Source organism: Pseudonocardia tropica (assembly GCF_040105315.1).
GTDB classification, from domain to species: domain Bacteria; phylum Actinomycetota; class Actinomycetes; order Mycobacteriales; family Pseudonocardiaceae; genus Pseudonocardia; species Pseudonocardia alni.
On sequence record NZ_JBEDNP010000004.1, the window covers coordinates 337,477 to 393,426 of the forward strand.

At 75.7% G+C, this 55,950-nt stretch carries 56 protein-coding genes, 1 pseudogene and 1 riboswitch (2 of these 58 cut by a window edge); of the genes and pseudogenes, 36 read left to right on the top strand and 21 right to left on the bottom strand.

What is annotated here, in order from left to right; all coding sequences use genetic code 11:
- Together WHI96_RS09430 and WHI96_RS09435 are read right to left on the bottom strand one after the other, a co-directional pair.
- Nucleotides 1-864, bottom strand: the 5' portion of a protein-coding gene (locus WHI96_RS09430; RefSeq protein WP_345652037.1) for an LLM class flavin-dependent oxidoreductase. 402 nt of this gene lie to the left of the window's left edge; only the first 864 of its 1,266 coding nucleotides appear in the window; the start codon lies at nt 862-864; its stop codon lies off the left edge, out of view.
- Between the two features lie 120 nt (nt 865-984).
- Nucleotides 985-1,083 carry a putative leader peptide gene (locus WHI96_RS09435; protein ID WP_345652035.1) on the bottom strand — a complete coding sequence of 33 codons (99 nt, stop codon included), beginning with the start codon at nt 1,081-1,083 and terminating at the stop codon, nt 985-987.
- A 5-nt stretch (nt 1,084-1,088) separates the two neighbouring features.
- Nucleotides 1,089-1,184: riboswitch (SAM riboswitch) on the bottom strand.
- 570 nt (nt 1,185-1,754) lie between these two features.
- Between WHI96_RS09435 and WHI96_RS09440 the strand changes: the two genes are divergently transcribed.
- The 10 genes from WHI96_RS09440 (at nt 1,755) to WHI96_RS09480 (ending at nt 10,275) form a co-directional block, all read left to right on the top strand.
- Complete coding sequence (locus tag WHI96_RS09440) at nt 1,755-2,849, top strand: ABC transporter substrate-binding protein (protein ID WP_345652032.1); 1,095 nt, start codon at nt 1,755-1,757, stop codon at nt 2,847-2,849.
- Between the two features lie 28 nt (nt 2,850-2,877).
- Entirely contained in the window at nt 2,878-3,678 is an 801-nt protein-coding gene (locus WHI96_RS09445; RefSeq protein ID WP_345652029.1) for an ABC transporter ATP-binding protein, read from the top strand.
- The gene (locus WHI96_RS09450) at nt 3,668-4,564 is read left to right on the top strand and encodes an ABC transporter permease (RefSeq protein ID WP_374203910.1); all 897 of its coding nucleotides are present in this window, start codon (nt 3,668-3,670) and stop codon (nt 4,562-4,564) included. The genes WHI96_RS09445 and WHI96_RS09450 overlap by 11 nt, the downstream gene beginning before the upstream one ends.
- Nucleotides 4,565-4,749: 185 nt before the next feature.
- A complete protein-coding gene (locus WHI96_RS27830; protein ID WP_357460805.1) occupies nt 4,750-4,827 on the top strand; it encodes a putative leader peptide in 78 nt (25 codons plus the stop codon).
- A gap of 239 nt (nt 4,828-5,066) precedes the next feature.
- Nucleotides 5,067-5,912 carry an ABC transporter permease gene (locus tag WHI96_RS09455; RefSeq protein WP_345652023.1) on the top strand — a complete coding sequence of 282 codons (846 nt, stop codon included), beginning with the start codon at nt 5,067-5,069 and terminating at the stop codon, nt 5,910-5,912.
- Nucleotides 5,909-6,616, top strand: a complete 708-nt coding sequence (locus WHI96_RS09460) for an ABC transporter ATP-binding protein (RefSeq protein ID WP_345652020.1) — start codon at nt 5,909-5,911, stop codon at nt 6,614-6,616. The genes WHI96_RS09455 and WHI96_RS09460 overlap by 4 nt, the downstream gene beginning before the upstream one ends.
- Nucleotides 6,613-7,728 (top strand): LLM class flavin-dependent oxidoreductase, encoded by a 1,116-nt coding sequence (locus tag WHI96_RS09465; RefSeq protein WP_345652017.1) that lies wholly within the window; start codon nt 6,613-6,615, stop codon nt 7,726-7,728. Before WHI96_RS09460 ends, WHI96_RS09465 begins: the two co-directional genes overlap by 4 nt.
- Complete coding sequence (locus tag WHI96_RS09470; RefSeq protein WP_345652014.1) at nt 7,725-8,816, top strand: Rrf2 family transcriptional regulator; 1,092 nt, start codon at nt 7,725-7,727, stop codon at nt 8,814-8,816. Before WHI96_RS09465 ends, WHI96_RS09470 begins: the two co-directional genes overlap by 4 nt.
- A complete protein-coding gene (locus WHI96_RS09475; RefSeq protein WP_345652012.1) occupies nt 8,813-9,295 on the top strand; it encodes a cupin domain-containing protein in 483 nt (160 codons plus the stop codon). Before WHI96_RS09470 ends, WHI96_RS09475 begins: the two co-directional genes overlap by 4 nt.
- Nucleotides 9,292-10,275: an ABC transporter substrate-binding protein gene (locus tag WHI96_RS09480; RefSeq protein ID WP_345652009.1), complete on the top strand. Its 984-nt coding sequence runs from the start codon at nt 9,292-9,294 to the stop codon at nt 10,273-10,275. Before WHI96_RS09475 ends, WHI96_RS09480 begins: the two co-directional genes overlap by 4 nt.
- 35 nt (nt 10,276-10,310) lie before the next feature.
- Here the strand turns inward: WHI96_RS09480 and WHI96_RS09485 are convergent, their stop codons facing one another.
- On the bottom strand, nt 10,311-11,471 hold the full coding sequence (locus tag WHI96_RS09485; RefSeq protein ID WP_345652006.1) for an LLM class flavin-dependent oxidoreductase: 1,161 nt from the start codon (nt 11,469-11,471) through the stop codon (nt 10,311-10,313).
- Between the two features lie 140 nt (nt 11,472-11,611).
- Here WHI96_RS09485 and WHI96_RS09490 point away from each other — a divergent pair, with 140 nt between their 5' ends.
- The 3 genes from WHI96_RS09490 to WHI96_RS09500 all read left to right on the top strand — a co-directional run bounded on the left by WHI96_RS09490 (nt 11,612) and on the right by WHI96_RS09500 (nt 14,549).
- Entirely contained in the window at nt 11,612-11,761 is a 150-nt protein-coding gene (locus tag WHI96_RS09490; RefSeq protein WP_345652003.1) for a putative leader peptide, read from the top strand.
- Between the two features lie 173 nt (nt 11,762-11,934).
- On the top strand, nt 11,935-13,161 hold the full coding sequence (locus tag WHI96_RS09495; protein WP_345652000.1) for an acyl-CoA dehydrogenase family protein: 1,227 nt from the start codon (nt 11,935-11,937) through the stop codon (nt 13,159-13,161).
- A complete protein-coding gene (locus WHI96_RS09500; RefSeq protein WP_345651997.1) occupies nt 13,158-14,549 on the top strand; it encodes an LLM class flavin-dependent oxidoreductase in 1,392 nt (463 codons plus the stop codon). Before WHI96_RS09495 ends, WHI96_RS09500 begins: the two co-directional genes overlap by 4 nt.
- 69 nt (nt 14,550-14,618) lie before the next feature.
- Here WHI96_RS09500 and WHI96_RS09505 read toward each other — a convergent pair whose 3' ends face one another.
- The 6 genes from WHI96_RS09505 to WHI96_RS09530 form a co-directional block, all read right to left on the bottom strand.
- A complete protein-coding gene (locus WHI96_RS09505) occupies nt 14,619-16,247 on the bottom strand; it encodes a dipeptide ABC transporter ATP-binding protein (RefSeq protein ID WP_345651994.1) in 1,629 nt (542 codons plus the stop codon).
- Nucleotides 16,244-17,131 (bottom strand): ABC transporter permease, encoded by an 888-nt coding sequence (locus WHI96_RS09510; protein WP_345651991.1) that lies wholly within the window; start codon nt 17,129-17,131, stop codon nt 16,244-16,246. The genes WHI96_RS09505 and WHI96_RS09510 overlap by 4 nt, the downstream gene beginning before the upstream one ends.
- Nucleotides 17,128-18,087 carry an ABC transporter permease gene (locus WHI96_RS09515; protein WP_345651988.1) on the bottom strand — a complete coding sequence of 320 codons (960 nt, stop codon included), beginning with the start codon at nt 18,085-18,087 and terminating at the stop codon, nt 17,128-17,130. Before WHI96_RS09515 ends, WHI96_RS09510 begins: the two co-directional genes overlap by 4 nt.
- A 1-nt stretch (nt 18,088) precedes the next feature.
- Complete coding sequence (locus WHI96_RS09520; protein ID WP_345651985.1) at nt 18,089-19,711, bottom strand: ABC transporter substrate-binding protein; 1,623 nt, start codon at nt 19,709-19,711, stop codon at nt 18,089-18,091.
- Nucleotides 19,708-21,123 carry an ROK family protein gene (locus WHI96_RS09525; protein ID WP_345651982.1) on the bottom strand — a complete coding sequence of 472 codons (1,416 nt, stop codon included), beginning with the start codon at nt 21,121-21,123 and terminating at the stop codon, nt 19,708-19,710. Before WHI96_RS09525 ends, WHI96_RS09520 begins: the two co-directional genes overlap by 4 nt.
- 270 nt (nt 21,124-21,393) lie before the next feature.
- Entirely contained in the window at nt 21,394-21,531 is a 138-nt protein-coding gene (locus tag WHI96_RS09530) for a putative leader peptide (RefSeq protein ID WP_345651979.1), read from the bottom strand.
- Nucleotides 21,532-21,828: 297 nt separating this feature from the next.
- On the opposite strand from WHI96_RS09530, the gene WHI96_RS09535 reads away from it, so the two are divergent.
- The 6 genes from WHI96_RS09535 (at nt 21,829) to WHI96_RS09560 (ending at nt 28,643) form a co-directional block, all read left to right on the top strand.
- Nucleotides 21,829-22,770 (top strand): TauD/TfdA dioxygenase family protein, encoded by a 942-nt coding sequence (locus WHI96_RS09535; protein ID WP_345651976.1) that lies wholly within the window; start codon nt 21,829-21,831, stop codon nt 22,768-22,770.
- A gap of 99 nt (nt 22,771-22,869) precedes the next feature.
- A complete protein-coding gene (locus WHI96_RS09540; protein ID WP_345651973.1) occupies nt 22,870-25,179 on the top strand; it encodes an arylsulfatase in 2,310 nt (769 codons plus the stop codon).
- Nucleotides 25,180-25,430: 251 nt separating this feature from the next.
- Nucleotides 25,431-26,243, top strand: coding sequence for an ABC transporter ATP-binding protein (locus WHI96_RS09545; protein ID WP_345651970.1), 813 nt, complete (start codon nt 25,431-25,433; stop codon nt 26,241-26,243).
- On the top strand, nt 26,240-27,283 hold the full coding sequence (locus WHI96_RS09550) for an aliphatic sulfonate ABC transporter substrate-binding protein (RefSeq protein WP_345651967.1): 1,044 nt from the start codon (nt 26,240-26,242) through the stop codon (nt 27,281-27,283). Before WHI96_RS09545 ends, WHI96_RS09550 begins: the two co-directional genes overlap by 4 nt.
- The gene (locus WHI96_RS09555) at nt 27,280-28,116 is read left to right on the top strand and encodes an ABC transporter permease (protein ID WP_345651964.1); all 837 of its coding nucleotides are present in this window, start codon (nt 27,280-27,282) and stop codon (nt 28,114-28,116) included. Before WHI96_RS09550 ends, WHI96_RS09555 begins: the two co-directional genes overlap by 4 nt.
- Before the next feature lie 89 nt (nt 28,117-28,205).
- A complete protein-coding gene (locus WHI96_RS09560; RefSeq protein ID WP_349302363.1) occupies nt 28,206-28,643 on the top strand; it encodes a molybdopterin dinucleotide binding domain-containing protein in 438 nt (145 codons plus the stop codon).
- A gap of 195 nt (nt 28,644-28,838) precedes the next feature.
- On the opposite strand, the gene WHI96_RS09565 is transcribed toward WHI96_RS09560, so the two are convergent.
- Together WHI96_RS09565 and WHI96_RS09570 are read right to left on the bottom strand one after the other, a co-directional pair.
- On the bottom strand, nt 28,839-30,659 hold the full coding sequence (locus tag WHI96_RS09565) for a rhodanese-like domain-containing protein (protein ID WP_345651962.1): 1,821 nt from the start codon (nt 30,657-30,659) through the stop codon (nt 28,839-28,841).
- Nucleotides 30,656-31,420, bottom strand: a complete 765-nt coding sequence (locus tag WHI96_RS09570) for an alpha/beta hydrolase (protein WP_345651959.1) — start codon at nt 31,418-31,420, stop codon at nt 30,656-30,658. Before WHI96_RS09570 ends, WHI96_RS09565 begins: the two co-directional genes overlap by 4 nt.
- 336 nt (nt 31,421-31,756) lie before the next feature.
- Between WHI96_RS09570 and WHI96_RS09575 the strand changes: the two genes are divergently transcribed.
- Complete coding sequence (locus tag WHI96_RS09575; RefSeq protein ID WP_345651957.1) at nt 31,757-32,632, top strand: LysR family transcriptional regulator; 876 nt, start codon at nt 31,757-31,759, stop codon at nt 32,630-32,632.
- An 8-nt stretch (nt 32,633-32,640) separates the two neighbouring features.
- Here WHI96_RS09575 and WHI96_RS09580 read toward each other — a convergent pair whose 3' ends face one another.
- From WHI96_RS09580 to WHI96_RS09600, 5 genes are all read right to left on the bottom strand, one after another.
- Nucleotides 32,641-33,168, bottom strand: coding sequence for a GNAT family N-acetyltransferase (locus WHI96_RS09580; protein ID WP_345651954.1), 528 nt, complete (start codon nt 33,166-33,168; stop codon nt 32,641-32,643).
- Nucleotides 33,169-33,643: 475 nt separating this feature from the next.
- Complete coding sequence (locus WHI96_RS09585) at nt 33,644-34,459, bottom strand: ABC transporter ATP-binding protein (RefSeq protein WP_345651951.1); 816 nt, start codon at nt 34,457-34,459, stop codon at nt 33,644-33,646.
- The gene (locus WHI96_RS09590) at nt 34,440-35,480 is read right to left on the bottom strand and encodes a taurine ABC transporter substrate-binding protein (protein ID WP_345651948.1); all 1,041 of its coding nucleotides are present in this window, start codon (nt 35,478-35,480) and stop codon (nt 34,440-34,442) included. Before WHI96_RS09590 ends, WHI96_RS09585 begins: the two co-directional genes overlap by 20 nt.
- The gene (locus WHI96_RS09595; protein ID WP_345651945.1) at nt 35,477-36,328 is read right to left on the bottom strand and encodes an ABC transporter permease; all 852 of its coding nucleotides are present in this window, start codon (nt 36,326-36,328) and stop codon (nt 35,477-35,479) included. The genes WHI96_RS09590 and WHI96_RS09595 overlap by 4 nt, the downstream gene beginning before the upstream one ends.
- Nucleotides 36,329-36,924: 596 nt before the next feature.
- A complete protein-coding gene (locus tag WHI96_RS09600; protein ID WP_345651942.1) occupies nt 36,925-38,025 on the bottom strand; it encodes an LLM class flavin-dependent oxidoreductase in 1,101 nt (366 codons plus the stop codon).
- A 380-nt stretch (nt 38,026-38,405) separates the two neighbouring features.
- On the opposite strand from WHI96_RS09600, the gene WHI96_RS09605 reads away from it, so the two are divergent.
- The 10 genes from WHI96_RS09605 (at nt 38,406) to WHI96_RS09650 (ending at nt 48,002) form a co-directional block, all read left to right on the top strand.
- On the top strand, nt 38,406-39,503 hold the full coding sequence (locus tag WHI96_RS09605; RefSeq protein ID WP_345651939.1) for an LLM class flavin-dependent oxidoreductase: 1,098 nt from the start codon (nt 38,406-38,408) through the stop codon (nt 39,501-39,503).
- A 100-nt stretch (nt 39,504-39,603) separates the two neighbouring features.
- Nucleotides 39,604-39,717, top strand: coding sequence for a putative leader peptide (locus WHI96_RS09610; protein WP_345651936.1), 114 nt, complete (start codon nt 39,604-39,606; stop codon nt 39,715-39,717).
- 124 nt (nt 39,718-39,841) lie between these two features.
- Complete coding sequence (locus WHI96_RS09615) at nt 39,842-40,708, top strand: ABC transporter permease subunit (RefSeq protein ID WP_425571704.1); 867 nt, start codon at nt 39,842-39,844, stop codon at nt 40,706-40,708.
- Complete coding sequence (locus WHI96_RS09620; RefSeq protein WP_345651933.1) at nt 40,705-41,418, top strand: ABC transporter ATP-binding protein; 714 nt, start codon at nt 40,705-40,707, stop codon at nt 41,416-41,418. Before WHI96_RS09615 ends, WHI96_RS09620 begins: the two co-directional genes overlap by 4 nt.
- A 136-nt stretch (nt 41,419-41,554) precedes the next feature.
- Complete coding sequence (locus WHI96_RS09625) at nt 41,555-42,565, top strand: ABC transporter substrate-binding protein (protein WP_425571703.1); 1,011 nt, start codon at nt 41,555-41,557, stop codon at nt 42,563-42,565.
- Complete coding sequence (locus tag WHI96_RS09630; protein ID WP_345651930.1) at nt 42,562-43,665, top strand: LLM class flavin-dependent oxidoreductase; 1,104 nt, start codon at nt 42,562-42,564, stop codon at nt 43,663-43,665. The genes WHI96_RS09625 and WHI96_RS09630 overlap by 4 nt, the downstream gene beginning before the upstream one ends.
- 367 nt (nt 43,666-44,032) lie before the next feature.
- On the top strand, nt 44,033-44,926 hold the full coding sequence (locus WHI96_RS09635; protein ID WP_345651928.1) for a MetQ/NlpA family ABC transporter substrate-binding protein: 894 nt from the start codon (nt 44,033-44,035) through the stop codon (nt 44,924-44,926).
- Nucleotides 44,926-45,969, top strand: a complete 1,044-nt coding sequence (locus WHI96_RS09640) for a methionine ABC transporter ATP-binding protein (RefSeq protein WP_345651925.1) — start codon at nt 44,926-44,928, stop codon at nt 45,967-45,969. Before WHI96_RS09635 ends, WHI96_RS09640 begins: the two co-directional genes overlap by 1 nt.
- Nucleotides 45,966-46,628 carry a methionine ABC transporter permease gene (locus WHI96_RS09645; protein WP_345651923.1) on the top strand — a complete coding sequence of 221 codons (663 nt, stop codon included), beginning with the start codon at nt 45,966-45,968 and terminating at the stop codon, nt 46,626-46,628. Before WHI96_RS09640 ends, WHI96_RS09645 begins: the two co-directional genes overlap by 4 nt.
- 30 nt (nt 46,629-46,658) lie before the next feature.
- Entirely contained in the window at nt 46,659-48,002 is a 1,344-nt protein-coding gene (locus WHI96_RS09650; protein ID WP_345651920.1) for an NtaA/DmoA family FMN-dependent monooxygenase, read from the top strand.
- A gap of 103 nt (nt 48,003-48,105) precedes the next feature.
- Here the strand turns inward: WHI96_RS09650 and WHI96_RS09655 are convergent, their stop codons facing one another.
- Nucleotides 48,106-48,504 (bottom strand): DUF3040 domain-containing protein, encoded by a 399-nt coding sequence (locus tag WHI96_RS09655; protein ID WP_345651917.1) that lies wholly within the window; start codon nt 48,502-48,504, stop codon nt 48,106-48,108.
- Between the two features lie 141 nt (nt 48,505-48,645).
- Here WHI96_RS09655 and mgtE point away from each other — a divergent pair, with 141 nt between their 5' ends.
- Nucleotides 48,646-49,971, top strand: coding sequence for a magnesium transporter (gene mgtE / locus WHI96_RS09660; protein WP_345651914.1), 1,326 nt, complete (start codon nt 48,646-48,648; stop codon nt 49,969-49,971).
- Here mgtE and WHI96_RS09665 read toward each other — a convergent pair.
- On the bottom strand, nt 49,935-51,032 hold the full coding sequence (locus tag WHI96_RS09665) for a TerC family protein (protein ID WP_345651911.1): 1,098 nt from the start codon (nt 51,030-51,032) through the stop codon (nt 49,935-49,937). The two genes, mgtE and WHI96_RS09665, sit on opposite strands and share 37 nt — an antisense overlap.
- A gap of 566 nt (nt 51,033-51,598) precedes the next feature.
- Complete coding sequence (locus WHI96_RS09670) at nt 51,599-52,732, bottom strand: SDR family NAD(P)-dependent oxidoreductase (protein ID WP_349302359.1); 1,134 nt, start codon at nt 52,730-52,732, stop codon at nt 51,599-51,601.
- A gap of 126 nt (nt 52,733-52,858) precedes the next feature.
- On the opposite strand from WHI96_RS09670, the gene WHI96_RS09675 reads away from it, so the two are divergent.
- A complete protein-coding gene (locus WHI96_RS09675) occupies nt 52,859-53,260 on the top strand; it encodes a MerR family transcriptional regulator (RefSeq protein WP_345653934.1) in 402 nt (133 codons plus the stop codon).
- Here WHI96_RS09675 and WHI96_RS09680 read toward each other — a convergent pair.
- The gene (locus WHI96_RS09680) at nt 53,257-53,526 is read right to left on the bottom strand and encodes a hypothetical protein (protein WP_345653931.1); all 270 of its coding nucleotides are present in this window, start codon (nt 53,524-53,526) and stop codon (nt 53,257-53,259) included. The two genes, WHI96_RS09675 and WHI96_RS09680, sit on opposite strands and share 4 nt — an antisense overlap.
- A 152-nt stretch (nt 53,527-53,678) precedes the next feature.
- Between WHI96_RS09680 and WHI96_RS09685 the strand changes: the two are divergent.
- The 4 genes and pseudogenes from WHI96_RS09685 to WHI96_RS09700 all read left to right on the top strand — a co-directional run.
- Nucleotides 53,679-53,813 (top strand): annotated as a pseudogene (locus WHI96_RS09685) (YegP family protein); the annotation flags it as partial.
- Nucleotides 53,814-53,889: 76 nt separating this feature from the next.
- The gene (locus tag WHI96_RS09690; RefSeq protein WP_345653946.1) at nt 53,890-54,228 is read left to right on the top strand and encodes a hypothetical protein; all 339 of its coding nucleotides are present in this window, start codon (nt 53,890-53,892) and stop codon (nt 54,226-54,228) included.
- A complete protein-coding gene (locus WHI96_RS09695) occupies nt 54,225-54,353 on the top strand; it encodes a hypothetical protein (protein WP_345653943.1) in 129 nt (42 codons plus the stop codon). Before WHI96_RS09690 ends, WHI96_RS09695 begins: the two co-directional genes overlap by 4 nt.
- A 180-nt stretch (nt 54,354-54,533) precedes the next feature.
- Complete coding sequence (locus WHI96_RS09700; protein WP_345653928.1) at nt 54,534-55,349, top strand: sigma-70 family RNA polymerase sigma factor; 816 nt, start codon at nt 54,534-54,536, stop codon at nt 55,347-55,349.
- Nucleotides 55,350-55,420: 71 nt separating this feature from the next.
- Here WHI96_RS09700 and WHI96_RS09705 read toward each other — a convergent pair whose 3' ends face one another.
- A protein-coding gene (locus WHI96_RS09705) for a type 1 glutamine amidotransferase domain-containing protein (protein WP_345653925.1) crosses the window boundary here: on the bottom strand, nt 55,421-55,950 show its 3' portion. It continues 49 nt past the right edge of the window; 530 of the gene's 579 nt are visible here — the last part of the coding sequence; its start codon lies off the right edge, out of view — the gene reads right to left on this strand; it ends in the stop codon at nt 55,421-55,423.

Consider the following 55,950-nt stretch of genomic DNA (forward strand, 5'->3'; position numbering starts at 1 on the left):
CGCGGTGCGGCCCACGGCGGCCTCGGCGGCCCGGACCTGGGCGACGACGCGGGCGGCGTCGTCGGCGTCGTGCGGGGTGGTGAACACGACGTCGCCGACGCGGGCGGCGAGCAGCGCCGGGTCGTAGCCGTGCGCCAGCGACACGACCAGCGGCTGGCCCTGCGGTGGCCGCGGCACGATCGACGGCCCGGCGACGCCGAAGTGCTCCCCGGCGAAGTCGACCCGGTGCAGCCGGTCCCGGTCGACGAAGCGGCCGGTCAGCGCGTCGCGGATCTCGGCGTCGTCCTCCCAGGAGTCCCAGAGCCTGCGCACGACCTCGACGGCGTCGGCGGCCTCGCCGAACAGCTCGGCGACGAGCTCCCGGGCGGCCGGGGTGCCCAGGTCCTCGCGGCGGATGCCGGGGACGGTGCGGCGCCCGAAGTGGGCTGCCTCGTCGGCGCGGACCGAGGTCTGCACCCGCCAGCCGGCGCGGCCGTGGCTGTCGTGGTCGAGCGTCGACAGCGCGGACGCGACGTGGAACGGCTCGGTGTGGGTGGTGGTGACGGTCGGGACCAGCCCGATCCGCGACGTCGTCGGGGCGAGGAAGGCGGCGACCAGCGAGGCGTCGAGGCGGCCCTGCACCCGGTCGGTGCGGCGGCCGGCGCCGCTCAGGTGGTCCCCGGACTGCAGTCCGAGGGCGTCCTCGATCGTCAGGAGGTCCAGCAGCCCGCGCTCGGCGGTGCGGGCCAGGTCGGTCCAGTAGCGGGCGGAGAACAGCTCGCGGGGTCGGGCGCCGGGGTCGCGCCAGGCGGCGGGGTGCCAGCCGGCGCCGTCGAGGGCGACGGCCAGGTGCAGCGGCCGGCCTGGCGTGTCCGATGTGGACATGAGGGCATCGCTTCCTCGTCGCACGGAGGTGCGACGGAACGGGGTGGGGCGTCACGGGACTCCGACGGCCACCGGACGGCGGGGCGCCGACGGGCGGCGCACGACGCGGACGGGGCGGCGTCAGCCCCGACAGGCGGCGCCGGCCACCCGCATCAGGTCGACGTGCCGCCGGTACCGGGGGTGGTGCGCGCCGCGCACCTGCTCCGCGATCGACCGCATGGTGTCCTCCATCGAACCCGGCTGGAGCACCCGCACCCGCGTGCTGCGGGGGGTTGCTGCGGCGTCGTCGAGCCGGGTCTCTCGGCCGCTCCGGATGGTGTGCGATCCGACTGTAGGGATCCGGTGCCCGACGGTGTCAACCCGCGGAGCCGGGCAGTGATCCCCGCCGCACCGAATCTCCCGACCTGCGGAATCGCCACCTCGGACCGCCTCGACCTGTCCGGACATCTCGACCGTTTTCCTGGGGGGTGGACTCCGGGTTGTCCGGGGAGGTGACCACGCCGCACCCTGGTCGGGTGACGACGAGCCGACGGAGGCCCTCGCGCCCCGGTCGGTTACCACGGGGCGTGACCGAGCCCGCCCCCCACGAGCCGACCCGTGCCGCCCGGCGCGCGGTGCCGGTGCGCCCGACCGGCCTCGAGCCGTTCTGGCCGAGCCGGCGCGCACCCGCCTACAGCGAGCTCTGTCGCTGAGCGGTCTCCCGCCCCGCGGGCCGTAACGCCACGCCCCCGGCGTGCGAGGCACCCGCCGGACCGGGAATCGCCCGCCGGACACCACTCCGGCCCGCCACCCGTCCCGAACCCCGGCACGCCCCCCAGGGCCGGCCGGCCCCGGCGCGCAGCGGTCGTCACCGACCGCCCGCCGCCCCCACGGAAGGACCCCGTCCCGCGATGTCCCCGCACGTCCTGCGCTCCGGATCCCGGGCGCGCACCGCCGCCGTCCTGCTCGCGCTGCTCACCGCGCTCGGGCTGCTGGCCGGCTGCTCCCGCGCCGACGAGAGCACCACCGCCGCGGGCGCCACCTCCCCCGCGACCGAGGTCCGCCTCGGCTACTTCCCGAACATCACCCACGCCCCCGCGCTGGTCGGGGTGAAGCAGGGCCTGTTCGCCGCCGAGCTGGGGAGCACGAAGCTCACCACCCAGACGTTCAACGCCGGCCCGGACCAGGTCAACGCCCTGCTCGGCGGCTCGATCGACGTCGCGTTCATCGGCTCCGGCCCGGCGATCAACGCCTTCACCAAGTCCAACGGCGAGGCCGTGCGCCTGGTCGCGGGCTCCACCTCGGCCGGCGCCCAGCTGGTGACCAGCCCGGACATCACCTCGCCCGAGCAGCTCAAGGGTAAGATCATCGCGACGCCGCAGCTGGGCAACACCCAGGACATCGCGCTGAAGACCTGGCTGTCGGAGAACAAGCTCCCGATCGGGCAGGGCCCGGACGCGGTGACCGTGCAGAACATCGAGAACCCGCAGACCCTCGACCTGTTCAAGCAGGGCAAGGTCGCCGGCGGCTGGCTGCCCGAGCCGTGGAGCTCGCGCCTGGTCGACGCCGGGGCGAAGGTCCTGGTCGACGAGAAGTCCCTGTGGCCCGACGGGAAGTTCCCGACGACCGTCGTCATCGTCCGGACCGAGTTCCTGGCGCAGCACCCGCAGACCGTCGAGGCGATCCTGCGCGGCGAGCAGAAGGCCATCACCCTCATCCGTGAGAACCCCGCGCAGGCGAAGACCGTCTCCAACGAGGCGATCGGCGAGATCACCGGCAAGCCGCTGGCGGCGAACATCCTCGACCGCGCCTTCACCGAGCTGTCCTTCGACTCCGACCCGCTCGCCTCGACCTTCCCGCAGCTGGCGAAGGACTCGGTCACGGCGGGCATCGCGAAGAGCGAGGCGGACCTGACCGGCTTCCTCGACCCGGCCGCGGTCGACGCGGTCCGGACCGGCTCCGGGGAGGCCGCCGTGGACCCGGCCGGTCTCGCCGCCGCGAACTGACCTTTCCGATCGACGAGGGGAACCACCGATGACCGTCGACCTGACCGCCCGGCGCCCGAGGACCCGCGACACGGCCGTGGAACTGTCCGGGGTCGCCAAGACCTTCGGCACCGGCGCCGGGGCGGTGACCGCGCTCAACGGGATCGACCTGCAGGTCGGCGACGGCGAGTTCCTCTGTGTGCTCGGCGCGTCCGGCTGCGGCAAGTCGACGTTGCTGAACCTGCTCGCCGGGCTCGACGAGCCCACCGCGGGCGCGGTCCGGGTCGGGTCGGCGCGGCCGTCGTTCATGTTCCAGGAGGCCGCGCTCATGCCGTGGCTGACCGCGCTGCGCAACGTCGAGCTGCCCCTCAAGCTCGCCGGGCACGGCCGGTCGGCCCGGCGCGAGCGGGCCGAGGAGCTGCTCACCCTGGTGCGACTGGAGGGCCTGGGCGACAAGCGTCCGCACGAGCTGTCCGGCGGCATGCGCCAGCGCGTGTCGCTGGCTCGCGCCCTGGCCGCGGCCACCGGTCTCGGCGACGCCCACGGCGCCGGGGGGCTGCTGCTGATGGACGAGCCGTTCGCCGCGCTCGACGCCATCACCCGCGACGTCCTGCAGGGCGAACTGCTGCGGGTCTGGCGGGCCACCGGGACGACGATCGTGTTCGTGACCCACGACGTCCGCGAGGCCGTCCGGCTGGCCGAGCGGGTCGTGCTGCTGTCGTCGCGGCCGGGGACCGTCGTCCGCGAGTGGACGGTGCCCGCCGGCGGTCACGACGCCGAGCAGCAGGCCGAGCTGCACGACGACATCACCGGACGGCTGCGGGCGGTGATCACCAGCCATGCCGCGTGAGGAGTCCTCGATGACCGTCGTGGACGACGACCGCGACTCCGCGGCCGCCGTCGCCGGGCTCGACGCGCTCGACACGCCCGTCGAGCGGACGACGCCGTGGTGGCAGCGGTTCCTGCGGACCTGGCTGCCGCCGATCGTCGCACTCGTGGCGATCGTGGTGGTCTGGCAGATCGTCTGGGCCTCGGCGGTCACGCCCGAGTACCGGCTGCCCGCCCCGGGCGCGGTGGCCGAGGCGTTCGGCGAGACCGTCGTCAGCGGCGAGATCTGGTCGATCCTGTGGACCTCGATCAGCCGGGCCGCGCTCGGCTTCCTGCTCGCCCTGGTGATCGCCACCCCGCTCGGCGTGGTCGTCGCCAAGGTGCCGCTGGTGCGTGCGGCGATCGGGCCGCTGCTCACCGGTCTCCAGTCGCTGCCGTCGGTGGCCTGGGTCCCGGCCGCGGTGCTGTGGTTCGGGCTGACCAACACCACGATCTTCTTCGTGGTCCTGCTCGGCTCGGTGCCCTCGATCGCGAACGGCCTGGTCGCGGGCATCGACCAGGTGCCGCCGATCCTGCCCCGGGCCGGCCAGGTCCTGGGCGCGACGGGCTACCAGATGGCCCGCTACGTCCTGCTCCCGGCGGCGCTGCCCGGCTACCTCGCCGGCTGCAAGCAGGGCTGGGCGTTCTCGTGGCGCTCGCTGATGGCCGCGGAGATCATCGCGGCCGGTCCCGCACTCGGGGTCGGGCTGGGCGCCTACCTGAAGAACGGCGCCGACGTGAACGACATCGTGCAGGTGTTCGCCGCGATCCTGCTGATCCTCATCGTCGGCATCGGGGTCGAGCTGCTGGTCTTCCGCCCACTGGAGCGACGGGTGCTGCGCGCCCGGGGGCTCGCCCTGACCGTCTGACCCCCCCCCCCCCCCCCGCGACGCCCGAGCGGGCCGTACGCACCCGCCCCGGTGCGTCCGGCCCGCTCGGCCGTCCACAGGTGTCCGGACGTGCCCGGACACCCCGTCCCACCAGGCGAAACCCGGTGACCCCAATCCCAACTCCAAGGGTTGGGTTTGCGCTCCGGGCGGGTTACGGTTCTCCCATGACCGTTCCGGTTCCGCTGACGACACGCGCGCACGTCGACCTCGCGCGCGTCGCCTCGGCGCTCTGTCGCTCCTGACGGCCGATCCCGGGGGCCGGTCCCGACGACCGCTCCCGCGGACCGTTCCCGACGGCCGGGCCGGACACCGACCCACCCGGCCCAGCGGTCCGGGACCGGCACCCCGCCGCAGCACCGCACACCGCGGACCGGCTCGTCGAGCCCACGGCGCCCCGTCCGCCACCACCGCACCCGCCTCCCCGTCCGCGCGACCGCGGACGGTCGACGCGGCGTGCCCGCCGACGTCCCCAGGAGATCCCATGACGATCGCGACACCGCGGGAACGCGCTCCCGCCCCACCCGAGGTCGAGACCCTGCGCACCCGGGCCTCCCGCGGGCCCGACCGGGTGCCGCGCTGGGCGGTCAAGACCGCCTCACCGCTCGTCCTGATCGGGCTGTGGCAGGTGCTGTCGAGCACCGGCGTCCTGCCCCGCGACGTCCTGGCCTCCCCCGCGACGGTCGCGGTCACCGCCGCCGGGATGTGGGCGGACGGGGCGCTGCAGAGCGCGGTCGCCGTGTCGGGCGTCCGTGTGCTGTCGGGCATCGCGATCGGCGTCGTCGCCGCGGTGCTGCTCGCGACCCTGTCCGGGCTGTTCCGCCGCGGCGAGGACGTCATCGACGCCCCCGTCCAGATGCTGCGCACGGTGCCGGTCATCGGGCTCATCCCGCTGCTGATCATCTGGTTCGGCATCGGCGAGGAGCCCAAGGTCGCGCTGATCGCGCTGGCGGTGACCTTCCCGCTCTACATGAACCTGTTCGGTGGCATCCGCAACGTCGACGCGACGCTCGTCGAGGCCGCCCGCACCCTCGGCCTCGGCTGGTTCGGCCAGGTCCGGCACGTGATCCTGCCGTCGGCGATGCCCCAGTTCCTGGTCGGGCTGCGCTACTCGCTCGGCACCGCGTGGCTCGCGCTGGTCTTCGGCGAGACGATCAACGCGACGTCGGGGATCGGCTACGAGATGAACACCGCCCGGGAGTTCTTCCAGACCGACGTGATCGTCGTCTGCCTCGCGCTGTACGCGGTGCTCGGGCTGGTCGGCGACCTCGTCGTGCGCACCCTGGAGAGGGGGCTGCTGTCGTGGCGACCGGCGTTCAGCGGGCGGTGAGACCCGTCTCGGTCCGCGGCCTGAGCCGGCACTTCGGTGACCGGGCCGTCCTGACCGACCTCGACCTGGAGATCCGGCCCGGGGAGTTCGTCGCCCTGCTCGGCGCCTCGGGCTGCGGCAAGTCCACCCTCCTGCGGATCCTGGCCGACCTCGACAACGACGTCAGCGGGGAGGTCACCGTCGCCCGGCGCCGCGCCGTCGGCTTCCAGGCACCACGCCTGCTGCCGTGGAAGAAGGTGTGGCGCAACGTCGTGCTGGGCCTGCCCGGCCGGCCGGACCGCGCCCGCGCCGTGGCCGCGCTGACCGAGGTCGGCCTCGCCCACCGCACCGACGTGTGGCCCAAGGTCCTCTCCGGCGGCGAGGCGCAGCGGGCCGCCCTGGCCCGCGCCCTGGTCCGCGACCCGGACCTGCTGCTGCTCGACGAGCCGTTCTCCGCGCTCGACGCGCTGACCCGGATCACCGCCCGCGGGCTCGTCGACGAGCTGTGGCAGCGCCACCGCTGCGCGGTGCTGCTGGTGACCCACGACGTGGAGGAGGCGCTCGTCCTGGCCGACCGCGTCCTGGTGATGGACGGCGGCCGGATCGCGCACGACGCGCCGGTCCCGTTCCCCCGGCCGCGCGACGTCACCGACCCCGACTTCCAGCACCTGCGGGCCGACCTGCTCGGCAGGCTCGGCGTGCACCGAACCCAGGAGCGAGCGTGAGCATCGAGTTCGTCGGCATGATCGGGACCCAGGAGGTCTCCGAGATCCGGCCCGCCACCGGCCCCGTCCTGGACCCGGCCGTCGTCCGCCGGTTCGCCGCCGCCAACGAGGAGGCCGGCTTCGACAAGGTCCTCATCGGGCACTCCTCGTCGACGCCCGACGGGCTGCAGGTCGCCGCGTACGCCGCCGCGCACACCGACCGGCTCGGCTTCCTGGTCGCGCACCGGCCCGGCTTCACCGCACCCACCCTGGCCGCCCGCCAGTACGCCACGCTGGACCACTTCAGCGGTGGCGGCCGGGTCGCGATGCACGTCATCTCCGGGGGCAGCGACACCGACCAGCGCCGCGACGGCGACTGGCTGGACAAGGACGAGCGCTACGCCCGCACCGACGAGTACCTCTCGGTCGTCCGCCGGGCCTGGACCGACCCCGAGCCCTTCGACCACACCGGCGAGCACTACCGGGTCGCCGGCGTCGCCCAGGAGATCCGTCCGCTCGGCCCGATCCCGGTCTACTTCGGCGGGTCCTCCGACGCCGCGTACCGGGTCGGCGGGCGGCACGCCGACGTCTTCGCCCTCTGGGGCGAGCCCCTCGCCGGGACCGCCGAGCAGATCGCCCGGGTGCACGACGCCGCCCGCGCCGCGGGCCGCACCGAGCCGCCCCGGATCAGCGTGTCCTTCCGCCCGATCCTCGGCGACACCGAGGAGCAGGCGTGGGCCCGCGCGCACGACGTCCGGGACCGGATCGTCGCCGCCCGGGGCGGACACGGCTCGTTCACCGGCACCCGGATGCGGGAGCCGGGTGCCCCGGCCAACGTCGGCTCGCAGCGGCTGCTCGCCGCCGCGGAGGCCGGTGAGCTCCACGACCGCTGCCTGTGGACCGCCACCGCGGCCGCCTCCGGCGCGGCCGGCAACTCCACGGCGCTCGTCGGCACCCCGGACACCGTCGCCGCCGCGCTCGCCGACTACGCCGACATCGGGGTCACCACCCTGCTGATCCGCGGCTACGACCCGGTCGACGACGCCCGCCGCTACGGCAGCGAGCTGCTGCCCGCCGTCCGGGCCGAGCTGGCGCGACGCGGGGTCACCGCCGGGGCGGGGGTCACCGCGTGAGCGCACCCGCCACCACGGGCACGGTCTGGGCGCCCGAGGGCACCTCGCGCGGCACCGTCGTCGCGCTGTCCGGGCGGGGGGAGCACCCCGGGCTGTACGCGCGGCTGGGTCGCAGGCTCGCCGTCGACGGCTGGACCCTCACCGTCCCCGCGCCCGGCGCCGACGCAGGGGAGGTCACCGGCGCGCTGGCCGGGGCGACCGGGGCCCGGGTCCTGCTCGGCTCCGACACCGGCGCGCTGCGGGCGTGGGAGCTCGCCGCCGACCTCGCCCCGGACGGGCTCGTCCTCGCCGGGCTCCCCGCCGCCGACCCCGGCCCGGTGCCCGCCGACCGGGCCGGCGAGCTCGACGCCCGCACCGCCTGCCCGGTGCACCGCGGCCTGCTCGAGTCCGACCCCGACTTCACCTGGGGCGCACTCGCCCTGGCCGCGCCGCCGCTGCCGTCGTCGGCGCTGCCCGACCTGCCGGTGCTGTGGCTGCACGGCGACGCCGACCGCGTCGCCCCGGTCGCGGGCGTCCGGGCGCTGGCCCGGCCCGGCGACGACGTCGCCGTCGTCGTCGACGGGGTGCACGACGTCCTGAACGACCAGTTCCACCGGATCGTCGCCGCGCGGCTCGTGCAGTTCCTGGAACGCCTCGCCAAGGGCGCCCGCTTCGTGGAGGAGACGCCCGCCCGGGCCGTGACGGCCGGACCGGCGCGCCCGCGTCGCGCGGCGCCGCTGAACGTCTCCGCCCGCCTCGACCACGCCCTGCGGGCCCTGGCCGAGCTCGTCGCCGCCGACGGGGAGACCGTCACCTGCGACGCGATGGCGCGCGCCTGCGGGGTGCCGCTGAACTCGCTGGTCAACGTGATGCTGGCGCTGCGGCGCGCCGGCCTGGTCAGCAGCCGCCGCGGCTGCGAGGGCGGCTACCGGCTGGCCCGGCCCGCCGGGGACATCACCGTCGCCGACGTCGTCCTCGCCACCGAGGGCTCGATCGCCACCCTCCGCGACTCCGGCCCCGCCGCACCGCTGTGGGCCGACCTCGAACGCACCGTCGCCGACTTCCTGACCGCCCGCACCCTGACCGCCCTGGAGGGCGATACCCGGTGACCACGCACCCGCACGGGACCGACCCGTTCCACCCCGACCTCGCCCCCACCCCGCCCGACCACGCGCGGGTCCACCTCGTCCGGGGCGCCGACCTGTCCGCCGACACCGCCCAGACCAGCGGGATGTCCCGCCGCGAGGCCGTGAGCGGCCGCACCGTCGGCTCGTCGAAGCTCTGGACGGGCGAGACGCACGTCGCGCCCGCCACGAACTCCGGCGACCACCACCACGGCGAGGCGGAGACCTCGATCTACGTCGTGTCCGGCCGGCCGCGGTTCGTCTTCCACGACGGCACCGGCGAGGTGGTCCTGCAGACCGAGCCCGGCGACTACGTGTTCGTCCCGCCGTGGGTCCCGCACCGCGAGGAGAACCCCGACCCCGAGGTCCCGGCCGTCGTCGTGATCTCCCGCAGCACGCAGGAGGGGATCGTCGTGAACCTCCCCTCGCTCACCCCGCTCACCGACCCGGAGACCACCCCGTGACCCGCCGACCGCTGCTCGCCCTGCCCGCACTGCTCGCCGCGCTGGCGCTGCTGCTCACCGGCTGCTCCGGCGCCGCCGACGACGGCCCGGCCGACCTGTCGCAGGTCACCCTGCGGGTCGGCGACCAGGCCGGTGTCCAGCAGGCCCTCGTCGAGGCCTCCGGCGCGCTCGACGGCGCGCCCTACCGGGTCGAGTGGGCCCAGTTCCCCGCGGCCGCGCCGCTGCTGGAGGCGCTGCGCGGCGAGGCGATCGACGTCGGCATCGCCGGCGACGCACCCACCCTCACCGCGCTGTCCTCCACCGACCGCATCAAGATCGTCGAGGCGACCCGCTCGCCCAGCCAGGGCGGCCTCGCCCTGCTCGTCCCGAAGGACTCGCCGATCCGCTCGGTCGCCGACCTGCGCGGGAAGACCGTGTCGCCGACCACCCAGGGCAGCATCGGCCACTACCTGCTGCTGCGGGCGCTGGAGGAGGCCGGGGTGCGGCCGGACGAGGTGACGATCTCGTTCCTGCAGCCGGTCGACGCGGCGGCCGCGATGAACTCGGGTGCGATCGACGCCTGGTCCACCTGGGACCCCTACACCGCGGTCGCCCAGCAGGAGTCCGGCGCGCGGATCCTGCGCGACGCGAAGGGCCTGGGCACCGGGCTGACCTTCCTCGACGCCAACACCGCCGCCCTCGACGACGCGGGCACCCGCGCCGCGCTGACCGACTTCACCGAGCGCTACGGCCGTGCCCTGCAGTGGGCCCGGGAGAACCAGCGGGAGAACGCCGCGATCTACGCGAAGCTGACCGGGCGCCCGGCGGCGGTCGCCGACCTGATGGCGCAGCGCGCGCTGCGCGACATCGCGCCGCTGTCCCCGGAGCTCGTCGCCGAGCTGCAGGGGGTCGCCGACCGGTACTCCGGCTACGGGGTGCTCCGCAACCCGGTGGACGTCGGGTCCGCGGTCCGGGACCTCGGCGCACCCGCCGGGTCCTGACCCGCCGGACCGGGGGCCGGCGCGACGGCCCCCGGTCAGGTCCGGTAGTCCGCGGCGAACGGCACCGACCGCGCCGCGGGGGCCTCCACGCCGGCCCCGGCGGGCGGGGTCCACAGGCCGCGCCCGCGCAGGATCGGCATGACGCCCTCCCCCATCCACCACGCCTCCTCCAGGTGCGGGTACCCGGACAGCACGAACTCGTCGATGCCGGCCTCGTGGTACTCGGCGATCCGGTCGGCGACCTCGGTGTGGCTGCCGACCAGGGCGGTGCCGGCGCCGCCGCGGACCAGGCCGACCCCGGCCCAGAGGTTCGGGGCGATCGTCAGGTTGTCGGTCGACCCGTTGTGCAGCGCCCGCATCCGGCGCTGTCCCTCGGACTCGCTGGCGGCCAGGCCCGCCTGCACGCCCGCGATCGTGGCCGGATCGAGTGCGTCGAGGAGCGTGTGCGCCTGCGCCCAGGCCTCGTCGGCGGTGTCGCGGGTGATCACGTGCAGCCGGATGCCGAACCGCATGCTGCGCCCGCGCGCGGCGGCGAGCCCGCGGATCCAGTCGATCTTCTCCCGGACGGCGTCGACCGGCTCGCCCCAGGTCAGGTACACGTCGGCGTGCTCGGCGGCGACGTCGCCGGCCGCCGGGGATGACCCGCCGAAGTACACCGGCGGCACCGGGTCGGGCAGCCGGGACAGCGACGCGGACTCCACGCGGACGTATGCGCCGTCGAGGTCGACGGTCTCGCCGCGCCACAGCCGGGTCACGACCGAGAGGAACTCGCCGGTCCGGGCGTAGCGGGCGTCCTTGTCGAGGAAGTCGCCGTAGGCGCGCTGCTCGCGCGACTCGCCGCCGGTGACGACGTTGAGCAGCAGCCGCCCGCCGGAGTGCCGCTGGAAGGTGGCGGCCTGCTGCGCGGCGAGCGTCGGGGAGATCGCCCCGGGGCGGAACGCGACGAGGAACCTCAGCCGCTCGGTGTGGGCGACGAGCATCGCCGTGGTCAGCCAGGCGTCCTCGCACCAGGCGCCGGTGGGGGTGAGCGCGCCGTCGAACCCGGCCTGTTCCGCGGCGCGGGCGACCTGGGCGAGGTAGCCGACCGACGCGGGGCGGATGGCACCGGCGGAGCCGGTGGCGTTGCCGTGGCCTCCCCCGACGAGGTGACGGCCGTCGCCCATGGTGGGCAGGAACCAGTGCAGGGTGACTCCCATCCGGTGAACGGAACAGGGCGGCACCGCGCCGCGCAAGACGCCCGGGACCCCGGTCACACACCGCTCCACAGTGGACCTTCCACTCCTCGGGACACCTGTCCGTACCCCCGCGATCATGGCTCCCACCAGGCAGGACACGGGTGATCCGGATCGCCGCGGCCTTGGGCGGCGCCCGCGGTGGCGGCTACGGTGACGACGTGACCGGATCGGTGCTGCTGACCACGCGGGGGCATGTCGACCTCGCGCGCGTGGCGTCGGCGCTCTGTCGTCGTCCGACACGCTGCGCCTGAGACCAGCCCGCCGGGTCCCGCCCACCGCGGAAGCCGTCACCCGGTCCGGCCCGCCCGACGTCCGCCTGCACGCGGAGGTCGCCGGTGCGCCCGGCGCAGCCCGCTCCCCCCACCGGCACTCCCGCGCCGTCGTCGTGCACCGGCACGCGACCGGACCCACCGGAAGGACCTCCGTGACCACGACCTCCCCCGCCCCCACCGGCACCGACGGCCGCGCCGCCTGGACCGACGAGCAGCTCGACGCCGTCTTCGCGCCCGCCTTCGCCCGGATCGCCGAGGGCGCGGTGGCCCGTGAGCAGGGCCGCACCCTCGCCCACGACGAGGTCGCCGCGCTGCAGGCCGAGCGCTTCGGCGCGCTGCGGCTGCCCGTCGCCCTCGGCGGCTACGGCGCCACGGTCCGCCAGCAGTTCCGGCTGCTGGTCGACCTGGCCGCCGCCGAGTCGAACCTGCCGCAGGCGCTGCGCGTGCACTGGTGGTACGTCGACGACCTGCTGCTCGCCGCCCCGGGCCCGGACCGCGACGCCCGGCTGGCCGCCGTCGCCGGGGGTGAACTCGTCGGCAACGCCATCACCGAGCCCGGCGTCGGCGCGATCGACCGCTACCGGACCGTGCTGACCCCGGACGGCCACGGCGGCTACCGGCTCGACGGCACGAAGTACTACTCGACCGGCAGCCTCTACTCCGACCGGATCCTCGTCGCCGCCGACCTCGACGGCGAGCGGGTCTCGGTGCTCGTCGACGGTGACGCCGAGGGCGTCGCCCAGCACGACGACTGGGACGGCTTCGGACAGCGCCTCACCGCCAGCGGCACCACCGTGTTCACCGACGTCGCCGTGCCCGCCGACCGGGTCCTCGGGCCGGGCTACGGCACCGTGGGCCGCGGCTGGGGCACCTCCTACCTGCAGCTCGTCCAGCTCGCCGTCCTCGCCGGCATCGCGCGGCGCGCCACCGACGACGTCGCAGGCTGGGTGCGGGAGCGCACCCGCACCTTCACCCACGCCGCGGCCGACCTGCCCCGCCACGACCCGCTGGTGCAGCAGGTCGTCGGACGGTTGTCCGCCGCGGCGTGGTCGTCGCGGGCCCTGGTGCTGACCATCGCCGACCAGCTCGACCGGCTGCTCGACGCGGGCGGGGAGGACCCCGAGCTGCTCGACCGCGTGGAGCTCGACGTCGCCCACGCCCAGGCCGCCGTCATCCCGGCCGTGCTCGACGCCACCACCCAGCTGTTCGAGGTCGGTGGTGCGTCGATCACCTCGGAGAAGCTGCGCCTGGACCGGCACTGGCGCAACGCCCGGGTGATCTCCACGCACAACCCGCTGATCTTCAAGCTGCAGGCGGTCGGGGACCACGTGCTCAACGGCACCGACCTGCCCTACGCCTGGAGCGCAGGCAAGCGATGACCGGCCCGCGACGTCTGCACCTCAACGCGTTCGACATGACCTGCGCCGGGCACCAGTCGCCCGGTCTGTGGCGCCACCCCGAGGACCGCTCGCACACCTTCCACGACCTGCGCTACTGGACCGACCTGGCGCAGCTGCTGGAACGGGGCGGGTTCACCAGCCTGTTCGTCGCCGACGTCGTGGGCCTCTACGACGTCTACCGCGACGGCCCGGAACCGGCGATCCGCGACGGCGTGCAGGTGCCCGTCGGCGACCCGACCCTGGCCGTGTCGGCGATGGCCGCGGTCACCGAACGGCTGGGCTTCGGGATCACCGTCTCGCTGACCTACGAGAAGCCCTACGCGCTGGCGCGGCGGTTCTCGACGCTGGACCACTACACCCGGGGCCGGGTCGCGTGGAACGTCGTGACCTCCTACCTGGAGTCCGCGGCCCGCAACCTGGGCCTGGAGAAGCAGGTGCCGCACGACCGGCGCTACGACGTCGCCGACGAGTTCATGGAGGTCGCCTACCAGCTGTGGGAGGCCTCCTGGGACGACGACGCGGTGCTCCTCGACCGGGAGAAGGGCGTCTACACCGACCCGGCGAAGGTCCGGCCGATCGGGCACCGGGGCGAGTTCTTCGACGTGCCCGGCATCGGGCTGACCGAGCCGTCGCCGCAGCGCACGCCGACGATCTTCCAGGCGGGTGCGTCGTCGCGGGGCACCGCGTTCGCCGCCCGGCACGCCGAGGGCGTCTTCGTCATCTCCCCGACCCCGGAGGGCCTCGCGCCGCGGGTCGCCGAGCTGCGCCGGCAGACCACCGAGCAGGGGCGCGACCCGCGCTCGGTGAAGGTCTTCACGATGCTGACGGTGGTCACCGGGGCCACCGACGAGCAGGCACGGGAGCGCTACGCGGACCTCTCGCGGTACGTGAGCCTGGAGGGCGCGCTCACCCTCTACGGCGGCTGGTCCGGCCTGGACCTGTCCACGATGGACCCGGACGAGCCGCTGCGGTTCGCCGAGACCGAGGCCATCCGCAGCGCGGTGGAGCTGTTCACCACCGCGGACCCCGACCGGGAGTGGACGCCGCGGGCCATCGCCGAGCACATCGGGATCGGCGGGATGGGCGCCGTCGTCGTGGGCGGGCCGGAGACGGTCGCCGACGAGATGGAGCGCTGGGCGCAGGTCGCCGACGTCGACGGGTTCAACCTCGCCTACGCGATCACACCGGGGACCTTCACCGACGTCGTCGAGCACGTGGTGCCCGAGCTGCGACGGCGCGGGGTGCTGCCCACCGAGCCCGAGGGGGCCACGCTGCGCGAGCACCTGTACGGCGCCGGGCAGGCCCGGGTCCGCCCGGACCACCCCGCCGCGGTGCACGCCAGTCGCCGCGGGGCGTCCGACACCTGAGCCCCGACCTCCGCGCCCGCGACCACCCGCCCCGGCCGCGCGCCGCACGGCCGGGGCGGGTGGGAAGGGTCAGGCGCGGGTCGGGATCCGCGGGACGGCGTCGACGAGGCGGCGGCTGTAGTCGTGCGCGGGTGCGCCGAACACCTGCGACGGGATGCCCAGCTCGACGACCTCCCCCGCCCGCAGGACCGCGACCCGGTCGGCGACCCCGTCGACGACGGCGAGGTCATGGCTGACGAACAGGCAGGCGAAGCCCAGCTCGCGCTGCAGCCCGGCGAACAGTTCCAGCACCTCGGCCTGCACCGAGACGTCGAGCGCGCTGGTCGGCTCGTCGGCGACCAGCAGCCGCGGTGACAGCGACAGCGCCCGGGCCAGCGCGACCCGCTGGCGCTGCCCGCCGGAGAGCTCGCCGGGGCGGCGCGCCGCGAACCCGCGGGGCAGGCGTACCGACTCCAGCAGGTCGCCGACCCGGTCGCGCAGCTCCGGACCGGGGCGGGCGCCGTGCACCCGCAGCGGCTCCGCGACGGAGTCGCCCACCGCCTGGCGCGGGTCCAGCGACGCCGCCGGGTCCTGGTGGACCATCGCCAGGCCGCGGCGCACCCGGCGCAGCCCGGAACGGGACAGGCCGGCGAGGTCGGTGCCGTCGAGCAGGACCCGGCCCTGCGCCGCCGGCAGCAGCCCGACGGCGGCGCGGCCGATCGTCGTCTTGCCGGAGCCGGACTCGCCGACGAGCCCGACGACCTCGCCGGGGGCGACGTCGAGGCTCACCGCGTGCGCGGCGCGGAACGCGGGCCTGCCGCGGCGCGCCGGATGCACGACCGTCAGGTCCTGCAACGACAGCACCGGGACCGGCCCCTCGGCCTCGCGCGGCGTGGGGACGGTGGCGCTCCGGGAGACCGCCGTCGCGGCACGTCCCCGGGGCCGGTCGGGCAGCGACGGCACCGCGGCCAGCAGCGCACGGGTGTAGTCGGTGGCGGGACGGTCGAACAGGTCGGCGACCGGGCGCTGCTCCACGACCCGGCCGCGGTGCAGCACCACGACCCGGTCGGCGAGCTCCGCGACCACGCCCATGTTGTGGGTCACCAGCAGGACCCCGACACCGGTGCTGTCGCGCAGGTCGCGCAGCAGCTCCAGGATCCGGGCCTGCACGGTGACGTCGAGCGCGGTCGTCGGCTCGTCGGCCAGCAGCAGGTCCGGCTCCCCGGCCAGTGCCAGGGCGATCACGACGCGCTGCTTCTGGCCGCCGGAGAGCTGGTGCGGATAGGCGCGCACGCGGCGTTCCGGGTCCGGCAGGTCGACCAGGCGCAGCAGCTCCACCGCGCGCCGGCGGGCCTGTGCGCGCGGCACCCGGGCGTGGGCACGGATCGCCTCGACGAGCTGCCAGCCGACCGTGCGCACCGGGTTGAGCGCGGTCTGCGGCTCCTGGAACACCATCGCGGCGCGGGTCCCGCGGACCCGGTCCAGCGCCTCCTCCGACGCACCGAGCAGCGGTTCGCCGGCGAGCTCGACCGAGCCGGTCGCCGTCGCGGCGTCGGGCAGCAGGCCGAGTACCGAGCGGGCCGTCAGGGTCTTGCCCGACCCGGACTCCCCGACCAGGGCGACGACCTCGCCGCGGCGCACGGTGAGGTCGACGCCGTCGACGGCGGGAGTGTCGCCGAAGGAGATGCGCAGGTCGCGCACCGTCAGCACGGGGCTCATCCGGCCACCCGCCGTCCCGCCGCGAGGGCCTGGGCGACGAGCAGGAACCCGAGCGTCAGCGTGGTGATTACGACCAGCGGGCCGAGCGCCATCGCCGGGTTGACGTCGAGGTACTGCACCGAGTCGGCGACGATCGACCCGAGCGACGGGTCCGGCGGCCGGACCCCGATCCCGATGAAGCTCATGGCGCTCTCCACGAAGACGGCGACGGACAGCGAGACCGCGACCTGCACCCCGGCGGGCTCGGCGGCGTTGGGGAGGACGTGGCGGCGCAACACCCACCAGCGCCCGGCCCCGACGACGGTGGCGGCCTCGACGTAGGGCGTCTCCCGGACGCGCAGCGCGGCGCCCCGCAGGAGCCGGCCGAAGATCGGGATCTCGGCGGCGACGATCACCACGACCACCGTCGTCGCGCCCGGCCCGAGCACCGCGGCCAGCGCGATGCCGAGGATCAGGACCGGGAAGGCGAGCAGCACGTCGAACACCCGCTGGGCGACGACGTCGACGGCCGCCGACAGGCTCGACACGAGCCCGACCAGTGCCCCCGTGACCGCGCCCAGGGGCACGGCCACAGCGATGATCCCGAGGTTCGCGAGGATGCCGTACAGGGTGCGGCTGAACACGTCGCGGTTGACCTCGTCCGTGCCGAGCCAGTGCGTCGCCGACGCGGGCAGCAGGTTCGCCCCCGGGATCTGCGCGAGCGGGTCGTAGGGCGCCAGCAGCGGTGCGGCGAGCCCGGCCAGGACCACGACACCGACGAGCACCGTGCCGACGAGCCCGCGTCCGCGCCGCAGCGCGGACAGCGGGTGCGGGCGGCGGGGGACGCCGGGCCGGGCCGCGGGGGCCGGGGCCGGGACGAGCCCGGTGGGGGCGGTGACGGTCATGCGTTCCCTCCGATCCGCACCCGCGGGTCCAGCGCGGCGTACAGGATGTCGGTGACCAGCTGGACGGCGACGAACACCGCGACCGAGAGCAGCAGCAGGACCTGCACCACCGGGTAGTCGCGACGGCTGATGCCCTGCTCGACGAGCTGCCCCAGGCCGGGCCAGGTGAAGATCAGCTCGACGAGCACGGCCCCGCCGAGCAGGTTGCCGACCTGCAGCCCCAGCACCGTGACGACGGTCGGGAGCGCGGCGGGCAGCGCGTGGGCGAGCACCAGGCGTCGTCGCGGCACGCCCAGCGCGCGGGCGGTGAGGACGTAGGGCTGCGCGAGCTCGGTGCGCAGCGACTCCACGACGAAGCGCGACAGCGCCCCCGCCACCGGCAGGGCCAGGCACACCGCGGGCAGCAGCAGGTACTGCCAGGTGATGCCGGGCCGGGCGAGGAACCCGTCCGGCGGCGTCCCGCCGGACGGGAGGACGGGCAGCGCGACGGCGAACACCAGCACCAGCGCCACACCGGTGACGAAAGTCGGCACGGCCAGGGCGAGGGTGGTGAACCCGGTGACGACGGTGTCGACCCAGCGGGCGCGCGAGAGCACCGCGGCGACGCCGACGACCAGCGACAGCACCACGGCCAGGACGAGCGCGGTGACGGCCAGCCAGAGCGTGTTCACCAGACCGGCCGCCACCAGGGTGCCGATCTCGCCGCCGATCAGGTACGACCGGCCCAGGTCCCCGGTGAGGACGTTCCCCAGCCACAGCACGTACTGCTCCCACACCGGCCGGTCGAGCCCGAGGGAGACCCGGATCGCCTCGACCACCTCGGGCGAGGCGTCCGGCCCGGCCAGCGTGGTCGCCGGGTCGCCCGGGACCAGTCGCAGCAGACCGAAGATCAGCACCGAGGCGAGGAACAGCACCGCGACCGCGGACGGCAGCCGGGAGACGACGAAGCGCAGCACCTCAGGCCGCCGTGAACGCGTCGGTGAGGTCGATCTCGGACCGCTTGGTCCAGCCGACGCCCTGGACCCGGTCCGAGGCGGCGAACTGGTTCAGCACGACCCCGATCTCGACGAGGAACAGGTGCTCGAGCAGCTCGTCGGACAGCGCCGTGTAGGCGCGGCCGAGGCCCGCGGTGTCGGTCGCGGGCAGCGTCCACGCGGTGGCGGCGGCGCGCTGGTAGTCGGGCGAGACGAACCGCGAGGCGTTCTTCTGCGCGTTGAAGGGGTAGGCGCTGACGGTCAGCGTCGACGGGGTGTGCTGGGCCCACGAGTGGAACGTCGTCCACAGCCCGGGGAACTGGGCGCCGATCAGCTGCTTCACGAACTGCGCGGCCTCGACCGGCTGCAGCGTGGTGGTGATGCCGATCTCGGCGAGGTTCGCCTGCACGATCTGCGCCACCGGCTCGTGGACGGGGTGGTTGGCCTGGAACGTCAGCGGCTGCGGCGGCACGGTGCCGACCTCCGCGACGAGCGCGCGGGCCCGGTCGAGGTTGCGGGAGTAGGTGGCGTTGCGGGCCTCGTCGTAGGCCGGGGAGCTCTTCGGCCACGGCAGGTTGACCGGGTAGCCGGAGCCGCGGAGCACCTCGTCGACGACCCGCTGCCGGTCGACGGCGTAGGCCACGGCCTGGCGGACCCGCACGTCGGACAGCCCGGGGGCGGTGACGTTCGCCCCGACGTAGGTCTGCAGCTCGGCGCCCTCCAGGGTGATCGCGTGGAAGCCCTCGGCCGCGTCGAGGGTCGCGATGTCGCGGAACGGGAGCCCGTTGACGACGTCGAACCGGTTCGACCGCAGGCCGGCCAGCAGTGCCTGGGCGTCGCCGCCGATGCTCAGCTCGACCCGGTCGAGGTAGGGCCGCTCGGGGTCGCGGAAGTGCTCGTTGCGCACGTAGGCGATCGAGGTGTTCGGGGTCCAGGACTCGAACCGGAACGGGCCGGTCCCGACGAACGCCTCGCCCCGCCCGAGCGCGTCGATGGTCTCGGAGTCCAGGATCGGGACGGTGTCGAGCAGGTCGAGGATGTTCGACAGGGGGTCCGCGAGGCCCAGCACCACCCGGTGCGGCTGCGAGGTGTCGAACGAGGTGACCGCGGCGGCGGTGCTGCGCAGCTGCGCGATCCACTTCGGGTCGGCGTAGGTGCGGATCGAGAACTCGACGTCCTTCGAGGTGAACGGCCGGCCGCGCTCGGTGCCGCGCCCGTGGAAGAACACGTCGTCGCGCAGCTGCAGGGTCACCGTGCGGCCGTCCGGGCTGATCTCCCAGGACGTCGCGAGCCGCGGCCGCGGCTCGAACTCGGTGTTCGGCCGGCGCACCAGGGTGTCGTAGACCAGGCCGACGGTGGTGGTGACGCCGTCGTTGGAGTTGGTGAGGAAGTTGCCGGGCACCAGGTCGGTCCGGACGGCCAGCTTCAGGGTCCCGCCGCGCACCGGCGCGCTCGCGGCGGCGTTCCCGGCGGCGCGGCGCTCGTCGACGGCGGAGGCGCACCCGGTCAGGCCCGCGCCGGCCGCGCCGGCGACCAGGGCACCGAGTCCGGCGCGGCGCAGCAGGCTGCGCCGGTCGAGCGGGGAGGTCAGGAGTCGGGGGGTCATCGGTGGTTCGCCTCTCGGGTGGTGGAGTCCGCGTCGCCGCGCGGCTGGGCCGGGACGGATGCGGCGACGGGGTGGTGGGGACCGCGCGCGGTGGCGCGGCGGGTGGTGCCGAGCGGGTCGGCGTAGACGGGACGCAGGCCCGCGGTGCAGGCGGCGACCGCCTGCAGCGCGGAGCCGAAGGTGCCCGCCTGCAGGCTGATCGGGGGGAGTGCGCTGGCGGCGGCGAAGCTGCGCGAGACGTGCGCGAGCCCGGCCCGGTAGGCGGTGAACGCCTGCCCGGCGAGGACGACGCGGTCGGGGTTGAGCACGTCGCGGACCAGGGCGACACCGCGGCCGAGTAGCGCGGCCCGCTCGGCGAGCAGGTCGTGGGCACGGCGGTCGCCGCCCTCGGCCGCGGTGACCACCTTCTCGATCACCGGCGCGTCGACGATGCCGGCCGCGTGCGCGGCGCGGGCGACCGCGGAGTCCCCCGCGGCGGCCTCGAGGCAGCCGGTGCGCCCGCAGTGGCAGGGCTCCCGGCCGAGCACGCCGTCCCCGCCGACGGGCAGGTGGCTGATGGTGCCCGGCCCGCCCGCGGGTGCGTGCACGTGGCCGTCGACGGTGAGGACGGCGCCCACCGCCTCGCGGGCGTAGATGTGCAGGGTGGTGCCGTCGTCGACGTGCGGGGACAGCAGCGACTCGGCCCCGGCCATCGCCTCGATCTGCGGGACGACGACGCCGGGCAGCCCGACGCGGTCGACGATGTCGGCGAGCGGGGCGGGGTCCCAGCCGAGCCGGGGGTGGCCGAACCGGTCGCGCTCGCCCGACACCTGACCGCCGACGACGAGGCCGACCTGCAGCACGGTGCGGCCCGGGCCGCGGGCGGCGAACCGCCGCAGCCGCGCGGCGAGGCCCGCCAGCGCCGTGCCGGGCTCGGAGTCGCGCGGGGTGGGCACGTCGGTCGCCGACAGCACGGTGCCCCGCAGGTCACCGACGGCGAGCGTGGTCCGGTGCAGGCCGACGTGCAGGCCGAGCACGCCGAACCGGTCGGTGTCGATCTCCAGCGGGATGCGGGGCCTGCCGACCGTGCCCGTGGGCACGAGGTCGGGCCGCTCGCGGACCACCCCGGCGGCGATGAGCGCGACGACCTGGCGGTTCACCGTCGCGTGCGACAGCCCGGTGGCGGTGACGAGCTCGTCGCGGAACACCACCCCGGCCCGCCGCACGGCGCCGAGCACCGCCGCGGCGGCGGGCACACCGGCCCCGGTGACCGGCTCGGGCGGCGCGGCGCGCACGACGGCGCGGCGGGTGGGACGGTGCCCCCCGACGTGGCGCCCGTGGTGCGGTCGGGCACGGGCCGACGGGCGGGTGGCCGGGTCGGCTGGTGCGGACGGGGGGTCGGGAGGGGGTCCGGGCGTGGTGGGGCCGGGCATCGGCGGTCCTCGGTGCGCGGGCCACGGCGCCGCGGCGGGCCCCTCGGTGGGGTCCGCGGCGCGCGGTGGCCGGGTGGTCCTGGGTGTCGGCGGGCCCCGTCCGGCCCGCAGGCGGCGGACGGTCGGGGCACGGCGGCGCCGGTGGGACGTGGACCCGGCGGGGCCGATCGATCGGGGTGCGCGGACCGGGCGGGACGGTGCGGCGGGACCGCGGTGCGGTGGCGCCGCGCCCGCTCCGGGGTCGCGGGACGCGTCAGGGCGTCGGGTTGCTCAGGCGGGTCGACAGAGCGCGGTCGCCGTGCGGCACAGGTCGACGTGGCGGCGCAGCACCAGGAAGGGCAGGACGCCGGTGACCAGGCCACGGCGCACGCCGGGCCGCGGCCCGGGGCGGTCGCGGTCGTCACTCACACCGGTGACGCTAGCAGCGGTCCGGAGACCGGGTCGACGCCTGGAATCACCGCAGCGGATCACATTGACAACCGCGGTCCGCGCGGTTCCGGCGCGGGGGTTGGGATCGGCGTGAGCGCAACCGTTGCCGCCGCCACGGGCGCCTCCCTACCGTCGTCGACGTGCCGGAGCCGTGGCGCCCCGCTCCCCCGCTCCGTCCGGAGTGGACGGGGAGCGGCCCGCCCGCCGGCGTCCTCCCGCCCCCTGCCGCCGCGACCGGCGTCCCCGGGCCGCCCGCACCCCCCGTCTGGAGATCCGATGACCCTGCAGGCCGAGAACCCCACCACCACCACCACCAACGCTCCCGCGCAGCCCGTCGTGCGCAAGGTCGGCGGGCGCATCGGCGCCCGCGTCGAGGGCGTCCGTCTGGGCGGCGACCTCGACGCCGCCACCGTCGCCACGCTGCGCGCGGCGCTGCTGGAGCACAAGGCACTGTTCTTCGGCGGCCAGGGCCACCTCGACGACGAGTCGCACCTCGCGTTCGTCTCGCTGTTCGGCAGCCCCACCACCGCCCACCCGACCGTCCGCGGCGAGAAGACCCACGTGCTGCCGGTCGACTCCGACCGCAGCAAGGCCAACAGCTGGCACACCGACGTCACCTTCGTCGACCGCATCCCCGCGATCAGCTCGCTGCGCACGCTGGACCTGCCGCCCTACGGCGGCACCACCGTGTTCGCCAACACCGGCGCCGCCTACGCGTCGCTGCCGCTGCCGCTGAAGAACCTGGTCGACGAGCTCTGGGCGGTGCACACCAACGCCTTCGACTACGCCCGCGACGCCGAGACCACCACCACCGCGCAGGACGACGACCGGATCGCCGCCTACCGCGCCGAGTTCCGCTCCACCACCTACGAGACCGAGCACCCGGTCGTGCGCGTCCACCCGGAGACCGGCGAGCGGGTGCTCGTGCTCGGCCACTTCGTCCGGGAGTTCGTCGGGCTGAACTCCAAGGAGTCCCAGACCGTCTACCACCTGCTCCAGGACCGGATCGTCCGGCTGGAGAACACGGTGCGCTGGAACTGGTCCGACGGCGACTTCGTGCTGTTCGACAACCGCGCGACCCAGCACTACGCCGTCGCCGACTACGACGACCACCACCGCGCGCTGCGCCGGATCACCCTGGCCGGCGACATCCCGGTCTCGCCCAGCGGGGCGCGCAGCGTCGTGCGCACCGGCGACTCCTCGCACTACACGAACTGAACCCCGCCCACCGGCCCGGCGCCCGCACCCGCGGACACCGGGCCGGTGCGCGTCACCCGTCCGCCCGCGCCCCACCGTCCCCGTCCCGGAGGTCCCGCCGTGCCCACCGACCCCCCGCCCCCCGCCCCCCGCGGCTACGCGGGGTTCGGCGGCACCGTCGGCCGCACCGCCGCGACCTCGACGCGCTGGTGGCCGCCCGAGCCCGAGCGGGTCCGGCGACCGAACGTCGTCGTGGTCGTCGTCGACGACATGGGCTACAGCGACATCGGCCCCTACGGCTCGGAGATCCCCACCCCGCACCTGGACCGGCTCGCCGAGGCCGGGCTGACCCTGGCCGAGCACCACACCGCACCGCTGTGCTCCCCCGCCCGGGCCGCGCTGCTGACCGGGCTCAACCCGCACCGCGCGGGCTACGGCTGGGTCGCCAACGCCGACCCCGGCTTCCCCGGCGTCCGCCTGGAGCTGGGCGACGACGCCGCGACCCTCGCCGAGCACCTGCGCGCCGGCGGTTACGCCACCTTCGCCGTCGGCAAGTGGCACCTGGTCCGCGACGCGGACCTCGCGCCCGGCCGCCCCCGCGGCTCCTGGCCGACCCGGCGCGGGTTCGACCGCTACCACGGCTCGTTGGAGGGGCTGAACTCCTTCTTCCACCCCAACCAGGTGACCGTGGACGAGCACGCCCTCGACGTCGACGAGTACCCGCCCGGCTACTACGTCACCGACGACCTCACCGAGCGGTCACTGGCGATGATCTCCGAGCTGCGTGCGCACGACGCCGACAAGCCCTTCCTGCTCTACCTCGCGCACGTCGCGATGCACGGCCCCCTGCAGGTACCGGCCGTCGACCTCGCCGCCCAGGAGGGCCGCTACGCCGCCGGGTGGGACGCCGTGCGCGAGGCGCGCTTCGCCCGCCAGCTCGACCGCGGCCTGTTCCCGGCCGGCACGCGGCAGGCCCCGCGCAACCCCGAACCCGGCTACGACGTGCCGCCGTGGGAGTCGCTCTCGCCCGACGAACGCCGCCGCTACGCCCGCTACATGGAGGTCTACGCGGCCATGGTGTCCACCGTGGACGCCTCGCTCGGCCGGGTCACCGCCCTGCTCGACGAGCTGGGCGAGCTCGAGGACACCATCATCGTGTTCACCTCCGACAACGGCGGCACCGCCGAGGGCGGCCCGGAGGGCACCCGCAGCTACCTCACCCGCTTCGTGCACCACCCCGTCCCCGGCGACTGGGAGCCCGACGTCGACCACGACGAGTCGCTCATCGGCTCCGAGGAGCTCGGCGTGCACTACCCGCGCGGCTGGGGCCAGGTGTCGAACACCCCGTTCCGCTTCTACAAGGGACAGACCTACGCCGGCGGGGTGCGGGTGCCGCTGCTGGTGTCCTGGCCCCGGGGTCTGCCCGCCGGCGGGGTGCTGCGCGACTACACCTACGTCACCGACCTGGTCCCGACGCTGCTCGCGCTGACCGGGGTGCCCCGGCTCGCCGAGCGCGCGGGCACGCCGACCGCCGAACCCGACGGCGTCGACCTGGGCGGGTTCCTGCGCGGCGAGGTGATCGCGAGCCCGCACCGCGAGCAGTACTCCGAGATGGGCGGGCACCGGGGGTTCTACCGCGACGGCTGGAAGCTGCTCGCCCGCCACGAACCCGGTGAGCGGGGCATCGACGACCCGGCCTGGGCGCTGTACGACGTGCGCACCGACCCCGCCGAGCTGGTCGACCTCGCCGCGGCCCACCCGCAGCGGGTCGCCGAACTCGCCGCGGCCTGGGAGCGCGCCGCCTGGGAGAACACCGTGTTCCCGCTGCTCGACCGCGGGGACCTGGCGGTGCGACGGCCGGGCGAGGCGCGCCTGACCGAGCCGGTGCGGATCCTGCCCGGCACCCCGGTGCTGGAGCGCTACCGGTCCGCGCAGCTCGTCGCGTTCCGGTCGTTCGACGTCGAGGTCGCCCTCGGCGGGCTCGCCCCGGGCGACGAGGGCGTCCTCGTCGCGCACGGTGACGCGTTCGGCGGCTACCTGCTGGCCGTCGAGGACGGGCGGCTGGTCGTGCTGCACAACGCGGGCGGGCGGGTGTCCACCGCGGACGGCCCGGCCCCGGCCGGGGCCCGCGCGGTCGTCCTGTCCGTGACGGCGAGCCCGGACCTGCGCTGGCACCTCGCCGTCTCCGCCGACGGGGCGCCGGTCGCCGCGCTGCCCGACCGGTGGGCGCTGACCGGGATGGCGCCCTGGACGGGCGTCTCCGTCGGCCGCGACGCCCGCGGACCGGTGTCCTTGGAGCTGCGACGGCGGCGCGGGATCTTCCGGTTCACCGGCGACCTGCGCTCGGTGACCTACCGGCCGGGGGCCCGCGTCGTGCCGGACGAGGTCGTCCGCGCGGTCACCGCCGAGGCCGCGTCCCGGGCGGACTGACCACTCGGCCGGGTGACGCAGTAGAACACAGACCCGCCCCGGATCCGCACGGAACCGACGAACCTCACCCACGCCTTCCGGATCCGTTCACCCGTTCGTATGGTCGATCGCGTGCGACACACCGGGGCGAGTCACGGCGACCTGCTGGTCGGCCGCATCTGGCTCGACCTCGGGTACCAGGCGGGCGCGACCTGTCCGGCCCGACGCGACCTCCCCTCCCGCCGCGTCCCGCTCCGAACAGGACACCCGTCGTGCAGACCGCCACATCGTGGGCCCCGCCCGTATCCGTCCGCCTGACCGCCGTCGACCGCGCCTTCGGTGCCGGTCCGGACCGCCGCGTCGTCCTCGACCGGGTCGAACTCGACGTCGCCGCCGGGGAGGTCGTCGCCCTGCTCGGCGCCTCCGGCTGCGGGAAGTCGACGCTGCTCCGGCTCGTCGCCGGGCTCGACCACCCCTCCGCCGGGGAGGTACGGGTCGACGACGACCCGGTCACCGGGGTGCAGGGCCGAGCCGCCGTCGTCTTCCAGGAGCCGCGGCTGCTGCCCTGGCGCACCCTCGCCGACAACGTCGCGTTCGGCCTGCCGGACCGCACGCCCCGGGCCGAGCGGGCCGACGCCGTCGCCCGCGCGCTGGACGCGGTGGGGCTCACCGAGTTCGCCGGGTACCGGCCACGGGCCGTCTCCGGCGGCATGGCCCAGCGGGCCGGGCTCGCCCGCGCGCTCGTCCGCACCCCCGGGGTGCTGCTGCTGGACGAGCCGTTCGCCGCGCTCGACGCACTGACCCGGCTGCGGATGCAGGACCTGGTCGACGACCTGCAGCGCGCCTCCGGGGCGACCGTGCTGCTCGTGACCCACGACGTCGACGAGGCCCTGCACCTCGCCGACCGGGTCGTCGTCCTCGGGCGGGCGGACCCCGACCGCGGTGCCGCGGTGGTGCACACGCTGCGTCCGCCGTCACCGCGCCCCCGCGACCGCTCCGACCCCGCCGCGGCGGCGCTGCGCGCGGACCTGCTGTCCCGCCTCGGCGTCCCCGCCCAGCACAGCCGTATCCCCACCCAGCGATGAACGGGAGACCGACCATGCGCCCGCTGCGCACCGTCCTGCCCGCCCTGCTCGCCCTGCTGCTGCTCGCCGGGTGCGCGGCCGGGGAGAACGCCGACGGCACCGTCGCCGGGGACGCCGGAGGCGGACCGGCCGCGGTCCGGCTGGACTACGCCTACTACAACCCCGAGAGCCTGGTGATCCGCGAGCAGGGCTGGCTGGAGCAGGAGCTCGGCCAGGACAACGTGCAGTGGGTGCTCTCGCAGGGGTCGAACAAGGCCAACGAGAACCTGCGGGCCGGGGTGATCGACGTCGGCTCGACGGCGGGCACCCCGGCGCTGCTGGCCCGCGCCAACGGCTCACCGATCCGCTCGATCGACGTCTACTCCCGGCCGGAGTGGTCCGCGATCGTGGTGCCCGCCGGATCGGCGATCACCGACCCGGCGCAGCTGCGCGGGCGCAAGGTCGCCGTCACCCAGGGCACCGACCCGTACTTCTTCCTGGTGCAGACCCTGGCCCGGGCCGGGCTCGACCGCGACGACGTCGAGATCGTGAACCTGCAGCACTCCGACGGGCGCACCGCGCTGGAGCGGGGCGACGTCGACGCCTGGGCCGGTCTCGACCCGTTCATGGCGCAGTCCGAGCTCTCCGCGGGGTCGCGGCTGATCTACCGCAACCTGGACTTCAACTCCTACGGGCTGCTCAACGCCACCGAGTCGTTCCTGGAACGCGACCCGGACACCGCGGCCGTCGTCGTGCGGGCCTACGAGCGGGCCCGGGCCTGGATCGCCGAGAACCCCGACGAGGCCGTGGCGACGCTGGCCCGGGCCGCGTCCATCGACCCGGCCGTCGCCCGCAAGCAGCTCACCGAGCGCACCCGGCTCGACATCGACCCGGTGCCCGGCCCCGACCAGCGGGCGGTACTGGAGCGACTGCTGCCGATCCTGGTGTCGGAGAACCTGGTCCGCTCCGAGAGCGATGCCCGGACCGCGCTGGACACCCTGTTCGAGCCGCGTTTCGCCGAGCAGGCCGCCGGTACCCGGTCGGACGGGAGCAGGCCGTGACCGTCGCCGGGGCCACCGGCACCCGCCGGACACCGGCTCCGGCGCAGCCGGGACCGGCCGCCCCGGACCGGCCGGCGCGTCGCAGGCTGCTCACCGGCGCCGCCGCCGGCCTCGTGCTGCCGGTCCTGCTGGTCCTCGGCTGGCACCTGCTCGCGGCGTCCGGACGGTTCTCCCCCGCGCAGCTGCCCGCCCCGCTGGACGTCGCCGCCGCGCTCGGCGAGCTCGCCGGACGCGGCGAGCTGTGGCAGCACGTCGCGATCAGCGTGCAACGGGTGCTGCTCGGTTTCGCCGCGGGCGCGGGGGCGGGTGTGCTGCTGGGCGGGCTCGTCGGGCTCTCCACCCGGGTACGGGCCCTCCTCGCCCCCACCGTGCAGGCGCTGCGTGCGGTGCCCTCGCTGGCCTGGGTGCCGCTGCTGCTCCTGTGGCTCGGCATCGGCGAGACCCCGAAGGTCACGCTCGTGGCGATCGGGGCGTTCTTCCCCGTCTACACGACGGTCGCGGCGGCACTCGACCACGTCGACCACCGGCTCCTCGAGGTCGGCCGCGCCTACGGTCGCTCGGGCCTGCGGCTGTTCCTGCAGGTGCAGCTGCCGGCGATCGCGCCGCCCGCGCTCGCCGGGCTGCGGCTCGGTCTCGCACAGGGCTGGCTGTTCCTGGTCGCGGCGGAGCTGATCGCGTCGTCGATCGGGCTCGGGTTCCTGCTGATCGACAGCCAGAACACCGGGCGCACCGACATCCTCCTGCTGGCGATCGTGCTGCTCGCGGTGCTGGGGAAGCTCACCGACGCGCTGCTCGGTCTGGCCGAGCGGGCGCTGCTGCGCCGCTGGACCTGACCCGCACCGCGGCCGGCAGCACCAGCGCGACGGCGGTCGCGGCGAACCCCGCGGCGCACCCGCCGGCGACGCCGTCGGGCCGGATCGAGCTGTACTCGGCGACCGTCGCCGGGTTCGGCCACCCCGACGACGCGGCCGCCCGTGGGATCTCCGACGGCGACCTCGTCCGGCTGCACAACGACCGCGGCGCCTGCCTGGCCGCGGCCAGGGTCACCGACGGCGTCCGGGCCGGGGTGGTGCAGCTCCCGACGGGGGTCTGGCTCGACCCGGTGGACCCGGCGGCGGCGCGACCGATCTGTGTGCACGGCGATCCGGACGTGCTCACCCGCGACGTCGGCACCTCACCGCCGGCCCACGGGTGCACCGGTCCCCGGGGTGACCCCCGCGGCCGGGTCAGGCCGGTGCCCACCCCCATGCCGGGGCCGACCGGAGGTGGGACCCGGGGGGCGGCGCTGCGGCCGGGTCTCAGCAGGCCCGACAGCCTGCGGAGAACACGGTCCCGTGGTCGATCACGCGACGTCGGGTGAGCCCGGCCGGCGCGGGCACCGGGCACGACGCGGCCGGGCGGCGGCGCGGTGCCGCGGGCCGGGTCGGGGTCGTCGTGTCCACACCGAAGAGTGAAACGTGCGGGCCGGGTACGGTCCAGCGACGAATCGGGATCGGTTCCGATCGCGGACCGCGATCGATGACGGCGCGGGTCACCCGGCACGCCACGTCGCGGCTCACGGCTCGGCACCGGTGGCGACCGGACGCGCCGGGTCGTTCGACCAGGCGGACCAGGAGCCCGGGAAGAGCGCGGCTCGCACCCCGGCCGCGGCGAGCGCCGCGACCTGGTGCGCCGCGGTGACCCCCGATCCGCAGTAGACACCCACCGGCCGGTCCGGGGCACCGAGCGCGGCGAAGCGGGCACGCAGCGCCGCGGGGTCGCGGAAGCGGCCGTCGGGGGCGAGGTTGTCCCCGGTGGGGGCGCTCACCGCGCCCGGGACGTGCCCGGCACGCGGGTCGACCGGTTCGGTCTCGCCGCGGTAGCGCTCCCCCGCGCGGGCGTCGAGCAGCAGCCCGTCCCGGGCCAGGGCGGCGGCGGAGTCGGCGTCGAGGACGGGCAGCGCGCCACCGGTGAGCACGACGTCGCCCGGTTCCGGGTCGGGCACCTCGCCGGACTCGACGGGCAGCCCGGCGGCGGACCAGGCGGCCAGGCCGCCGTCGAGCAGCCGGACGTCGTCGTGCCCGGCCCAGCGCAGCAGCCACCACGCGCGCCCGGCGGCGAGTCCCCCGGTGGCGTCGTACACGACGACCGGGCGGCCGGTCCGCACGCCCCAGCGCCGCGCCGCGGCCTGCAGGTCGGCGACGCCGGGCAGCGGGTGGCGGCCGTTGCGGGGGTCGTCGGAGTGGGCGGCGAGCTCGGTGTCCAGCGGCACGTAGACCGCGCCGGGCAGGTGCCCGTCGCGGTGGTGCTCGCGGCCGTGCGGGTCGCCGAGCGCCCAGCGGACGTCGAGCAGCACCGGTGGGGTGTCCCCCGCGAGCTCGGCGGCCAGCGACCGGGCGTCGACCAGCACCGACACCGCGGGCAGGGTCGCGGCGAGGTCGGCGTCGTCGAGGCCGTGCACGCCCGCCCCGTCGGCGACGGCGCGGCGCAGCCGGTCCGCGACCGCCGCGTTGCGCGGCGCGGTGGTCCCGTGCAGCGCGGCGAGCAGCACGATCTCGCCGTTGAGGAAATCGGTCTCCGGGCTCGCCCCGCGACGCAGGCTCTGCCAGGTGGACCTCCCGGCACCGACGGGGGCGCCGGGCACCGGGTGCACCACCGGTGAGCTCCGGTCCGGGGTGGACCCGGCCCGCGGATCGGCCGGGGTGATCCCGGCGGCCCGGTACACGTCGTGGGCCTCGGCGCGCAGCGCGGCCGCGGCCCGGTCGCGCAGCGGCGACGGCGGGTACAGCGCGTCGAGGGCGTTGCCCAGCACCAGCGGCAGCTTGCCCGCCTTCCAGCGCGGCACGTCGTCGACGACCCGGGTGGGGTGGCGGGCCGCGGTCAGGTCGGCGGCGATCTCCCCGGCGCGCGCGTCGCGGCCCGCCGGATACCGGCCGAGCCACACCAGCCCGGCCGCGGGCGCCCCGGGCGACACGACCTCGCCGGGGGTGACGTAGGTGGTCGGCGACCACACGACGGCGCCGTACACGGTCGCGAACCGGCGCAGCGCCGCCCGCTCGGTGTCCAGGCCGTTCTGCAGCACGACGACCGGCAGCGCCGCCGCGGCGGTGCGGCCGGCCACCGGGCGGGCGGCCCAGTCGGCCAGCGCCGCGTCGGCGTCCTGGGCCTTCGTGGCCAGCAGCAGCACGTCGTCGGGGCGCAGCGACACCTCGTCCCGCGCGGCGGCGGGCACGGCGACCCGCTGCTCCCCCTCGGGACGCAGGTAGCGCAGGCCACCGCGGAGCGCGTCGAGCTGCGCGCCGCGGGCGACGAGCACGACCTCGCGTCCGGCGAGGTGCAGCTCGGCGGCCAGCGTGGCGCCGACCGCGCCGGCGCCGACGACGACGTAGCGGGTCACCGCCCCATCCCCGGGACCTCGACTCGGGCCGGCCTCGACCCCGCGCGCAGCCGTTCCAGGAACAGCACCGCGGTGGCGGCGGCGGTGCGGTGGGTGGCGTCGTTGAGGGCGTCGTGCGCACCGCCCGCGACGCCGACCAGCTCCCCCTCCGGGAGGGCGGCGTAGAAGTCACGGACCGTGGCGAGCGGGCTGACCGCGTCGTCGGCACCGTGCAGGCCCAGCACCGGCACCGCGATCGCGGCGGGGCGGGCCCGGTCGGCCCAGCCGTCGGGCAGCGGGCCGGCCAGCTCGCCGCGACGGACGGTGTCGTCCGCGTCGAGGCGGCCTCGGTGGGCCGGGCAGGACGTGCGCAGCGCGAGCTCGTCGGCCCAGTCCGGTGTGCCGGATGTGGCGTGCAGCGGGAGCCCGGCGAGCACGAGGCCGTCGACACCCGCCCCGCCGTCGGCGACGAGCCCGGCCGCGAACAGGGCGCCGGTGTCGGAGCCGACCACCACCCGCGGCGGGGGGCCGGCCTCGCCGGGATCCTCGGACGGGGTGCGGTCGAGCAGCGAGCGGATCTGCCCGGCCGTGCGGGCGGCGTCGACGGTGGGGTCGCTGACCGCCCAGACGCGGTAGCCGTCGGCGGCGATGCGCCGGCCGAACCGCTCGTAGACCGCGGCGTGCTCGCCGCGGCCCGGGACGACGACGACGGTGCCGCGCGGGCGGATGCCCTCGGGCTCGGTCCAGGACGCGAGGACCGGGGTCGTGCCGAGTGCAGTCATGGGGAACTCATCTCCTTCTCGGGTGATGCCGGGGACACCGGTCCGTGCGGGGTCCGGCGGAGGGCGGACGGGAGCCGCACGAGGGACGGGTCGCGGTGGACCGGTGGTTCAGCGGACCGGACAGGCCGCGGAGCAGACGGTGCCGTGGTCGACGACCCGGCGACGCGTGAGCCCGCCGTCCCGGCGCGCGACGCCGGCCGGCACGGACCGGCCGGGGGTCGCGGAGCACGGGCGGGCCATGCCCACCATCACAGACGCCCGGGGCCGCCGGGTCCAACGACGAATGCGCATCACAACCGATCGCGATCCGCGATCGTTCTGGGTAGCCTCGGGACCGTGCCCGCCGTCCTCGACATCACCGCGCTGCGGAGCATCGTCGCCGTCGCCGACCAGGGCGGTTTCCACCGCGCCGCGCAGGCCCTGATGCTGTCGCAGTCCGCGGTCAGCCAGCACGTGCGGCGCCTGGAGAAGGCCGTCGGGCGCCCGCTGGTCCGCAAGGACGGCCGGGTCAGCCGGTTCACCCCGGAGGGCGAGGCGCTGCTCGGTGAGGCCCGCCGCATCCTGGCCGCCCACGACGACGCGCTGCGCCGCCTCGGCGTCGGTGACACCCGCGAGTCGCTGGTGCTGGGGTCCACCGAGCATGCCGCGGACGAGCTGCTGCCCCGTGTGATGGAGCGGCTGCAGGACGTGTTCCCGGGCACCGCGGTGCGCTTCCGCCTCGACCGCTCCAGCCGGCTCAACGACGCCGTCGACCGCGGCACGCTGGACCTCGCGATGTACATCGGCGACGTGGTCGACGGGCCCGGCGTGGCCGCCGGGGCGATCCCGCTGACCTGGTACGCGGCGCCGGGCTGGCGCCGCCCCGCGGACGGCCCCGTCCCGTTGGTCGTGATCGACTCGCCGTGCACCATCCGGCGCCGCGCCCTGCAGACGCTGTCCGCCGCCGGGATGGCCGCGACCGTCGTCGGGGAGGCCGCCTACCTGGCCGGCGTGCTGAACGCGGTGCGCGGCGGGCTCGGGGTCGCGCTCGTCGCCGGACTGGGCGACCCGCCCGAGGGCCTCGAGCCGTGCGCGGACCTGCCGGGCGCCCCGTCGGAGCCGCTGCACCTGCGTGCCCGGCCCGGGGCCGACCCCCGCCTGGTCGAGACGGCGGCGGCCGCGCTGGCTGCGGTGCTCTCGCCGGCCGGGGACCATCCGCCCCCGGCCGGCTGACGGGCTGCTCACGCGAAGCTCCCGGTCAGGTACTTCTCGAACGGGTGCGGCCCGACCGTCTCCGGGTGCAGGGTCCGGTCGTAGAGCGGGGTGTAGCCCGCGGTGAGGCAGAGGTGGCGGGCCTCGGGGTGGCGCGGGCCGGTCGTCAGGTGGACGCGCCGGTAGCCGCGGGCGGCGCTCGCGCTCTCCAGCTCGGTGAGCACCCGGCGGGCGAGGCCGCGGCGCCGGTGCGCCGGGCCGGTCCAGATCCGCGTGAGCTCGGCGGTGTCGGAGTCCCGCCGGCGGAACGCGCCCCCGGCGACGGGGGTGCCGCCGTCGACCAGCAGCACCAGACCGCCGGACGGCGGGGCGAAGCCGCTCGCCTCGCGGGCGGTGCCGGCGTCGGGGTCGCCGAGGGCGTGCCCCTGGTGGGCGTGGTGGGCGCCGTGCTCGCGGTCGAGCTCGACGAACATCGGGCGGACGAGCGGGTCGGTGGGGGCGACCCAGCGGACCTCCGGGCCGGCGGAGGTGGGCGGGGTGGGGTGGAGCGCGGTCACGGGCGGGCCTCTCGGGTGCGGGCGCTGCCGTCGGGCAGGCGGGGGCCGGCCGTCCGCGGTGGCGGGCGGTCCGGTGCGGGGCACGGGTGAGGTCAGCGACAGAGCGCGGTGCCGGTGCGGCACAGATCGACGTGGCGGCGACGGACCCAGCGCAGCCGGATCCGGGCCCGCTGCCCGGCGTCGGGCCGGGGGCCGGCGTGGCGGCGGGCCATCGGGGTCTCCCATCGGACCCGGCGGTGGCACCCTGCCCCGTGACGGGGCGGGTGTGCTGCGGCGTCGACGAGCCGGGACTCCCGGCCGCTCCGGGTGGACTGCGCCAACGGGAACCGAAGCACCGATCGGGTGTCGAGCCCCACGTCCGGCCGGTCGCACGGGTTCCGGCGGACGGCGCGCCGGGCCGCGGGCACAGCGCCGGGCGGGCCGTCCGCACGCGAGGCGCGGACGGCCCGTCCCGGGCGGGAGCACCGGGGGCGGGTCAGGCGGCGGCCTCCTTCACGGCCGCCCCGACCCGGGCCCGCAGCTCGGCGAACTCCGGCGAGCCGCGCAGCTCCTCGGCGTCCACACCGGACCGCGGCAGGTCGATCCGCAGGTCCAGCGCGATCCGCCCCGGGCGGGCGGTGAGCACCACGACCCGGGACCCGAGGAACACCGCCTCGTCCGCGGAGTGGGTGACGAACACACTGGTCCGGCCGGTCTCGTGACCGACCCGGCGCACGTCGTCCTGCAGCCGTTCGCGGGTGAGCGCGTCGAGCGCGCCGAACGGCTCGTCGAGCAGCAGCAGGTCCCGGTCCGCGGCGAGCGCGCGGGCGATCGCGACGCGCTGCTGCTGACCGCCGGAGATCTCCCAGGTCCGCCGGTCCGCGACGCCGGTCAGCCCGACCCGCTCCAGCAGCCCGTCGCGGGCGACGGCGCGGTCGGCCGGCGCGACACCGGCGTAGGTCAGCGCGAGGTCGACGTTGCCGCCGACGGTGCGCCAGGGGAACAGCCGCGGCTGCTGGAACACCACGCCCGCACCGACCCCCGGCTCGGGCGCCCGTCCGGCGACGGCGAGGGTGCCGTCGGTGGGCCGCTCGAACCCGGCGACGAGCCGCAGCAGGGTGGACTTGCCGCAGCCCGACGCCCCGACCAGCACCAGGAACTCGCCGGGCTGCACGGTCAGGTCGAGCGGGCCGAGTGCCTGCACCCGTTCCCGGCGGCCCGGGTAGGAGTGCCCGAGCCCGGACGCCACGATCGCGGGTGTCCCGGTGCCGGTCCGCGCACCGGTCTCGGTGTCAGCCCGCGGCGAGGACATCCGGGAGCCCCTTCGTGTAGATCGCCCGCTGGAAGGTCGCGAGGTCCGGCGCGGCCGGGATCTGCTTCTGCCCGGCGAGGAACTGCGCGGCGCTCTGCAGGTTCTGGGCGAGGTTGCCCGGGGTGCCGTCGGTGCCCAGCCACTCGGCCGAGGTCAGCTGCTGCGGGGACAGGAACACCCCCTGCTTCAGCTGCGCCGCGGCCTCCTCGGGGGTGGCACCGATCTCCGCGGCGACGGCCTGCGCCGCGGCCTGCGGGTCGGTACGGACGGTCTCCAGCGCACGGGCCTCGACCTTGCGCCAGGCGTCGACGACCTCGGGGTGCTGCTCGGCGAACGGCGTCGAGACGACGCCCAGGTCCAGGGTCGGCTTGCCCGCGGTGGCCAGCTCACGGCTGGTCACCAGGGTCTTCCCGGTCTTGCGCAGCTGGTCCAGGGTCGGCAGCCAGGTGTAGACGGCGTCGACGTCGCCGCGCTCCCACGCGGCCAGCGCGGCCTGCGGCTGCAGGTCGATCAGCTGCACGTCGGCGGGCTGGAGACCGGCCCGCTCCAGGGCGGCGAGCAGGCTGTAGTGCGAGGTGGACGCGAACGCGGTGGCGATCCGCTTGCCGCGCAGCCCGGCCACGTCGGTGATCCCGGTGGCGTTGCGGGCGACGAGCGCCTCGTTGTCACCGGCGACGTCGAGCACGAACGCGACCTGGTACGGGATGTTCAGCGGGGCGGACAGGCCGCGGGCGACCGGGCTGGACCCGATCGCGCCGAAGTCCAGCTCGCCGGCGACGAACGCGGTGTTGATGTCGGCGCCGGAGTCGAACTTCGTCCACTGCACGTTCCAGTCCGGCAGCGCCTCCTCCAGCCACCGGTTGTGCTTGGCGACCAGGTCGCCGCTGGGGAAGCTCTGGTAGGCGATGCGGATGGTCGGCTTGCCGGAGTCCTGCCCGGCGGGGCCGACGGCGCAGCCCGTGAGGACGGTCAGCGCCAGCAGGCCCACGAGCAGTGCGGTCAGTCGGGTGCGGATGGTCATGCTCGTCCCCTCCACGGAACGGTGCGGCGCTCGACGGCGCGCAGCAGCGCGTCGATCACCAGGCCGGAGATGCCGATCGCGAAGATGCCCACGAGCACGACCGGGGTGTTGTTGTAGTTGCTGGCGTCCTTGACCATCCCGCCGATGCCGGGGATGCCGTTGAACAGCTCGGCGGCGACGACCGAGGAGTAGGCGATGCCGACGGCCAGCCGGATGCCGGTGAAGGTCTCCGGCAGCGCCGAGGGCACGATGACGTCCCGCACGACCTGGGCGCGGGTGGCGCCGAGTGCCCGGGCGGCCTCGACCAGCCCCAGCGGGGCGGCGGCGACCGCCGCGGTGGTCGCGACGGCGGCCGGCGGGAACGCGGCGAGCGCGAGCAGGGTGACCTTGGGGGCCTCGTCGATGCCGAGCCAGATGACCAGCAGGAAGAAGTAGGCCAGCGGCGGCAGCGCCCGCAGGAAGGTCAGCCACGGCTCCAGGACCCGGCGGACCCAGCCGACGGTGCCCATGAGCAGGCCGACCAGCACCCCGGCGACCACGCCGAGGACCACGCCGGCCAGCACCCGGCGCAGGGTCATGTAGAGGTGCTCCCACAGCAGGTAGCCGCCGTAGCCGCGGGTCCCGTCGTGGGTGGTCGAGACCTCCACGAACGCGCGCCACACCGTCGACGGGTACGGCACGAAGGTCTCGTTCCAGACGCCGCTCGCCGCGGCGACCTGCCAGACGACGAGGAAGACCAGCACCGACAGGACGGGCAGGGCCGCGGTGCGGGGGTCGAACCGCGGGCGGCGTGGGGACGGGGGTGCGGCGCGGGCCGCCCCGGACGGGGTGTCGGTGGACGCGGACACGGTGGACCTCTCGGCGGGCACGGGGCGCGGACCGGCGCCGGGGTGGCCGGGCCGGTGTGTCCGCGCGCGGACGGCGTGCCGGGCGGGCCGCGGGTGCGGGCGTCGGGCACGGGTGCGCGGACGAGGGCTCCGTCGTCGGAGGGCTCGCCGGTCACGGGTCGGATGCGGGTCGCCCCCGCCCGGGGCCCGCGGGAGCGGGGGCCGGGCGTCCGGCACGGCCGGACGGGGCGTGCACGGTCAGCGGGGGCCGACCGTGCACAGGGGACGGCGGCCGGGCGTCGTCCGCCCTGTCGTCGTCCACTGCAGCACGGTGCAACAGGTACCGGACGAACGGTGCCCGGACAAGGACGGACCCGTTGTCACGAACACCACGCACCGCCCCCGTAACACCGGACGGCCGGGCGGGGTCTCCCGACCGGTGGGACGGCGCCCCGCGTTGTCCGGACGGAGCCCGCTCCCCGTCCACCGGACGGGACGGGACGGGATCGGGCGTCCCCGTGCCGCCCCGGGTGCCGGTCGGACACGATCGGTCCCGACCCCCGCCGGCCGACCGGCCCGCGGTCCCGGACCCCCGCGGCGGCCGGGACCGGGGCGGGTCAGGCCGCGGCGACGAACCCGGCCGCGCGGCCGGCGTCGGCGGGCCCCCACAGGGTCGTCGACACCTCACGCCGCACCAGCGGGACCACCTCGGTCGCGAACCGGGTCAGCACCTCGTGCTGGCGCTCGTAGGGCAGCACCGGGTTGACCGACACCGACTGGACGTCGTGGCCGTAGGCGGCGTGGTAGTCGAGGATCTTCGCCGCGACCCGCTCCGGGCTCCCGACCAGCGCCGGACCGTGCGCCACCGCCTCCTCGACGGTCGCGAACGAGGTGGCCTTGCCGGGGCGGTCGTCGCCGGCGTGCGCGGCGCGCATCCTCGCCGCGAACCCCTCGTAGACCGGGCGGTACTCGGCGATCGCCTCGGCGTCGCCGTCGGCGAGGAACAGCCCGCCCGAACCGGAGCCGACGTAGCCCCGCGCCGGGTCGTGGCCGTGCTCGGCGAGCTTCTCGCGGTAGCGGTCGATGAGGACCTTGTAGTTCTCCCGGGGCTGCAACGCGTTCGCGGAGAAGATCGGGTCGCCCCAGCGGGCGGCGAGGTCGACGGCGGTGGTCGACGTCGCCGAGCCGTGCCAGATCCGGAACGGGCCCGCGAACGGCCGCGGGAACGTGGTGACCCCGGTCAGGTCGGCGTGGTGGGTGCCCGTCCAGTCCACCCCGTCCTCGCGCAGCAGGCGGCGGAGCAGCTCGTAGTTCTCGGCGAGGTACTCGTACTGGCGACCCAGCTCGAGCCCGAACATCGGGAAGTGCCGGTCCTCGTTGCCCTTGCCGATCACGATCTCCAGCCGGCCGCCGGAGAGCTGGTCGACCGTCGCGTAGTCCTCGGCGACGCGGACCGGGTCGAGCAGCGACAGCACCGTCACCCCGGTCGAGAGCAGGATCCGGGAGGTGGCCTGGGCGATCGCGCCCAGCAGCACGGTGGGCGAGGACGAGACGAACTCACCGGCGTGCCGCTCGCCGACGGCGTAGGAGTCGAACCCCAGCCGCTCGGCGAGCACCGCGGTGTCCACCACCCGGCGCAGCCGCTCGTGGGTGTCGACGATCTCGCCGGTCACCGGGTGCGGGGAGTGCGGAACGATGTCGAGAACCTGGAACCTCATGGGAAGCACCGCCTCGCGCGCGGGAGCACCGCACGCGTCGTCACCGGACGTGCCGGGTGGGGCCGGGCGCCGGCGGAGCGTGGGTGCGCCGGGGGCGTCGCGGCCGGACCGGGCCGTCCGCGGGCCCGCGGACGGGCGGCGCGGCGGGGCGGCCGGCACGGCCTCGACGGTAGCAAGCCACGCCGGGGTTGCGCCCCCGTCGTGGGCGGGGCGACGATCGGAGGGCGACCGGCGTCGCCCCGGGCCGGACGTGCCCGCGGCGCACCGCCCGAGCCCGCACCCCGGTCCGCCCGCGTCCCGCGCCGGGCCCGCCGGGAACGGACACCGTCGCCCGGCCCGGTCGTCGCCACCGCCCCGGGCACGTCCGGAGGTGTGCCGCCGTGCCCGTTCCCCTGTCCGTCCTCGACCTCTCCCCGGTACCGGCAGGCTCGACCGTCACCGATGCACTGCGCGACACCCTCGACCTGGCCCGCTCCGCCGAACGGGCCGGCTACGCCCGGTTCTGGCTCGCCGAGCACCACCTCAACCCGGGCGTCGCGGGGGCCTCGCCCGCCGTCCTGATGGGCGCCGTCGCCGCCGCGACCGCCACGATCCGGGTCGGCTCGGGCGCGGTGCAGACCGGGTACCGGACCCCGCTGTCGGTGGTGGAGGACTTCGGGACCCTCGACGGTCTGCACCCCGGCCGGATCGACCTCGGCCTGGGCCGCTCCGGCGGGTCCCGGCTCCCGTCCCGCGAACCGGACGGGCGCGGCGACCGGGTCGTCGACGGGGTACTGATCCCCGCCCCGGTGTCGCTCGCCGCGATCGCGTCCTCGCCCCGGTTCCGCGCCCAGGCGGCGGCGCTGCGCCAGCCCGGCGCGCAGGTGCCGCCCTACGAGGAGTTCCTCGACGCCGTCGACGGGCTGATCACCGGCACCTGGACACCGGGTGGGGTCGAGGTCCGCGCCGTCCCGGGCGAGGGAGCCGCCCTGCAGACCTGGGTGCTCGGGTCCAGCGGCGGGGAGAGCGCCGTCCTCGCCGGGCGCCGCGGGCTGCCGTTCGCGGCGAACTACCACGTCAGCCCGGCGACGGTGCTCGACGCGGTGGCCGCCTACCGGGAGGCGTTCCGTCCGTCGGACCGGCTGGGACGCCCGCACGTGATGGTGTCGGCCGACGTCGTCGTGGGCACCGACGACGCGCACGCCGCCCGGATCGCGGAGGGCTTCGGACCGTGGGTCCACAGCATCCGCACCGGGGCGGGCGCCATCCCCTACCCGCGCCCCGAGGACGCCGACGCGCTCCCGGCCGACCCGGCGCTCGTGACCGACCGGGTCGCGACCCGCTTCGTCGGCGGCCCGGCCACCGTGGCCGACGGCCTGGACCGGCTGCGCGCAGTCACCGGCGCCGACGAGCTGCTCCTGACCACCATCACCCACCGGCACGCCGACCGCGTCGCGTCCCAGGAGCTGCTGGCGGACGAGTGGGCCCGCCGCGGCTGACATCCCATCCCGCGGGAGGCGGTCCGCACATCCCCGGTGACGTTTCCCGCGGAACGGACGTCGCTTTGTCACGGTCCGGACGGCGTGGTCACCTGGTGGCATGAGCACCGGTCGGCGCATCCCGTCACGCACGGTGGTCGTCGATCCGGGCCGGGACCTGACCCGGCGCCGCCACGTGGACCTGCTGCGCCTCGCCGGCGGCACCTGTCGCTGACCGCGGCCGCCGCGCCGTCCCCGCCCGTGCCGCAGGCCGCCCGCCTCGGGCGGCCCCGCTGTGTGCACACCCCGCTGTGCGCCGCAGGCACCTCCCGTCACGACCCCGAGTCCCTGGAGTACCCGTGTCCACGACCTGGACCTCCGCACCGGCCGACACCGGTGCGCCCCCCACCGGGCCGGCCTCGCCCGCCGCGACGACCGTCGCCCGTCGCCGCCCGCACCGCCGACCCGATCTGCGCCGCTGGATCTCCCCCCTCGCCCTGGTCGTCCTGTGGCAGCTCGCGTCCTCGACCGGGCTGCTCGCCGAGGACGAGCTCGCCTCGCCGCTGCGGGTGGTGACCGCCGCCGTCGACGTCACCCGCAGCGGGGAGCTGACCGAGGGGCTCCTGGTCTCGCTCGCCCGGGTCGCCACCGGGCTGGTCCTCGGCCTGGTCGTCGGGGTGGGGCTCGGCGTGGTGTCGGGGCTCTCGCGCTGGGGCGGCCTGCTCGTGGACCCGCCGGTGCAGATGCTGCGCACGCTGCCGCACCTCGGGCTGGTGCCGCTGTTCATCCTGTGGTTCGGCGTCGGCGAGCTGCCCAAGGTGCTGCTGGTCGCGCTGGGCGTGCTGTTCCCGATGTACCTCAACGTGCACGCGGGCGTCCGCGGCGTCGACCCGAAGCTGCTGGAGGCGGCGTCGGTGTCCGGGTTCACCCACGCCGAGCAGCTGCGCCACGTCGTGCTCCCGGGCGCCATGGCGTCCACGCTCACCGGGCTGCGGCTCGCGCTCGGCATCGCCTGGCTGTCGATCATCGTCGCGGAGACCACCGCGGCCGACGCCGGGATCGGCTACATGATCATGAACGCCCGGGAGTTCCTGCGCACCGACGTGATCGTCGTCGGGCTCGCGGTGTACGCGCTGCTCGGCCTCGGCACCGACGCCCTGGTCCGCCGCCTCGAACGGAGCGTGCTGGCCTGGCGGCCCGCCGGCCCGGCCGGGGGCGACCGGTGAGCGCGCGGGTACGCGGCCTGGTCCGCGGGTTCGGCGGGCGGCGGGTCCTCGACCGGCTCGACCTCACCCTCGGCGACGGCGAGTTCGTCGCCCTCCTCGGCCGGTCCGGATCGGGGAAGTCGACCCTGCTGCGGCTGCTCGCCGGCCTCGACGACGTCCGCGACACGGGGGTGACCGGCGAGGTCGAGGTCCCCGGCTCGGTCGCGGTGGCGTTCCAGGAGCCGCGGCTGCTGCCGTGGCGGTCGGTGCGCGACAACGTCGCCCTGGGGCTGCACCGTGACCTCGGCGGGGACACCCCGGCCGCCGTCGCCGACCGGGCGCTCGCCGAGGTCGGGCTCACCGACCGGGCCGACGCGTGGCCGCTGACCCTGTCCGGCGGCGAGGCCCAGCGGGCGTCGCTGGCCCGGGCCCTGGTCCGCGAGCCCGACCTGCTGCTGCTCGACGAGCCCTTCGGTGCCCTGGACGCGCTGACCCGGATCACGATGCACCGGCTCGTGCTCGACCTGTGGCGGCGCCACCGCCCGGGGGTCCTGCTCGTCACCCACGACGTCGACGAGGCGCTGCTGCTCGCCGACCGCGTGCTGGTCCTGTCCGACGGGCGGATCGGCGGTGAGCACCGCCCCGGCGACCGGCCGCGGGACCAGGAACGGCTGGCCGCGCTGCGCCGCACCGTGCTCGACGAGCTCGGGGTGGTCGACGATGCGGCCTGACCCCCCCACCTCCGCGGCGGCACCGGGGCCCCACCGGACGCACCGCGCGGCACCGCGCGGCGGGCCACGGCGCCGAGGCCGCGCCCCGACCGCCGCCCATGATCACCGGGGGCGCCGGGCGGTCACGGTGCTGCTGGTGGCGCTGGCGCTCGTGCTCAGCGGGTGCTCGTCGGTGCCGGTGGACCGGCCGCCGATGCAGCCGGCCGCGAGTCCCGCCGGGGTGACGCTCGTCGTCGGGGACCAGAAGGGCGGCTCCCAGTCGCTGCTGCGCGCCGCCGGGCTGCTCGACGACCTGCCCTACCGGATCGAGTGGCGCACCTTCACCTCCGGGCCGCCGCTGGTCGAGGCCGCGCGGGCCGGGGCGATCGACGTCGGCGGCACCGGCAACACCCCGGCGATCTTCGCCGCGGCCGCCCGGGCCCGGGTGCAGATCGTGTCGGCGAACCGCGGCAACATCACCGGCGACGCGATCGTCGTGCGTCCCGACTCGCCGCTGCGGACCGTCGCCGACCTGCGGGGCGCGCGGATCGCCGTCGCCAAGGGCAGCTCGGCCCACGGGCAGGTGCTGTCCACACTGGCCGCGGCCGGGATGGGCCTCGACGACGTCGACCTCACCTTCTTCGCCCCCGCCGACGCCTACGCCGCGTGGCGCCAGGGCGACATCGACGCCTGGGCGGTCTGGGACCCCTACACCGCCCAGGCCGAGCTCGACGACCACGCCCGGATCGTCGCCGACGGCACCGGCACCGCGAACGGCTACGGCTTCCAGGTCGCCTCGAACGCCGCGCTCGCCGAGCCCGCGCGCAGCGCCGCGCTCGCCGACTTCCTCGCCCGCCTCGCCGCCGCCCAGACCTACTCCGACACCCACCGTGAGGAGCGGGCGAAGGTCTGGAGCGCGGAGACGAAGCTCCCGCTGCCGGTGACCCGCAGGGCGGTCGGGCGGGGTCCCGACCTGCCCGTCCCGCTCGACGACGCCGTCGTCGCCTCCCAGCAGGCACTCGCCGACGCGTTCACCGCCGCCGGGGTCGTCCCCGGGCGGGCCGACTTCGCCGCGTTCGTCGACCGCCGCTACGAGACCACCACCCTGACCGCGGCCCGGGACGGCATCCCCGGGACCCGCACCGACACCCGAGGAGGCGCACGATGACCGTCGTCCCGCACTGGTTCCTGCCCACCTCCGGCGACGGCCGCACGATCGTCGCCCGCCGCCACGCCGACCGCGGCGAGGCCGGTTCGACCGCCCGCGACGCCGACATCGGCTACCTCGCGCAGATCGCCCGGGCCGCCGAGGCGCAGGGCTTCCACGGGGTGCTCACCCCGACCGGCACGTTCTGCGAGGACGCCTGGCTCACCACCGCGGCGCTGCTGCGCGAGACCCGCACCCTGCGCTACCTCGTGGCGTTCCGGCCGGGCGTGCTGTCCCCGACGCTGGCCGCCCAGATGGCGGCCACCTACCAGCGGATCTCCGGCGGGCGGCTGATGCTCAACATCGTCACCGGCGGCGACGCCGTGGAGCAGCGGCGCTTCGGGGACCACGCCGACCACGACGAGCGCTACGCCCGCACCGACGAGTTCCTGACCGTGCTGCGCGGCGCCTGGTCCGACGGGCCGTTCGACTTCACCGGCGCGCACTACGACGTCGTCGGTGCCACCACCCTCGCCGCGCCCGACCCGCTGCCGCCGGTCTACTTCGGCGGGTCGTCGGACGCGGCGCTGCCGGTCGCGGCCCGGCACGCCGACGTCTACCTGACCTGGGGCGAGCCGCCCGCGGCCGTCGCCGAGAAGATCGGGCGGGTGCGCAAGCTCGCCGACGACCTCGGCCGCGAACCGCGCTTCGGGATCCGGCTGCACGTGATCACCCGCGACTCCCCCGACGAGGCGTGGGCCGAGGCGGGCCGGCTGCTCGACGCGCTCGACCCGGCCGAGATCGAGCGGGCCCAGGAGACGCTGCGTTCCAGCCAGTCGGTCGGGCAGCAGCGGATGCTCGCCCTGCACGGCGGGTCGTCCGACGCGCTGACGATCTCCCCGAACCTCTGGGCCGGGGTCGGGCTGGTGCGCGGCGGCGCCGGGACGGCGCTGGTCGGCAGCCACACCGAGGTCGCCGACCGGATCGCCGAGTACCACGAGCTGGGGATCACCGAGTTCGTGCTGTCCGGCTACCCGCACCTGGAGGAGGCCTACCGGGTCGGCGAGGGTGTGCTCCCCGAGCTGCGTCGTCGCGGTCTGCTGGCCGAGCCGCCGCGCTGATCCGCCGTACCGTCCCGCGGCGCCCGGGTCCATCGCGCCGGACGCGGCACACACCGTCGGGCTTATTCCTGTTCGTGAGCTTCGTCGCGGATGATCCGTCCGGACGGTTCGTCCCCGGTAGGTTCGTCGGTCGTGCCGACCGCCCCGTCGCGGCCGGTCGCACCCGCCCGGTGCGGCCCGGTCCGGCGGCCCGGTCTCCCGCGGCCACGTCCCCGGAGCCCCCGCTCCCGCCCGGCGTCGCCGACGGCGCCGCCCCGCGGCGTCACCCCGGGGCGCCGTACCCGGTGCCCGGCACGCCCCCCGACGCACCGCCGCGCCGGCACCCGGACGCGACCCGTCCCGGGGGTCGGCGCCGAGAGGAACCCCGATGCGCCTGCCCCGCGCACTGTCCCTGCTGGTCCCCGCCGTCGCGCTCGCCGTGCTCGCGTCCGGCTGCGCCGCCCCCGGCGAGTCGTCCGGCGGCGGTGAGGGCGGGTCCCGCACCGTCCGCATCGGCGTCTCCGACGGCGCCGAGCCCTACTGGAACGTCTTCCGGGACAAGGCCGCCGCCGAGGGCATCGCGGTCGAGCTGGTCAACTTCACCGACTACAACCAGCCCAACCCCGCGCTCGCCCAGGGCCAGCTGGACCTCAACCAGTTCCAGCACCTGCAGTACCTGGCCAACTACAACGTGCAGAACGACGACACCCTGGTCCCGGTCGGCGCGACCGCGGTCTACCCGCTGCCGCTGTACTCCACGAAGCACGCCGACCTCGCGCAGATCCCGCAGGGCGGGCAGGTCGTCATCCCGAACGACGCCGTGAACCAGGCCCGCGCGCTGAACGTCCTGCAGTCCGCCGGGCTGCTGCGGCTGACCGACGGCGGCACGACGACCTCCACCCCGGCCGACATCGACGCAGCCGCGTCGAAGGTCCGCGTCACACCGGTCGACGCGGCGCAGACCGCGGCGAACCTGACGAGTGCCGACGCCGCGATCGTCAACAACAACTACGCGCAGTCGGCGAACCTGACCCAGGACCAGGTCGTCTACTCCGAGGACCCGGACTCCGACAAGGCCAAGCCCTACATCAACCTGTTCGTCGCCCGGGCCGAGGGCAAGGACGACCCGGCCTACGCGACGCTCGTCCGGATCTACCACGACCAGCAGGTCCTCGACGCGGCCCGCAGGGACCTCGGCGACGGCGGCGTGTTCCGCGACAACTCCCCGGCCGACCTGCAGCAGACCCTGGCCGGCATCGAGCAGCAGCTGCGGTCCCGCTGATGACGGCGCCGGTGATCTCGTTCGCGGGTGCGACCCGCACCTTCGCCGCCCGGCGGGGCCCGGGCGTCACCGCCGTCGACGACGTCGACCTCGACATCGCCGAGGGCGGGATCACCGGCGTGATCGGCTGGTCCGGCGCCGGCAAGTCGACGCTCGTCCGGATGATCAACGCCCTCGAGCTGCCGACCGCGGGGACCGTCACCGTGCGCGGGCGGGTCACCTCGGAGCTGTCCGAACGTGGCCTGGCCGAGCTGCGCGGCGAGGTCGGGATGATCTTCCAGCAGTTCGCGCTGATGAACTCCCGCACCGTCGCCGGGAACGTCGGCTACCCGCTGGCCGTCGCGGGCCGGTCCCGCGAGCAGCGCCGCGCCCGGGTCGCGGAGCTGCTGGAGTTCGTCGGGCTGTCCGAGCTGGCCGGGCGCTACCCGGCCCGGCTGTCGGGCGGGCAGAAGCAGCGGGTCGGGATCGCCCGCGCGCTCGCGACGTCACCGTCGATCCTGCTCGCCGACGAGGCGACCAGCGCGCTGGACCCGGAGACGACCCGGGAGGTGCTCGCCCTGCTCCGCCGGGTCAACCGCGAGCTGGGCACCACCGTCGTCGTGATCACCCACGAGATGGAGGTCGTCGCGGAGATCTGCGACCGGGTCGTGGTGATGGAGCAGGGCACGGTCATCGAGGACGGCGCCGTCTACGACGTGTTCGCCGCCCCGTCGCACCCGGCGACCCGGCGGTTCGTGCACGGCGTCCTGCAGGACGTCCCCTCCGACGAGACCCTCGCGCGGCTGCGGGCGCGCCACCCCGGCCGGCTGGTGACCGTCGCGGTCGGCGGGCCCGGCTCCGGGGCCGGCGACGCCCAGGACGCGATCTCCCGGGTGCCCGCCGCGCACGGGGTCCGCGCGACGGTGGTGCACGGCGGCATCCGGGAGCTCGCCGAGCGCCCGGTCGGGAGCCTGACCCTGGAACTGACCGGTGCCGACGCGGCCGTGCAGGCCTGCGTCGACGAGCTGTCCCGGGCCACCCGGGTGACGGAGCGGACCGCATGACGAACGACTGGGCGACGCTGGAGCCGGTGCTGTGGCTGTCGGTGCTCCAGACCGCCTACATGGTGTTCTGGACGATGCTGCTGGCGGGCGCGCTCGGGCTGCTGCTCGGCGTCGCGCTGCACACCACCCGGCCCGGCGGTCTGTACGCGCACCGCGGCGTGTTCGGCGTACTGAACGTGCTGGTCAACATCGTGCGCCCGATCCCGTTCATCATCTTCATCACCGCGGTCGGTCCGCTGACGCTGATCGTGATGGGCACGACGATCGGCACCCGGTCGGTGCTCTTCCCGATGGTGGCGATGGCGACGTTCTTCATCGGACGCATCGTCGAGCAGAACCTGGTGTCGGTGGACCCGGCCGTGGTCGAGGCGGCGCGCGCGATGGGGGCGAGCCGGTTCCGGATCGTGTGGAGCGTACTGGTGCCCGAGGCGCTGGCGCCGCTGGTACTCGGCTACACCTTCGTCTTCGTCGCGGTGGTCGACATGTCGGCGATGGCCGGCTACGTCGGCGGCGGCGGGCTGGGCGACTTCGCCATCTCCTACGGGTACCAGCAGTTCGACTGGCCGGTGACCCTGCTGACCGTGGCGATCATCGTGGTCGTCGTGCAGTGCGCGCAGCTGCTCGGGAACACGCTCGCACGCAGGGTGTTGCACCGGTAGGAGACCGCTGAACCCCTCGGGAGGCCGTTCATGGCGCGCAAGCAGATCCACCTGGCCGCACACTTCCCGGGCGTCAACAACACCACCGTGTGGAGCGACCCGGCGTCCGGCAGCCACATCGAGTTCGAGTCCTTCGCGCACTTCGCGCGGACGGCCGAGCGGGCGAGGTTCGACTTCCTGTTCCTCGCCGAGGGGCTGCGTCTGCGCGAGCACCGCGGCGAGATCTACGACCTCGACGTGATGGGCCGCCCGGACACGTTCACGGTCCTGTCCGCGCTGGCCGCGGTCACCGACCGGCTCGGCCTGGCCGGGACGATCAACTCCACCTTCACCGAGCCCTACGACGTCGCCCGCCAGTTCGCGTCGCTGGACCACCTGTCCGGCGGCCGGGCCGCCTGGAACGTGGTGACCTCGTGGGACGCGTTCACCGGCGAGAACTTCCGCCGCGGCGGGTTCCTGCCGAAGGACAAGCGCTACTCCCGGGCCAAGGAGCAGCTGGCCGCGACCGCCGCGATCTGGGACTCGCGCACCGGCCCCGAGGACCGCGGGGAGTTCGCCTACTCCTCCGACCAGTTCGACGTGCACGGCCGGTTCTCACTGCCGCGCAGCCCGCAGGGCCGCCCGGTGATCCTGCAGGCGGGTGACTCCGAGGAGGGGCGGGAGTTCGCCGCCGCGTCGGCCGACGCGATCTTCTCCCGGCACGCCGAGCCCGAGGCCGGACGCGCGTTCCTCGCCGACGTGAAGGGCCGCCTCGCCCGCTACGGCCGGGCGTGGGACGACCTGAAGATCCTGCCCGCCGCGACCTACGTGCTGGGCGACACCGACGCCGAGGCCGCCGAGCGCGCCGAGGTGATCCGCTCCCAGCAGGTCAGCCCGCAGACCGCGATCGTGTTCGCCGAGCAGCTGTGGAACACCGACCTGTCCGGGCGTGACCCGGACGGCCCGCTGCCGGAGTTCGATCCCGTCGAGGGCGAGCTCGTGTCGAAGGGCCGCGCGAGCGTGCGCCAGTACCGGGACCCGAAGGCCGTCGCCGACCAGTGGCGTGCCCTCGCCGCGGAGAAGAACCTGTCGCTGCGCGAGACGGTGATCGAGGTGACCGGGCGGCACACCTTCGTCGGGAGCCCGCGGACGGTCGCCGACGCGATCGACGACGCCGTGCAGTCCGACGCCGCGGACGGCTACGTACTGGTCCCGCACGTCACCCCGGGCGGGCTCGACGAGTTCGCCGACCGGGTCGTGCCGCTGCTGCAGGAGCGCGGGTCGTTCCGCACCGAGTACACCGGGACGACGCTGCGCGAGCACCTGGGTCTCCCGGCCGTCCGCTCGACGACCGACCCGACCGAGGCGGCGACGGCGGCCCCCTCCACGACCTGACCGCGCGTCCGACCGGCGCCGTGGACCTCGTCCGCGGCGGCGGCCACGGCGGGCACCCGCGCCCGGCGGGGCCGGGCCCGGCCGCGGTGGCGCCGGGTGCGGGTCAGGTGCGCTCGTCGTCGCGGCCCTCGGACCGTTCCCGGGCGGTGTTCTCCCGGTGCGCGCGGACGGCGATCCAGGCCATCGCGGCCGGGATGCCGAGCAGCAGCCCGAACGACAGCAGTCCGGCGATCCAGTCGCCCGGCACGATCACCAGCACGATCACGGTGATCGCGACGGCCTGCAGGATCCGGTCCACGCGGCCGCCCGCGGCGCGCGGGGGCCGGTGCGGTGCGGTCAGCTCGGTGTCCAGCTCCGGGTCGGAGCGGCGCAGCTCCTGCTCGAGGCCGGAGAGCCGGAGCTCCTCGTCGCGGTCCAGGGGGCGCGCCACCGGGCGTGGGTCGGGGTCGCCGGTCCCGCCGCCGGGCGACGGCGGCGGCAGGGGCGGGGGTGTGACGGACATCGTGACCTCCTCGGTGCCACCGACGGGGTTCCCGCTCCCGGGGCCAGTCATCCGGGATGTGCGGGAGACGTCACCGATCGTACCGAAACGGACATACTCCCGCCGCTGCACGCGGCAGGGCCCGGCGGCAGGATCACCCGCATGGAACGCTGGACCGATCCCGTCGAACGCCACGACCCCGCCGGAGTCCTCGACCGGCTCGACGGACGGCCCGTGCACGAGATCGCCGACGCGCTGGCCCGGATGGAACCGGTCGACGCGGGCTGGGTGTTCCGGCTGCTCGGCAAGGACCGCGCGCTCGACGTGTTCGAGGAGCTCGACCCGGTCGACCAGCAGGAGCTGCTGGCGGGGCTGCGCGACGACGCGGTGACCGCCCTGGTCGAGGACATGGACCCCGACGACCGCGCGCGGATGCTCGGCGAGGCGCCGGCCAAGGTCGCGAACCGGGTGCTGGCCGGGCTGTCGGCCGGGGAACGGTCGATGACCGCGGCGCTGCTCGGCTACCCCGACGGCTCGGTCGGGCGGGTGATGACGCCGGAGACCGTCGCCGTGCCGCTGCACAGCAGCGTGACCGAGGCGCTGGCCGTCGTGCGGCGCAAGGGCGCGCAGGCCGAGACCGTGTACACCCTCCCCGTCACCGACGCCGGGCGGCGGGTGACCGGCACCGTCTCGCTGCGCGACCTGGTGCTGGCCCGGCCGGACGTCGTCGTCGCCGACCTCGTCGACGACGGGGCACCGCGGGTGCGGGCCACCGACGCCGCCGAGGACGCCGCCCGCCTGATGGGCGAGGCGAACCTGCTCGACCTGCTGGTCGTCGACTCCGAGGACCGGCTCCTGGGCCTGCTCACCATCGACGACGCCGTCGAGATCCTGGAGCGCGCCGACACCGAGGACGCCGCCCGCCAGTCCGGTGCGGCACCGTGGTCGGGCCACTACATGTACGTGCGGGTCACGAAGCTGGCGCGCACCCGCGCGGTGTGGCTGGCGGTGCTGCTGCTCGCCGCGGTGCTGACGGTCAACGTGCTGCAGATCTTCGAGGACTCCCTGGAGCAGGTCACCGCGCTGGCGCTGTTCATCCCGCTGCTCGTGGGCACCGGCGGCAACGCGGGCGCCCAGTCCGCGTCGGCGGCGGTCCGGGCGATCGCCGTCGGGGAGGTGCGCCTGGCCGACCTGCCCGCGGTCGTGTGGCGGGAGCTGCGGGTCGGGCTGCTGCTGGGGACCCTGCTCGGCGCGCTCGGGCTGCTCGTCGCGGCACTGCTGGTCGGGGTCCAGGTCGCCGTCGTGGTGGCGGTGACGCTGGTGGCGATCTGCGGCTGGGCGGCGACGGTCGGCGCGACGATGCCGTTGCTGGCCCGCCGGGTCGGGATCGACCCGGCGGTGGTGTCCGCTCCCCTGGTCACGACGCTCGTCGACGCGACCGGGCTGCTGATCTACTTCTCGGTCGCCCGGTTGGTGCTGGGGATCTGACCCGCGTCCACGGTCCCGTCGTCCCCGCCGTCGGTGTCGGATCCGGTGACCTCGGGGGAGGCCGCACCGTCCCCGGCGGCCGCGGCGCGGCGCCGGGAGACGACCAGGCTCGCGACGGCGGCGACGGCGATCGTCCCGGTGATGACCAGCAGCGACAGCCAGATCGGCACCTCGGGTACCGGCACCGGCTGCCCGTCGTTGATGAACGGCACGTTGTTCTCGTGCAGCGCGTGCAGGGTGAGCTTCACGCCGATGAACGCCAGGATCACCGCGAGGCCGTGCGCCAGGTAGATCAGGCGCTCCAGCAGACCGCCGATGAGGAAGTACAGCTGGCGCAGGCCGAGCAGGGCGAAGGCGTTGGCGGTGAACACCAGGAACGGCTCCTGGGTGAGGCCGAAGATCGCCGGGATCGAGTCGAACGCGAACAGCAGGTCGGTCAGCCCGATCGCGACGATGACCAGCGCCATCGGGGTGAGGAGCCGCTTGCCGTCGACGCGGGTGACCAGCTTCGCGCCGTCGTACTCGGTGGAGGTGGGCAGCACCTTGCGGACCAGGCGGACCAGCTTCGAGTCACCGGCGTCGGCCTGCTCGTGGTCGTCGGAGGACATCGCCTCGCGGATCTGGGACCAGGCGAGCCAGAACAGGATGACCGCGAACAGGTAGAAGACCGCGACGAACTGCTCGATGATCACCGCGCCGACCGCGATGAACGCACCGCGCATGACGATCGCGATCGCGATGCCGATCAGCAGCACCTTCTGCTGGTGCACCTTCGGCACCGCGAAGCTGGTCATGATCAGCAGGAAGACGAACAGGTTGTCGACCGACAGGGCCTTCTCGGTCAGCCAGCCGGCCATGTACTCGCCGCCGTACTGCCAGCCCGCGAACACGCCGACGACGACGCCGAACAGCAGGGCGATCGCGATGTAGCCGGTCGACCAGATCGCCGACTCGCGCAGCGTGGGCTCGTGCGGGTCGCGGGCGTGCCCGACGAAGTCGAACACGAGCATGCCGACGACGACGGCGAGCGTCGCCAGCCACACCCAGAGGGGAACGTTCACTGCGGGGTCCTCCAGCGCAGGTAGGGGCGCTGAAGGTCTCCTCCGCCCGCCGCGGTGACCGCGGTGGACCGGCGCAACCGGGACCGGCTCGGGCCGGTGCCGTGATGACGGCGACGCCGTGTTCGGGAGTACTCCCCTTCGACTGGGCAGAACGGTAGGGCATGACCCCGGGTTCCGACAGCGGGGGGTACGCGAGCCTCGTCACATCTGTCCGGTTCCGCCGGTGACCTCCCGGCGGCGGCGCGGACCGCGCGGACGGCACCGACGTACTCGCGCATCCACGGTCCCGGCGGGTGCCACTGCGCGCGCCGTGGCGGCGGCGCACGTGCCCTCGGCCTGGGCGCCCAGGCCGAGGGTGAACCGGCCATATGACGGCTTCCGGATCGTCCTGGCCGGCAGCCGGGTCGACAGCGCGGTCGCCGTCGGGCTGCGCGGGAACGCGATCGTCACCGCCGTCCCCCGGCGCAGCCGGGTGGTCGCCTGCGCAGCCGGCGGCAGCAGCGTCTCCCGGTGCAGGGACCCGCCCGGTGGCCGACGACGACGTCCCGGGACCGGACCCCGGATCCTCAGCCCGCGGCGAGCCGGGCGGTCGCGGCGGCGCGGGCCGGCTGCACCGGACGCGGGGCGGCGGGCAGCCGGCGGAGGGCCGCGCGGGCCGTCGCGGAGGCGGCCGCCCGCGCGGCGGCCGGGCGGACCGGGGCGGCCCCGGTCCCGGCCGGACGGGTCACGACGGGCAGCCGGCCGGTGCCCGACACGCGCGGCGCCGGGAACGTCGCGGCGGCGACGTGCGCGGGCCGCGCCGGCTCCTCGGGCAGGACCGGCGGCACCGGCGTCGCCGGGCCCACCGCGTGCACCGCGACGGCCGGCAGCGCCCGGGCCCGGGCGGGCGCGTCGCGGAACGGCGTCGGGACCGGCGACGGCCGGGTGTGCCCGCTCCCCCGCTCCAGGCGCTCGCAGCGCTCGCGGCCCCGGCCCGCCACCCGCGCGGCCAGCCGCAGGGCGGTGCGCGGCGCCTCCAGGCAGCCGACCCTCGCCCGGTACACCCAGCCCGGCACGGACAGCGTCCGGCCGCGGGCGAGGTCGTCGAGCGAGCGGCGCACGACGTCGCGGGGGTCGAGCCACAGCGGACCCTGCGGGTCGTCGTCGGTCCGGATCCGGCCCGCGGCGACCACGGTGACGGTGACGCCGGTGCCGTGCAGCGACGCCGCGACGGTGTCGCTGAACGCCGGTACCCAGGACGTCGACGCGCCGTGGGCGGTGCCGCCCGAGGCCAGGTACCCGGCGAGGCTCGCGACGGTGAGCACGCCGCCGCGGCCGCGGGCGGTCATCGCCGGGACCGCGGCGCGGGTGAGGCGCATCAGGGCCGTCACGTCGAGGTCGATCTCGCCGGTCGGCGCCTCGACCGGCGCCTCGGCGAGGACCGCGTCGGTCTCGACGCGCGCGTCGTCGACCAGCAGCTCGATCGGCAGATCCCGGTCGGTGATCCGGCGCTCGACGGCGGCCAGCCCGGCCGGGTCGGTGAGGTCGGCGGGCAGGATCTCGACGATGGCGCCGGTGGCGCGGCCGATCCGCTCGGCGACGTCGGCGAGGCGGGCGGCGTCGCGCGCCACGAGGACGACGGACCATCCGCGCTCGGCGAGCTCGTGGGCGTAGACGGCGCCGAGCCCGCGGCTCGCTCCGGTGACCAGTGCAGTCGGCATGTCGACGACGCTAGGGACGGTTCGCTGTGGTGCCCCTGAGAACGTCCGCCCCGCTGAGAGCCCGCTGAGACCGGCCCGGGACCGACGGTACGGTCGGGGCCGCACGGTCGAGGGGGAGGTGGTGTCGTGCAGCAGATCGGTGAGGTGGCCACGCGCGTCGGGCTGTCGCTGCGCACCATCCGGCACTGGGACGAGCTGGGACTGGTCACGCCGTCGGCCCGCAGCACCGGCGGCTTCCGCCTCTACACCGAGGGCGACGTCGAGCGCCTGCGGTTCGTCAAGACGCTCAAGCCGCTCGACCTCGGCCTGGACCAGATCCGCGCGCTGATGGCGGTGATCGACGGCGCCCGCGCCGACCTCGACGCGGGTCGCCCGGTCGACGACGACGCCCGGGACCGGCTGGCGCTCTACCGCACCGCCGCCGAGTCGCGGATCGAGGCGCTGCACGCCCGGATCCACGGGCTGGAGCTGCTCTCCCGCGAGCTGCGGGCGCTGTCCGAGCCGCGGACCGGCGACGCGGACGACTAGCGCGGCGACGGCAGGCCGCACACCGCGCCGAGGTCCTCGGGCACGTCGACGTGGCGCCACAGCTCGTCCAGCCCGGTCAGCGGGTGGTCCGGCAGGGCGGCGTCGAGCACCTCGTGCAGGCGGGCCCTGGCGTCCTCGGCGCGGGCCGCGGCCAGCAGCGCCGCACGCGGCACCGGACCGTGGCCGAACAGCTCACCCACGAAGTCCAGCACCTCGACCCGGGTGACCGGTACCCGATCGGGGTCGGCAGGACCGTGCTGAACCACGACACCCTCCTCTCGACGCCGGGACGCCCCGGGAAGTGCAACGGCCGGGCCGTCGGAGGACCGGACTCTACCCTCACGCGCTTGGAGGGTTGTCCGACCCACCCCGACGAACGGCACGGTCCGTTGCCCGTCGCAACGGCATCCGGGCCCACGTGCGCGACCCTCCGCACGAGGACCGGGGCCGGAGGTTCCGGCTGAAGGCGGGCAACGGGCAGGTCGTCGCCGTCGGCGAGTCGTGGGAGAGCAGGTCGACCGCCCACACGGGCTGCGCGGCGGTCCCGCTCGCCGCCGGGGGCGCCACCGGCCGCCGCACGCGTCCGGTCCGTGACGGGTCGGACCGCGCCCGGCGGGTAGTCGTGCCCCATGCAGCAGAACACCGCACACGACGACGCCACGGCACAGGACGACACCGCCCCGGACGACGCCGGCATCACCGACCGGCGGGCACGCGCCTTCGCCACGGCACTGCAGGCGTTCGAACGGGACGGCGACGCGGAGGACCTGCTCGCCCGCTTCGGGGACGGCGCCACCGCCGAACGGCTCGACGGCCGCGGGGCCCGCTCCGATCTCGACGCCTTCTGGCGGGAGTACCGCTCCCCGTTCGAGCGTGTCGCGACGACTTCCGCAACGCCGTGCAGACCGACGGCTCCGTCGCACTGGAGTGGCACAGCGACGCGGTGCTCTCCGGGGGCGGCCCGGTGACCGTGCGCGGGGTCACCGTCCTGAACCTCGCGGACGCCGACGACGACGGCCCGGGTGCGGTCACCGCACTGCGCACCTACTACGACACGGCGGTGTTCGTGACACCTCCGCGCGCCCGGGACTGAGCGGCGCCGGAGCGTACCCGATCGAGTTGTGGACCATCGGGCCCGGAGCTACCGTGGATCCCACAGACCCGGGCGCACGGGAGACACCGCCGAGGCGGTCCCGCCCGTCCACCGGGACGTACGAGATCCGTTCAACCATGCAGCGGACCCCGCACCTGCCATCGGCGATTGCGAGTGACCATGCGCAGTCCCACACTGCCCACCCGTCCTGCGGAACGCACCCGCGACGGCCGTCGAGGCTACGACGACCTCATACCCGATCTCGACCAGCTGGCCGCGACCCCTCCGGACGCACCGGGCCGGGCCGCGCTGCGCGAGCACATCATCAGCGAGTTCCGACCGCTGGTCCGCAACCTGTCCCGACGCTTCGCCGCCCCCGGCCGGGCCGTCGAGGACATCGAGCAGGCCGGCATGCTCGGCCTGGTCAAGGCGGTCGACCGCTACGACCCGGCGTCGGCGACCGGTGGCCCGCTCGGCTACCTGGTGCCGAGCATCCGCGGCGAGATGAAGCGCCACCTGCGCGACTACTCGTGGGCGGTGCGGGTCCCGCGCGACCTGAAGGAACTCGCCGTCACCGTCGGCCGGATCGCCGACGACATGGGGCAGCGGCTCGGCCGTCCGCCCCGCCCGTCGGAGATCGCGGCCGAGGCGGGCGTGCCGGTCGGCGAGGTCGTCGACGCGCTCGGTGCCCTCGAGTCGCACCACGCGCGGTCGCTGGACGCCCCGGTCGGCGACAGTGGATCCGGCGAGGAGCTGTCGCTCGCCGAGCGGATGGGGTCCGAGGACCCGGCGCTGGACCTGGCCGCGCACGGCCCGGGGATGCGCGCGGCGCTCAACGAGCTGCCCGACCGGGAGCGTCGGATGCTGGTCCTGCGCTTCTACGGCGACCGGACCCAGTCCCAGATCGCCGCCGAGCTGGGAATCTCGCAGATGCACGTCTCGCGGCTGCTGTCCCGGACCCTCGCGCGGCTGCGCGAACGGCTGGCCGAGGACTGAGGCGGCCCGATCCGACGCGGACGGGCCCGGCCCCCGCTCGGGGTGCCGGGCCCGTCGTCGTGCGGGGGGGGTCAGGCGGTCGCACCCTCCGGGTGCACCGGGTGCTTCCCCTCGGCGAACTCCTCGATCAGCGTCGCGCAGAACGCGTCGAGGTCGTCGGGGTTGCGACTGGTGACCAGCCCCTGGTCGTTCACGACCTGCTCGTCGACGACGGTCGCACCGGCGTTGCGCAGGTCGGTCCGGATGCTCGGGAACGACGTGAGGGTGCGGCCCTTCACCACGTCGGCCTCGACCAGCGTCCACGGGCCGTGGCAGATCGCGCCGACCGGCTTGCCCGCGGTGAAGAAGGCCTTCACGAACGCCACCGCGGTGGCGTCGGCCCGGAGGTTGTCCGGGTTCACGGTGCCGCCGGGCAGCACGAGGGCGTCGTAGTCGTCGGCGGACACGTCCGCGACGGCCCGGTCGACGTCGAGCTTCTCGTCCGGGTTGATGTCGGCCGACATCGACTGGATCGGGTCCGTGGACAGCGAGACCACCTCGACCCGGGCGCCGGCCTTCTGCAGCTCCTCGCGGGGCTGGACCAGCTCGACCTTCTCGACGC

Bases quoted from the DNA above. Each gene is read 5' to 3' on its own strand.
- WHI96_RS09435 (WP_345652035.1), bottom strand. From the start codon at position 1,083: ATGCGGTCGATCGCGGAGCAGGTGCGCGGCGCGCACCACCCCCGGTAC.
- WHI96_RS09440 (WP_345652032.1), top strand. From the start codon at position 1,755: ATGTCCCCGCACGTCCTGCGCTCCGGATCCCGGGCGCGCACCGCCGCC.
- WHI96_RS09445 (WP_345652029.1), top strand. From the start codon at position 2,878: ATGACCGTCGACCTGACCGCCCGGCGCCCGAGGACCCGCGACACGGCC.
- WHI96_RS09450 (WP_374203910.1), top strand. From the start codon at position 3,668: ATGCCGCGTGAGGAGTCCTCGATGACCGTCGTGGACGACGACCGCGAC.
- WHI96_RS27830 (WP_357460805.1), top strand. From the start codon at position 4,750: ATGACCGTTCCGGTTCCGCTGACGACACGCGCGCACGTCGACCTCGCG.
- WHI96_RS09455 (WP_345652023.1), top strand. From the start codon at position 5,067: ATGACGATCGCGACACCGCGGGAACGCGCTCCCGCCCCACCCGAGGTC.
- WHI96_RS09485 (WP_345652006.1), bottom strand. From the start codon at position 11,471: ATGGGAGTCACCCTGCACTGGTTCCTGCCCACCATGGGCGACGGCCGT.
- WHI96_RS09500 (WP_345651997.1), top strand. From the start codon at position 13,158: ATGACCGGCCCGCGACGTCTGCACCTCAACGCGTTCGACATGACCTGC.
- WHI96_RS09505 (WP_345651994.1), bottom strand. From the start codon at position 16,247: ATGAGCCCCGTGCTGACGGTGCGCGACCTGCGCATCTCCTTCGGCGAC.
- WHI96_RS09510 (WP_345651991.1), bottom strand. From the start codon at position 17,131: ATGACCGTCACCGCCCCCACCGGGCTCGTCCCGGCCCCGGCCCCCGCG.
- WHI96_RS09520 (WP_345651985.1), bottom strand. From the start codon at position 19,711: ATGACCCCCCGACTCCTGACCTCCCCGCTCGACCGGCGCAGCCTGCTG.
- WHI96_RS09525 (WP_345651982.1), bottom strand. From the start codon at position 21,123: ATGCCCGGCCCCACCACGCCCGGACCCCCTCCCGACCCCCCGTCCGCA.
- WHI96_RS09535 (WP_345651976.1), top strand. From the start codon at position 21,829: ATGACCCTGCAGGCCGAGAACCCCACCACCACCACCACCAACGCTCCC.
- WHI96_RS09550 (WP_345651967.1), top strand. From the start codon at position 26,240: ATGAACGGGAGACCGACCATGCGCCCGCTGCGCACCGTCCTGCCCGCC.
- WHI96_RS09570 (WP_345651959.1), bottom strand. From the start codon at position 31,420: ATGACTGCACTCGGCACGACCCCGGTCCTCGCGTCCTGGACCGAGCCC.
- WHI96_RS09585 (WP_345651951.1), bottom strand. From the start codon at position 34,459: ATGTCCTCGCCGCGGGCTGACACCGAGACCGGTGCGCGGACCGGCACC.
- WHI96_RS09590 (WP_345651948.1), bottom strand. From the start codon at position 35,480: ATGACCATCCGCACCCGACTGACCGCACTGCTCGTGGGCCTGCTGGCG.
- WHI96_RS09600 (WP_345651942.1), bottom strand. From the start codon at position 38,025: ATGAGGTTCCAGGTTCTCGACATCGTTCCGCACTCCCCGCACCCGGTG.
- WHI96_RS09610 (WP_345651936.1), top strand. From the start codon at position 39,604: ATGAGCACCGGTCGGCGCATCCCGTCACGCACGGTGGTCGTCGATCCG.
- WHI96_RS09630 (WP_345651930.1), top strand. From the start codon at position 42,562: ATGACCGTCGTCCCGCACTGGTTCCTGCCCACCTCCGGCGACGGCCGC.
- WHI96_RS09635 (WP_345651928.1), top strand. From the start codon at position 44,033: ATGCGCCTGCCCCGCGCACTGTCCCTGCTGGTCCCCGCCGTCGCGCTC.
- WHI96_RS09640 (WP_345651925.1), top strand. From the start codon at position 44,926: ATGACGGCGCCGGTGATCTCGTTCGCGGGTGCGACCCGCACCTTCGCC.
- WHI96_RS09645 (WP_345651923.1), top strand. From the start codon at position 45,966: ATGACGAACGACTGGGCGACGCTGGAGCCGGTGCTGTGGCTGTCGGTG.
- WHI96_RS09650 (WP_345651920.1), top strand. From the start codon at position 46,659: ATGGCGCGCAAGCAGATCCACCTGGCCGCACACTTCCCGGGCGTCAAC.
- WHI96_RS09655 (WP_345651917.1), bottom strand. From the start codon at position 48,504: ATGTCCGTCACACCCCCGCCCCTGCCGCCGCCGTCGCCCGGCGGCGGG.
- mgtE (WP_345651914.1), top strand. From the start codon at position 48,646: ATGGAACGCTGGACCGATCCCGTCGAACGCCACGACCCCGCCGGAGTC.
- WHI96_RS09670 (WP_349302359.1), bottom strand. From the start codon at position 52,732: ATGCCGACTGCACTGGTCACCGGAGCGAGCCGCGGGCTCGGCGCCGTC.
- WHI96_RS09690 (WP_345653946.1), top strand. From the start codon at position 53,890: ATGCAGCAGAACACCGCACACGACGACGCCACGGCACAGGACGACACC.
- WHI96_RS09700 (WP_345653928.1), top strand. From the start codon at position 54,534: ATGCGCAGTCCCACACTGCCCACCCGTCCTGCGGAACGCACCCGCGAC.